Here is a 48,451-nt window from a genome sequence, read left to right on the forward strand (position 1 = left end):
GTTTTCAAAGAACTTGTCTGTCGCTCAGAAGCGACTTTATTAATATAACATTTCGTTATATTTTCGTCAACAACTTTTTTCAATAAGTTGTTTTTCGTTTGTTTTGCTTGTTACCTTTCGTGGCAACGAATATAAATATACCAGTTTGATTATTAAAATGCAATAGTTTTTCTAATAAAATTTTTAACTTAGTAAAAAAGTATAAAAACAGCACATTTCTTCTATATAAATATAATTTCTCGCACCATCATGAGCTACTATCCCCACGTAGCTCATACCCAAATAAAAAAAGCTTTGGAGAAATCTCCAAAGCTTAGTCTTGTTTATGACGCATAGCAGGGAATAATAATACATCACGAATAGATGGTGCATTCGTTAACAACATAACAAGACGATCAATACCAATTCCTAGTCCACCTGTAGGAGGCATACCGTACTCAAGAGCTTCAATATAATCATCATCCATCATATGAGCTTCATCATTACCTTGTTCGCGCTCTTTTAATTGCGCTTCAAAACGTTCTTTTTGATCAATCGGATCATTTAGCTCAGTGAATGCATTTGCATGTTCACGTGCAACGATAAATAATTCGAAACGATCAGTGAATCGTGGATCTTCGTCATTCTTTTTCGCAAGTGGCGAAATTTCTACCGGATGACCGTAAATAAATGTTGGTTGGATTAATTTATCTTCTACTTTTTGTTCGAAGAATTCGTTTATAATATGACCAACTTCCATCGTATCCTTAATACCTACATTATGTTCCTTCGCAAGTTCACGCGCTTCTTCTACACTCATCGGATTCCAGAAATCTGCTCCAGAATGTTCCTTGATTGCATCTACCATATGAAGACGTGTCCATTCTGGTTCTAAATTAATTTCATAATCACCATATTGGATTGTTGTTGTACCTAGTACTTGCTTCGCAATATGAGCAACCATATTTTCTGTTAGTTTCATAATATCTTTATAATCAGCATACGCTTCATATAATTCAATCATTGTAAACTCCGGATTATGACGAGTTGATACACCCTCATTACGGAATACACGACCGATTTCATAAACTTTTTCTAATCCACCCACAATAAGGCGTTTTAAATGAAGTTCAATTGCGATACGCATGTATAATTCCATATCTAACGCATTATGGTGCGTAATGAAAGGACGCGCAGAAGCTCCACCTGCAATTGCATGCATCATAGGCGTTTCCACTTCAAGGTAACCATTGTCATCTAAGTATCTTCTCATTTCACGAATGATCTTACTACGAGTAACGAATGTTTCACGGCTTTCCATACTTGTAATTAAATCTAAGTAACGTTGACGGTAGCGTTGTTCAACATCTTTTAACCCATGATATTTATCCGGTAATGGACGAAGAGATTTCGTTAATAGTGTAAAGCCCGTTGCTTTCACTGAAAGTTCTCCAACGTTTGTTTTGAATACTTTACCTTCAATACCTACTAAGTCACCTAAATCTGCTGTCTTAAATAATTCGTACTCTTCATCTCCAACAGCATCTTTACGAACATATATTTGAACTTGTCCATGTAAATCTTGAATATGTGCAAATCCAGCTTTTCCTTTACCGCGTTTTGTCATAATACGACCAGCGATAGAAACAGAGATTTCTTTCTCTTCTAATTCTTCTTTAGAGAACTCTCCATATAAGCTTAATAAGTCATTTGTTGCATTTGTACGTTCAAATCGTTTACCGAACGGATCGATTCCTTGCTCACGTAAGTTATGTAACTTTTCACGACGAACAAGCAATTGGTCGTTTAATTCTTCGTGGTTCATGTTATCCATGGTATTGATATCACTCCAGCTCTATTAATTTTTACAATATATACAGTATAGCATTTTCTACTCAACTAGAAAAACTGCCAGCAACTAGCTGGCAGTTCTTCTTTCTTTCACGTAATTATAGGAAGTGTATAGAAGAATGTCAATCTTCCCTATCTATTATTAACCAACGTGAATTGTTTGTTGTTTCGCTTCTACTTCTTCTACAAATGCACCTAATACATTCGCAAGATCTTCACGCGTATTACAAGCATTGATACCATTACGTACAGTTGCATTACCACGAACACCCTTTAAATACCAAGCTGCATGCTTTCTCATCTCTCTTACAGCGACATTTTCGTTCTTTAAATCGATAAGACGATCTAGATGCAACATACATACGTCAATTTTCTCACGCACTGTCGGTTCCGGCATTAATTCACCTGTTTCCAAATACTTTACCGTACGATAAATCATCCACGGATCCCCAAGGGCAGCGCGCCCGATCATAACACCATCTACACCAATTTCATCAAGCATTCGCTTTGCATCTTGTGGCGTTTCGACATCACCATTTCCGATAACCGGGATATTTACAGCTTGCTTTACTTGTTTAATAATATCCCAATCCGCTTTCCCTTCATACATCTGCACTCGTGTACGCCCATGAACTGCTACCGCTTGTCCGCCAGCACGTTCAACAGCTTTTGCATTCTCAATTGCGAAAATATGATCTGCATCCCAACCAATACGCATCTTAACTGTAACTGGCTTTTCAACAGCATCTACAACTGCCGCTACCATTTCATATATTTTATTTGGGTCTAAAAGCCACTTTGCTCCCGCATCACACTTAATGATTTTCGGTACTGGGCAACCCATATTAATATCAATAATGTCTGCTGTCGTATATTTATCTACGTATTTCGCAGCATCTACAAGAGTTTCTTTCTCTCCACCAAAAATTTGTAAACTTAATGGCTTTTCTCTTTCATCAATATATAACATATCTAATGTTCTTTTGTTATTAAGTAATATCGCTTTATCACTTACCATTTCAGCACAAACTAGGCCTGCACCAAATTCTTTTACTGTCAAACGGAATGCAGAATTACACACTCCCGCCATCGGTGCTAATACAACCGGGTTTTTCATCTCAATATTTGCGATCTTTAACACTCGACTTACTCCTTCCTTCATAGTCACTTTGGCATTAATTCCTCCACCGAAACCTTCAATGCCTTAGCAACTTCCACTACAAAATCTTGGGAAGGTGATCGATTCCCTCTCTCAACTTCACCTAAAACAGATACAGATACCCCTAACTCTTTAGCAAAACCTTCTTGTGTATAGCCTTTTAGCTTTCGAAAAGCACGAATGCGTCTTCCCCATTTTTCTGCTTCCATACCGTTACTCCCTCTCGCCTTTTCATTTCTTCTACTTGTGAACGTGAAATGTTTTGTTTAATATCTTGATTAATCTCTAACAACGGAACGATAACAAAAGCTCTTTCGAACATCCGCGGATGCGGAACAATAAGATTCTCTGCTTCAATATTTTCTTGATTATATAGCAAAATGTCAAGGTCGATGGTCCTCGGACCCCATCTGATTTCCCTTTTTCTTCCTAAATCATTCTCTACTCTTTGCGTAACTTTCAATAACTCTTGCGGTGATAAATTGGTAGAAATTTTTACAACTAAATTTAAAAAGCAACTTTGGTCAGTATAACCAACTGGTTCCGTTTCATATACAGACGAAACATCCTCAACTTGGATATAAGGATTTTTATTTAGAAACTGAATCGCTTCAGTTAAATACGTGTGACGTTCTCCGATATTTGAGCCTAATGCAATGTAAGCTATATTATTCATGGACGTTCTCTCGTAATTTCCACTGCTACAGCACGATAATGCCCAGGTATCGGCGGATCTGGTTTAATTACTTTAATTGTACAACGGAAAATACTCTCATATTGTTTCAATATATCTGCAGCAATATTTTCAGCGATACTCTCTACAAGCTTATACGTTCTATCTTCAACAACTTTTCTACATAATTCAAAAAGCTCTCCATAATTGACAGAATGCTCTAAGTCATCACTTTCTCCCGCCTGCTTCAAATCCAATTCCACCGTTAAGTCCACTTTAAATCTCTGACCCAATTTATTTTCCTCTGGGAATACACCATGATAACCATAAAACTCCATATCATGAACATAGATTTTATCCAATTACTTTACCCCCTTACCAATCATCGCATCCATCATCTTAGCCATACGTGACATTTCCCTCACATCATGAACACGAACAAACTCACAGCCCTTTTCAATACCGAGACAAACGGTAGCTCCCGTTCCCTCAAGACGTTCCTCTACCGGTAAATCTAGCACATGCCCAATAAAGGACTTTCTTGAAGTACCTAACAGCACTGGGTAACCTAGTACGTTTAACTGTTCTAAATTACGCATCGCCTCTAAATTTTGTTCAGGTGTTTTAGCAAAACCAATGCCTGGGTCTAAAATGATATTCTCATCTCGCACACCAGCATTTTTAGCAATTTTAATACTGTCATATAAATCAGCGACCATATCAGCCATTAAATTGCGGTAATTCATGTTATCGCGATTATGCATTAAAATAATAGGTACATCGTAATGAGCTGCAACTTCAGCGATTTTCGGTTCCGCCTTCGCTCCCCAAATATCATTAATAATATGAGCACCCGCCTCTATTGCTTGTTTTGCAACTTCAGCTTTATACGTGTCGATAGAAATAGGCAATTTTACTTCTTTTGAAACTGCCTGAATCATTGGAACAACTCGCTTGATTTCTTCTTCCACTGATACTTTAGCAAAACCCGGACGAGTGGATTCACCGCCGATATCAATAATATGAACACCTTCATCTCGCATTTCTTTCGCATGGCGCACTGCAGCCTCTACCTCGTTGTAACTCCCGCCATCAGAAAACGAATCTGGTGTTACATTTAAAATCCCCATAATTAAGGTTTTTTCATTTAAGTTCAATGTATATTCGCCGCAGCGCAAATCATAATCCCACTTCAAACTACACATCTCCTCTTCACAATTCATTTCTGCTCCACAATTTCTCTCTCTGCATTTCATAAAGACTCATAAACCTTTTTGTAACCATACCTACTTTACCCGGGAAATCTCGTCCCTCTATACGATAAAGCGGAACAATTTCTTGAATCGAATTTGTTACGAAGACTTCCTCAGCTGAAAGTAATTCATCTTTTGTAAAGAAACCTTCCTTTACTTCTATACCTAACTCTTCAGCAACCTTTATAATAAACGCACGAGTGATACCATTTAAAATCCCTGTTTTTAACGAAGGTGTATATAAAATATCACCTTTTACGAAAAAGAGATTCGAAACAATACCCTCTGCAACATAACCTGTTTCAGTAAGGAAAATACCTTCCTTATTCACAACATTTCCAATTTCACGTTTCCCTAAAATGTTATTTAAATAATGATGAGACTTCAAGCGGGACGCACCCTCTGGCGTATTTCGCACTTGCTTTAAAACAACCCCTTCTTTTTCCACTACATCTCCCGGGGCTGCTAAAGGTTTTATAAAAACAATAACAGACGGCTCTTCATACATTTCCGTTTGCAATCCAATTTCATCTATACCCGCCGATACATTAAAACGGACATACGCATGCTCTAATTCATTCTTAACGAGTAGGTTCTTCAGAATAAGCAATACTTCATCTTTCGTCATTGTCCATTTAATTTGCAATGTATTCAGCGCATCTATTAAACGATCATAATGATCATCTAATAAGAAAGGATGACCATTATAAATACGAAATGTCTCAAACACTCCAAGACCATATAAATAACCATGATCATAAGGAGAAATTCTCGCTTCATTCGCTTCTACGTACTCACCATTTACGTAAATTAACATGATGTCACACTTGGACTGTATTTACGAATGAAATTTTGCAACAACTCTTTCCCGTGGGAAGTCATAATCGATTCCGGGTGGAACTGTACACCTTCAATCGGTAACGTTGTATGACGGAGCGCCATAATTTCCCCTTCTTCCGTCCAAGATGTTACCTCTAAGCAATCAGGTAACGTCTCTTTCTTAACGATAAGGGAATGATAGCGCGTCGCAGTAAACGGATTAGGAATATCCGAAAAAATCGTCTTTCCGTCATGATGCATAAGCGACGTTTTCCCATGCATTAAGCGCTCCGCACGAACAACTTCTCCACCAAACACTTGTGCAATGGATTGGTGCCCAAGACAAACCCCAAAAATCGGAATCTTTCCAGCAAAGTATTGAATAACCTCCATACTAACACCGGCTTCATTCGGACTACACGGACCTGGTGAAATCATTAAAAAGTCTGGTTTCATATTCTCAATATCCGAAATAGTCACTTCATCGTTACGTTTAACAACAAGCTCTTGTCCAAGTTCCCCTAGAAACTGTACTAAATTAAATGTAAAAGAATCATAATTATCAATCATTAATATCATTTCTCTCACCTAACCGTTTCTTCACTACGTTCTTTTGCACGCCATAAAGCAATCGCCTTTTTTAACGACTCTTTATATTCATTTTCCGGATTTGAATCAATTACAATTCCCGCTCCTGCTTGTACATGAGCCTTTCCATCTTTAGCAAGAAGTGTTCTAATTACAATATTCAATTCTGTATCTCCAGAATAACCGATCCAACCGATTGAACCTGTATAAATCCCTCTGCGAACAGGTTCTAATTCTTCAATAATTTCCATCGTACGTATTTTCGGGGCACCAGTAATCGTTCCCCCAGGGAATACAGCCTTCACTAAATCAAAGGCATCTTTGTCTTCATCCACCTCACCACGCACATTAGAAACAATATGCATTACATGTGAGTATTTCTCGATTACCATAAACTCATCTACTTCTACAGTGCCATATTTACAAACACGCCCTAAATCATTTCGTTCTAAATCCACAAGCATGACGTGCTCTGCTCTTTCTTTTTCGTTCTCAATTAATTCTCTTGCTAATGCTTCATCCTCTTGCTCATTTGCACCCCTAGATCTCGTTCCAGCAATTGGTCTTGTACTTACTTCGGTCCCTTGTTTCTTAATTAACAACTCTGGCGACCCACTAACAATTTGAAAATCTCCAAGCTCCAAGTAACCCATATATGGAGATGGATTAATTTCACGAAGACTTGTATAAATTTCTAGCGGGTGGGTTTGTAACGTTCTTTCTTGTCTCGTCGACAAGTTTACTTGGAACACATCACCAGCACCAATATATTCTTGAATACATTCAACCGCCTTCATAAAGCTTTCTTCTGTAAAAGCAACTGCTTCACTTTTCTTTTCAGGGCATGCAAATGGTATAGTCACTTCCGGCGCTTCTGTCGCCCAAAGAACCTTCCACTCATTTAATCGCTCTTTTGCCTCTTCACGCTTATCTACATAATGTGTAATAATCCATAATACATTCTCTTCTTGATCATACACAAACACATCATCAAATAATAAAAAGAATATATCAGGTATATTAATGTCATCCTCCGCAAGAGAAGGCAGTTTTTCAATATAACGGATGCAATCATAACTAAAGTAACCAATCGCACCACCTTGAAATGGCGGGTATTCCGGATTATAGTCCGTTTCCCATCGCTCCATATATTCCTGCATTAAATCTAATGGGTTTCCTTGCTTTATTGTTTCCTTACCACTTTCGCTTATATGTAACGTTTCATCCTTCCCTCGGATTACCGCTACTGGGTTTAATCCCACAATGTTATAACGACCGCCACGTCCACTCTCTAACAAAATATGTTGCGGTTTATCCTTAGAAAGAAATTTATATTGCTTAAAGAAATCTAACTGATATGGAATAGAAAGCGCTAAAGATTTTCTTCGTTGCATATCAACACCCCGTCTTCTTTTATCCCACCCTCTTAGATTAACCACTTCAAACTACATTCGTTATGTATATAGAGTAGTTATACTAGAAGGCTAGTGAAAATAAATTAATTATACTACCTCTTATTTTACATGAAGTTTTCTAGTCATTCACTCTTTTCCTATTTCCAATCTAAAAAGAAAAAGCATCCTTTTTTCAAGGATGCTTTTTCAATCACATATAATTAAGACTCAAATTGATAAAGTGGTGTACTTAAATAACGTTCACCGTTACTTGGGATAATAACAAGTACCTTTTTCCCTTTACCTAGCTTTTTCGCAATTTCTGTTGCCGCATAAATAACCGCTCCAGAAGAGATACCGACTAAAATCCCTTCCTCTTTAGCCACTCTTCTTGCATATTCAAATGCTTGCTCTGTTTTTACTTGAACAATTTCATCATATACCTCTACATCCAATGTCTCTGGGATAAATCCTGCCCCAATTCCTTGGATTTTATGTGGACCCGGTTTCCCACCAGATAATACCGGTGAATCCGCAGGTTCTACTGCATAAATTTTAATATCTTTATACGCTTCTTTCAGTACTTCACCAGCACCAGTAATCGTTCCACCTGTACCAATACCCGCAATAAACGCATCTAATTGGTCGCCCATTTGTTCAACAATTTCTGGCCCTGTTGTTAAACGATGAATTTCTGGATTCGATTGGTTTTTGAACTGTTGTGGTATAAAGTAGCCATGCTCTTTTGCTAATTCTGTTGCTTGACGAATCGCTCCACCCATTCCTTCAGGCCCTGGAGTCAATACTAATTCTGCACCGTAAGCACGCAATAAATTACGACGCTCAATACTCATTGTTTCTGGCATTACTAAAATTGCCTTATATCCTTTAGCGGCCGCTACCATCGCTAAACCAATTCCTGTGTTACCACTTGTCGGCTCAATGATTGTATCGCCTTCTTTTAATAATCCTTTTTTTTCAGCATCTTCAATCATAGCTAATGCAATACGATCTTTAACGCTGCTCCCCGGATTCATAAACTCTAATTTTAAGTATATATCTGCGCTGTCTGATTCTACGATGCGGTTCAACTTAACGATCGGCGTTTTCCCGATTAATTCTGAAACTGATTGTGCCACTCGCATTCCTGTCACTCCTAACACCGAGTATTTTTATTGGTTTTGTCTATATTTAGATTTTGTCAGAAAATTCCCTGTTTGTCAATCTATTTAGAGGGCGAATCCCCTTAATTCCCTTATTACAAACTCTCAATTAAATGTGTAATATCTTCTTTAGAGAACTTGTATCGCTCATTACAGAAATGACAATGAACTTCTGTCTCTTCTTCTTCTGCACGAACTTGCTCTAACTCCGTTTTACCTAAACTAATTAACACACTCTCGATACGTTCGCGTGAGCATGTGCAATTAAATTGAACATCCATCGTTTCTAATACTTTTACTTTATCTTCTCCAAGAACTGCATACAGTAACTCTTCTGGAGAAAGCCCTTGTTCGATTAACGTTGATACAGGAGGAATGTTCTGCAAACGATCTTCAATGAATGAAATGGTTTCTTCCTGTGCACCTGGCATAATTTGAAGGATAAATCCACCTGCCGCTAATACGCTGTCATCTCCATTTACAAGAACGCCAACTCCTACAGAAGAAGGTGTTTGCTCAGAAACTGCAAAATAATACGTGAAGTCTTCCCCTAATTCTCCCGAAACAATTGGAGATTGACCAATAAACGGCTCACGCATACCAATATCTTTAATTACTGTTACAAACCCTTCAGTACCTACCGCTTGATATACGCGTAATTTCCCTTGTTCCGTTCCTTCAAAATCAACATGCGGATTCGTTACATAACCACGTACATCCCCATTTGCATGAGCATCTACTAAGATGGGACCAATCGGACCATTACCTTCTACCTTAATCGTTAACTTTTGGTCACCTTTTAACATTGCGCCCATCATTGTACCTGCAGTTAAAGAACGACCAAGTGCCGCTGAAGCTGTTCTCCATGTATCATGACGTCTTTGCGCCTCACTTACTGTGTTTGTAGTACGTACACTATATGCACGCACTTCTCCATCAAATGCTAACGCTTTTACTAAATAATCTTTCATACTCATTTATTCACCTTTCTCATGCTGTAAATTTGCATTACGCTCGTATAACATATACAAACCTTTTAATGTTAAAAATGGATCTACAACATCAATTACATTCGATTCTTCTGAAATTAATTTCGCTAATCCACCTGTTGCAATAACTTTCGGTTCTTGTTTAGCTTCCTCTTTCATACGCTTAACAATACCTTCCACTTGTCCAACATAACCATAAAGAATACCAGATTGCATCGCACTTACCGTATTCTTTCCAACAACACTGCTTGGTTTTGTAATTTCAATACGAGGAAGTTTTGCCGCTCTACTATATAAAGCCTCTGCTGAAATCATAATTCCCGGCGTAATAACTCCACCCATATAATGCTTTTCTTCGTTAATATAACAATATGTAGTAGCCGTACCGAAATCGACAATGATAAGCGGACTTCCATATAAGTGTATTCCTGCTACCGCATTTACAATTCGGTCCGCGCCTACTTCACGTGGGTTTTCATATTTAATATTTAGCCCCGTTTTTATTCCAGGACCTACTACAAGCGGTTTAATTTTAAAATATTTTTCACACATGCGCTCTAAAGCAAACATAATTGGTGGTACGACTGAAGACACGATAATACCTTTCACATCTTCAAACGAAAGACCTTCATGCTCAAGCAACTGCTTTACAAGCATTCCATATTCATCTTCTGTCTTATGACGATCTGTTTCCATGCGCCAATGTTGACGAAGTTCCCCCTCTTCAAACACGCCTAGCACAGCATTTGTGTTCCCTACATCCAATACAAAAATCATATTCTCACCACTTATCTTATTTAATCTATATTTGTTCAGTATGTATAAAACTTATAAAAACATCATATCACACATACTTATATAATCAGCTTTTCTATCCTCATCATTTTACAAAAAGATTACGCTCTATTTCAATTTTTAATACCAAATTTATTTAAATTCTTTTTCTACTTCATTTCGTTCCACAAATAAAAAAAGGAGTGACTATCGTCACTCCTTCATCTCTTACTTATCTTCTGATTCTTCATCGTCCTTCTTCATGTTGATGTTTACTTTCACATCAGCTGAAGACGTTGGACGTTCTGGCAATCTGCCGTAATCACATAAATGATTGATTTGCTCTGCATCTAACGTTTCTACTTCAAGTAGCGTTTTCGCAATAAGATCTAGTTTATCACGATTTTCAGTAAGAATTTCTTTTGCACGAGCATAACAGTCTTTCATAATTGTTTGCATTTCCACATCGATTTCATGTGCAATTGCATCACTGTAGTTTTGTTCTGAATGGAAGTCTCTTCCTAAGAACACTTGACCACCTTGTGAGCTACCAAATTGCATCGGTCCAAGCTTATCACTCATACCGAATTCCGTAACCATACGTCTTGCAATGCCAGTCGCACGTTGGAAGTCATTGTGAGCACCTGTACTCACTTCACCAAATACAATCTCCTCAGCTACTCGACCACCAAGTAAACCAGTGATTTTATCAAGTAACTCTGGCTTTGTCATGAAGTAACGATCTTCTTTCGGCAGCATTACTGCATATCCACCAGCTTGACCACGAGGGACAATTGTTACTTTATGAACGACATCTGCTTCATCAAGAACAACACCAATTACAGTGTGGCCTGCTTCATGGAAAGCAACGATATTGCGTTCTTTTTCAGAGATAACACGACTCTTCTTAGCTGGACCTGCAATAACGCGATCCGTCGCTTCATCAATGTCACTCATATCAATTTTCTTCTTATCTTGACGCGCAGCTACTAAAGCAGCTTCGTTTAATAAGTTTTCAAGATCAGCACCAGAGAATCCTGGTGTACGAGTTGCAATTGCTCTTAAGTTGATATTCTCATCAAGCGGTTTATTACGAGCATGTACTTTCAGTACAGCTTCACGGCCATTTACATCTGGACGATCTACTGTAATTTGACGGTCAAAACGACCTGGACGTAATAACGCTGGGTCAAGAATATCAGGACGGTTTGTCGCAGCGATGATAATAATACCTTCGTTTGCACCGAATCCATCCATTTCAACAAGTAATTGGTTCAACGTTTGCTCACGCTCATCATGGCCACCACCAAGACCTGCGCCACGTTGACGTCCTACCGCATCAATTTCATCAATGAAAATGATACAAGGAGCATTTTTCTTTGCGTTTTCAAATAAATCACGTACACGTGATGCACCGACACCGACGAACATCTCTACGAAATCAGAACCACTGATAGAGAAGAACGGAACGCCTGCCTCACCTGCAACGGCACGTGCTAGTAAAGTTTTACCTGTACCCGGAGGTCCTACTAATAGAACACCCTTCGGAATACGGGCACCAACTTCAGCGAACTTACGAGGGTCTTTCAAGAATTCAACTACCTCAACAAGCTCTTGTTTCTCTTCATCCGCTCCAGCAACATCTCTGAAACGAACTTTTTTCTTTTCGTCATTATATAACTTCGCCTTACTTTTCCCGAAGTTCATAACACGGCTACCGCCGCCCTGAGCTTGGTTTAATAAGAAGAAGAATAAAATGAAGATAATAACAAACGGAATGATAGAAGTAAAGAATGTTACCCAAGCACTTGTTTCTTCTGCTGGTTGATACTTAACTTCAGCACCTTGCGCTTTGTCATTAATTTTCTTTTGTAATTCCTCAGTATTTGGTGCATAAGTAACAAATTGTTCTCCTTGGCTAGAGTTGTTAAATTGTCCTTTTACCTCAAATACACCATTTTTCGGTTGAAGTTGCACATTACGCACTTCACCTTTTTCTAGTTTAGTAATGAATTTATCGTAGCTAACTGATGTCGTTTTTTGTGTCGAACCATTAAAATAGCTCACGATTCCAATTACTACTAGGAATATCAGTAAATAAAAGATGGTATTACGGAAGATACGATTCATTCCTAACCTCCTCTCACGGCATAAACACTATAGTAAATCGTAACATAGAAAAAATTTCCTATACAATTGTGACGCCTGTATTTAATTAATTTGAGTAAACGCTTGGTTTTAATACTCCTACATAAGGAAGATTACGGTACTGCTCTTTATAATCTAATCCATACCCTACAACAAATTCATGCGGTACAGTAAATCCAACATAATCCGCTTTCAAATCTACTTTGCGGCCTGTTGGCTTATCTAATAACGTAACAATTTTTACAGATTTCGCTTTACGATATTTAAATAGGTCTACTAAGTAGCTTAGCGTAAGACCGCTATCAATAATATCTTCAACGATTAAAATATCGCGACCTTCTACAGAAGTATCAAGGTCTTTTAAAATTTTCACTTCGCCTGTTGAAACAGTAGAGTGACCGTAACTAGATACAGCCATAAAGTCCATTTCAAGATATGTATCTGTTCTCTTTAATAAATCTGCCATGAATGGCATTGCACCCTTTAATACGCCGATTGCAAGAGGTACTGTGTTTTTATAATCCTCTGCAATAATTGCGCCTAATTCGAGCACCTTTTCTTGTATTTGTTCTTCAGAAATTAATACTTTTTCGATATCTTGATTCATCATTTCATTATCCTCCCGGAAGACTCCTTGCTTTTGTAGTGAATAATCATATATTTATCCTTCTTTGCCGTCTCTTTCGAGATAGCAAATGCAGATCGCTTCAACAAGGGTATCCAAATAATATTCCCACTTGCATCACAAACGACCGGCCATTCTTCTCTTTTTTCTCTTGGTACTTTTGCTTCGATAAAAATAGTTTTTATCTTTTTTGTGCCATTCATACCTTGTATTGACATACGATCTCCATTTTCTCTAGAACGAATACGAAGTGGATATGATATATCATTATACTTAGCAACAAATACTGTTTCATTCATGTTACTTGGTATATCTTCGCTCACCTCTGCTACAAGCTTATCCCCGTTCGATAGCGTAATTGTCCCGGGCACTGATAAATCTTGTAAAAAAGGAGAAACAATTTCTTGTTTAAATCCAAAGCTGCACTCCTCGTATGCGCGAACAATTTTTAAATCACCTGGGAAATCAAGTGAACCCGAAGGTTGTGTCCGCTTAAAAAACTCAATCACTTTGTCAATATGTATAGAGGAAAGAGAAGATGGAATCTTATATTCATAAAGATAGTTTAATATTAGTTGAATCCCTCTTCTTTGTAAAGGCATAGACATGGATTCAAAGGCAGGAATTGATAAGCTAATTTGTTTATCACTTTTTTTTGTAATTACTTTATTCATTTTCTCAAAAGCTAATTCCTGCAAATACGCCTCATCCTCTTGCATCTGCATGCTAAATTTTTGGAATTTCTCATGCACTTGTGAATTTTCTTCTTTCAAATGCGGAAGGACATATTTACGTAATCGATTCCTTGTATATACTTCCTTTTTATTACTTGGATCTATACGAGGAATTATTTTTAGCTTATTACAGTAATCAACAATTTCTTCCTTCGTTACTCCAAGTAACGGCCTAATTAAATATCCATTATGAAAAGGACGCTTCACTGCAATGCCTGCATATCCTTTCGGAGTACTCCCTCGCACAAGGCGCATTAAGATCGTCTCTACTTGGTCATCACCATGATGTCCAAGAGCTACATATCTCGCATCATATTTCTTCATTATTCTTTCCAAAAATGCATATCTGCATTCTCTAGCAGCAACTTGTGCATTCATCCCGTATTGCTGTTGATATTGCGACACATTAATCCTTATCGTTTCGCAAATAACTCCCAGTCCCTTACAAAGGTCCTGCACAAACTGTAGGTCCTCATGAGATTCATCACCTCTAAACATATGATCCACATGCGCCACTACAATTTCAAACTGTTTTGCTGCTCTTTTTTCTAACAAATAATATAGAAGAGCCAAAGAGTCAGGACCACCAGAAACCCCTACAACAATTGTTGAATGTTCCTTTAATACATCATGCTGCTTTACAAAGTCATCTACCTTTTCAACAAATGTATCTTTCAACTTCGTAATCACCTTTCATTAAACAAGAACAGCAACGTTAGTTACCTTGTTTATAATGGTACAACTTTTACAAACATTGTGCAAAAAAAAGATATACAAAAATTACATTTTTATCTTACATCATCCGTACATATTCACAAAAATAATACCATTATCTTTTAAAGCAAAAAAACCTAGGCATCCACCTAGGTTTTTAGAAAGAAACATCACACTTAAAGTTTATTGTGCCTGCATTCCTACAATTGGAATCGTAGCCCACTTCGGCATATTTTTCTTCACTTTCGCCACAACAATAGTCATATCGTCATTTATATAACCATCACCAGAGCGAATCACCTCTTCCATAATGATATCAGCAATTTCTTGCGGATCTTCGGTTTGTAATTCTTTAATTTTTCGTTTCATCCATAGTTCATGATTCTCCACATGTTGCGCTCCCTCAAAAATCCCATCGCTCATCATAATAAGAATATCACCCGTTTTTAATTGTTCACCTACTACATCAACTTCAACATCTTCAATAATCCCCATCGGTAAATTACTTGCCTCAATTTTCAAAATATTATTTGCGCGCTTAACAAAACTCGGTGTCGATCCAATCTTTAAAAACTTCGCACTCGCATCCCGCAAATCTACCATAGCTAAATCTAACGTCGTAAACATCTCTTCTGTTGTTCTTAAAGAAAGAATAGAATTGATAGACTTAATCGCTATTTCCTCATCAATGCCTGATTGAAGTATCTTTTGTAATAATTTCACCGTTTCTTTACTCTCCATATGAGCTCTTTGCCCATTTCCCATACCATCACTAATCGCAAGCGCATATTTACCGACGCTTAGATCCATCATCGCATAAGAATCACCCGAAACAAACCCACCACCTTTGGCAGCTGTAGCCAATCCCGTATCAAGAGAATACGTCTTTGCTGAACCAAATGATATTAAGCTGTGACCGTTCGGATAAGAAGACTTTTCTTCATGTTTAACAACTATATTTTCCTTTAGAATATCAGAAAGCATCGGCGCAACTAATTTTTCACACTCTCCATGTTCATTAGATGCAACCGGAATCAGCATCTCAATATCAATACTTCCTCTATCTAAACAATAAATATCAACGTGCTCTATTTCTACGCCAAAATCACGAAACGCTTGCAAAATCTGTTCTTCTTGTACTTGATGATTTTCTCGTTCTCTTTGTATCTCCTTAGCAAAATCCTCCATAACCTTTGATACACCTAATAGTTGCTCCGCTACTATCCTACGATTTTCTTTCATTTGTTTTCGTAATTTCTGCCCCTCATAGAAATGATCTAATTCACCAGCTACTAAATCCGTCACTTTCTTCCCTCTCACACAATGCTTGTCCCATTCACGAACTAACTTCCGATTATGCTGCAACGTCCCCTCTTCCGTTTCACTCATTATTTGTTTCATATAATCGTACGTTTTATCGAAATTAACTACCCAGCATTGGTCCTTTTTAAAGCATGTTTGACATGTTTTTGCAGTAATTGTACTTAAGAACAAATCTGCCTCTGTCTCTTTATCTTCCTCCTCCACATATCCATATACAGAAAAGCTATTAGATAAAGCAGCAAATACATTGGCAAATTGATTAATTTTATTCGCTGTAACATCACGCATCCTTCTTAAATACTGTTGTTGATCTTGCGAATGTTCCTGTGTGCCTGGCATGAATTTAGCAATACGATCCATAACAAGTTTCGGTGTTAATAAGAAGAACGCAATCGCCACACCGGATTCAACTAAAGTTGTCACTATGTTTGTTTGCTTGTCTACATATAGCGTAATCAAGCTCGTCCCGATTAATAAACCTAAACTAACACCTAAACGCTTCCCTTCTTTTAACAAACCACCAAGCAATCCAGAAAAAGCAAGCAGACTAAGCTGAGACAAACTGGAGACATTCGCTAAACTTAATATTAATCCAGTGACGACCCCCACTGTAGATCCCGTAGCAGCCCCCGCGATAAATGCAAACACGAGCACTAAATACCTAGTAAAAATATGTTGAATAGAAGCGTCATATACAAACCAATCTGTTGTACCTGTTAAAACAGATGCTAGTAATATAATTAAACAAACAATTTCTTCTGTCTCTAGCGCTTGTTGTTTACCTTTTCGTTCGACTAAAAGCGGAACACTTTGTAAAAATATCATAGTTAATACGAAGCTAAGCCCTGCCTCAATCGTACTAACAAGTAAATCGTACATGGTAACAGTTTGTTGCGCAAAATATACGACAACTAAATGTGCGGTTAATGCGGAGATAAATACTTGGAATGGAACAAGTCCAACAGTTTTACGTGTAAACCGACTAAAGAAGATATTATAAATGAAGAAAGTAAAAATAGATGCAAAGGTAAAGAATAAATTATCTATCGAAACTGAAAGTGCGCCCCCCATTAGAGCCAAGAACGCGAGCGGCATTTTATCCCGCTTCATAACATAAACAGCAGCAAAAAATGGCAGTGCAAACGGTAAAATGTTTGTTAATATATATGCTCGTCCCAAAAGAAAACCAATAACAACAATAATGAATCCCCATCTAAAGAAAACTTGTTCAAACTTCATTCGCAACTTACTTGTCCACTTTACTGCTCCAAGCTGACTCTCATTCATTGCCAATGCACTTGTATTCATAGTATTCCTTCCTGCTTTAGGCATATTTTTAACACCACCTGCATAGTTTAATTACTGTCATTATAAAAGATTATTATTGGGATTTTTGTCAAAACAACAGTTTTCACTTTTATAATCGTTCGACTTTTTATTCGAAATAACTCTACATATATACAAGGTATGTAATGTATCTTTAATATTTTAATTGAACATTCAGAAAATATAGGGTAATTTTGTAGAAGTGTTGTATGTCTTAATTTATTTAACAAAAAAAAGATCATGCAAATTTGCATGATCTTTTTAGGATGACCCGTACGGGATTCGAACCCGTGTTACCGCCGTGAAAGGGCGGTGTCTTAACCACTTGACCAACGGGCCGTTAAATTAAATATAGCGGCGGAGGGGATCGAACCCCCGACCTCACGGGTATGAACCGTACGCTCTAGCCAGCTGAGCTACACCGCCATGTCGTCTTATTTAACGGACAATTAGTATCTTACCTCAGATACATTTTAAAGTCAACACATCTTGAAAACTTTTTTAAAAATATATTTTCACATATAAAAAAGCACCCCGAGCAATCGCCCTGGGTACCTCTCTATATGCTAAGAATTAAACGTTCTTATTATCCGCGACGTGCGCCACGGCCACCACGTTTAGATTCTGTGTTACGCTTTAAAGAAGTTAAACGATCTTCACTATCCTTTAAGAAACGTGCCATCTTTTGCTCGAATGTTTCTTTTGGAGCTCGTTCGTTACCGCCGCCACGATTATCTCTGTTGAAAGAACGATTACGTTGTGGACGTCCAGAACGTTGTTGATCGCCGCCACCGCGTTGGTATTCACCACGTGGACGATCTCCTTCTGTTTTTTCACGCTCTTTCGCTTTCTTAATAGATAGACCGATCTTGCCATCTTTTTCAACGTTAATAACTTTTACTTCTACTTGGTCGCCCACTTTTAAGTGATCGTTAATATCTTTCACATAATTATCAGCAACTTCACTAATATGAACAAGACCCGTTAAGCCTTCTGGCAGCTCCACAAAAGCCCCAAAATTTGTAATACCTGTTACTTTACCCTGTAACTTGCTGCCTACCTCGATTGACATAAAAAAAATGCTCCTCCTTAGTGGTTAAAAAGTCAAATTTTACTTTATTATATATAATCCTAAAATATAGTGTCAATAAGACATACTCTACTTAGAAACAGGAAAAATTATCTCCCCTTTTCCAGAGAAGAAATAATCCCTTCTAGCAATCTTTAATACGTACTCTTCATCATTTAACTTTTGAACTTCGTCTTTTAGACTCTTTTCTTTATTCGTTAATGAATCCAGTTCTTTTTTCATGTCCTTAACTTTTGCTTCTTTTGCTCTAATGGAACTGTTTTGTTGATAAAACGTTACACTAATACTCGCAATAATTGTAAAAGCAAAGACAAGAAAAACCGCTAAACGGCGATAAAGTCGCTTCCTGTTCTCATCCGTTTGTATTATATGCTCTTTAACAGGATTTGGACTCTGTTTTTCGATTGTTCTTTGTCTCAGTTCCCTCATTTCCGAGGTCCCCCTAACTTCTTTTTTATACGCTCCCATAATTGGAAGATATGTCCCTTTAATTTTGCTATATATTGCAGGAACCCTACATGTTTCATTATAAAAAGTTTAACACGATTAGGGAGAAGTTTCCATATGAGCGAAGCAATAAATCGAACAGGCCAGAAAAAAACTTTCCATATGAAAAGTAATATCCAAATCACCATTTTCCATAACACATGTCCAATTGAAAGCAGTATACGAAATAAGAATAATATAAATGCAATAAATAGCTGCGCTATAATAATAACAGGTTTTATCATGAGTAGCTTTATAATTTGAACAAAAAAGTTTGTTGTTTGCATAAAAATATAGATGAGAAAATTTAACAATCTCATGTATAGTGCTTTCAATAAGCTTTGATACGCCGCAAAACCACATAATAATGCCAAAAATACATATATACGTAGTTCAGCTTCATTTACAAGAAGCAATACGTAAAAGACGAATAACGCTTGGACAATCCAAAATAGTATATCATGTATAAACACAAGCCAACGTTTACGTTCTTGCCGCTTTAAAAATCGTTGGTATGTATCTAAAGACGCTCCAATCCAAGCACCCATTCCGATCATTGAGAGCATCGTATACAACTGAATTGTTAGGCTCATTTAAACAACTTACTAAAGAATCCTTTAGTTTTCTCCCCTTGATTCTCATCAATATACAGCATCTCATGAACTTTCCCTTTAATCGATACAACACCTTTTTCCACATCTAAATTTTTCATTTGCAAATTTTGACCACGAATTGTTAAAAAGCCCATTACAGTCTCAAGCAAAAACTCTTCGCTATCAAAACTCTCTACCTGCTTTACACCGGTAATATCAATTACACGCCTGCCACGCATAATAATATCATGCTCTACAGAAACATTTTGTTGATTAGAAGACATAGGTGAGTAACCATTATTCACGTAAATCCCCCCTACATTTATACTAGCTAATAGTAATGTATGAAGGGATAATTGATTTTAGAACAAGCCTTCTTCAGCCTTTACCTTTTCTTCGCGAACTAAACTATACATATTTGCTGCATCTTCTTTTTTGGTCGTTTCTTTCAATTCGTTTATTTTTACAGTTACTATTTTTTGACCAAAACGAATTGTTAATTCATCAGCTACTTTCACATCTGAACTCGCTTTTGCCACTTGACCATTAATTGATATTCTTCCTTGATCAGCTACTTCTTTCGCTAATGTTCTTCTTTTAATTAAACGTGATACTTTTAAAAACTTATCTAAACGCATATCAAATCCCCCTATTAACGCTCTGTTTGTTTTGCCTCTTCCCATAAAACATCCAACTGCTCTAATGATAAATCTTGCATCTCTTTATTCATTTCAGCTACCTTTGCTTCCATGTATAAGAAACGACCGACGAATTTCTCATTCGTTGCATGTAACGCCTCTTCGGGATCTATTTTATAATGACGAGCTATATTAACAAACGCAAATAGTAAATCGCCAAATTCACCTAACATCTTCGCCTCATCCATATTTGTAACTTCTTGTTGGAACTCTTGCCATTCTTCTAAAGCTTTCTCTATCATCGGTTGTACATCAACCCAATCAAAACCAACCTTGCCAGCTTTTTTCTGGATTTCATAAGCGCGTAGTAACTGTGGCAAACTTTTTGGAACTCCATTTAAAACAGATTCTTTCACGAATCCTTTTTCTTGTTTTTTAATTTCTTCCCAATTAGCAAGTACTTCATCAGCACTATTTACATCTGTATTCCCAAATACATGCGGATGGCGACGAACCATTTTCTCAGATAAAGTCCGAATAATATCATCTATAGAGAACCAACCTTCGTCCTCTCCGATTTGAGCGTGCAGCATAACTTGTAATAATACATCACCCAGTTCCTCTACTAAGTGGTCGTCGTCCTCTTCATCAATTGCTTCCAACACTTCATAAGCTTCCTCAATTAAATACTTCTTTAAAGATTGATGTGTTTGCTTTTTATCCCACGGACAACCATTTGGTCCACGAAGGTCTGCAATAATTTCTCTAAGCACATCAAACTGTTGATACAAGGACGCACGTTCCTGAACGGGTGGTACATATACACTCGTTAAATTATTTAATTCCGTTTCATGATCTAACATGTACAACGGCACCTTTTTAACCTGTTCAAATGAAGTCCCTGCAGCTGTTACGATATATACTTCATAATCATCTGGCAGCATCTCCATTAATGTTAATTTCACATCAGATGCAACGAATGCGTCATATACTTGGCAAAAGATTAAATGTTGACGTAATTCTAATTGTCCTCTTTCAAATGATGTGGCATCAATTAATTGGAATCCTTCAATCGGATCAATCTTTAGACTTGCAAACATTGGATCAAGGAAACTTTGTCCACCTTCAATGCGCACTTCAACATTCGCTACTTCGCCTTTTTCTAATAGTAGCTGAACCGTTCTTTCCGCTACAAGCGGATGCCCTGGCACGGCATAGATGATTTCTGCGCCTTCAGCTTGTTCTAACAATGTATTCGCAATTGTTTCATATACAATTTCAAATGTATCATGTGCTTCATATACACTGTCAAAGGCTGTATATTGTATACCTTCTTTCTCCAACTCTTCTATAACGGGGTGTTCCTTCGTTCGAACAAACATGTGATCTGCTTCTTTTATTTTTCGATATACACCCATCGTTAACTGATCTAGCTCACCAGCACCTAACCCTAAAATAGTAATGATTCCACTCACAATCTGCCACCTCTATCCACTCTTCTTCAATGAACCTTCTTTTTTCTCTTTTTTCATCACGGTTCCTATTTCCGCTTTTGTAAATACACGTAATTTTAAAATCAAAAACATATATGCCAATCCGCCGATAGCTACACCTAACAATGCCTCAATTGTCGCGATTCCTCTATGTTCCGTATCAATTACTAATCCAGACATTTGCATTACACGCATAAACATTATTAATACAAATCCCATACCGATACCACTAATAACTACACCTAACATATTACGTTTATCGATGAGCGATTCCGATACGGCTTGCATAAGTAATGCACTATTTAACACAGAAATTACAATTAACGCAACTAGTGTTGCAATTGCAGCTCCCTTCACACCAAAATACGGCATTAATATATAATTTAAAGCTAACTTTAAACAACTCCCAAATATAACGAATATTGCTGGTTTTAATGTTTGTCCTAGCCCTTGCAAAATAGAAGCAGTTGTAATTGACAATGAACTAAATAAAATAGATAAAGATAAAATGGATAAAACATCTGACCCATCACTATTTTCAAACAGCATAATATTCGTAGGCTGAATAATACAAGTTAATCCAATGGCCGCTGCAAATCCAATAACAAATGTTATTTTCATTGCTAACTTTACCTTTTCTCGAATAAAGGAAAGATCTCCTCTTTCCTTCGCCGCTGTAATGATTGGAATAAGCGACAACGAGAAAGAAGTTGTCACGACAGTCCCTAATTGCATAAGCGGGATACTTCTGTCATACACACCTTTTAATACCTTTGCACTTTCAGCTGGCTCTCCTGCCCCAATAAGTAAAGAATAGAAGGAAACAGAATCAGCCATTTGTATAAAAATAAGCACTAAATTACTAACACAAATCGCCAAACCCTGCCAAAACAGAATTTTAATAATCCTCTTTTTCCCCTTAATTCTCTTTACACTTTTGAAGAATATAGAACGAAAGTCATGACGCATATAAAGTACAAGTACGATAATCCCAATCAGTCCGCCTGCGATTGAACCTAACATAGCACCTGCACCGACCGTATATAAATCAAATCCGTGAGCAATTAGGAATAGAGATAAAAATACAATAATAGAAACACGAATCGTTTGTTCTATCACTTGCGAAACAGCTGTTGGCATCATATTATTGAACCCCTGAAAATATCCTCTTGCTACAGATAGAAACGGCATCAATATGAATGAAAATGAAATAACACGTAATAACTTATCTAAGTGTATATCGCCCATAGCTGTTGCAATTGCTTCGGCACCAAAAAACAATGTAAAAAAGCCTATGAAACCAATTCCTAATAAAAACCAAAAAGATACACAAATAATTTCTTCTGCTTCTTTTTGTTTCCCTCGCTCTAATCGTTCCGCAACCATTTTTGAAATTATAATGGGGAATCCATAAGTAGCTAAAATTAAACAAAATCCATAAAACGGATAAATTTGTTGGTAAATATAAAAACCAATATCACCCGCTATATTTTGATATGGAATACGGTAAAAAGCGCTTAATACCTTTGTAACAAAACTTGCGATTGTTAATATAATAGCCCCACGCCAAAAGGCTTGATACTTCTTCGATTCCATACAAGAAAACTCCTTTTTCTATTCTCACCCCTCGTATTATATCATAAAGAAAAGGACAAGCTTCCTTACCTACACGAGCAATAATACGTTCGTGCAACGCTAGAAATGTTCAACGAAAAAAGGTAGCAAAGCGCTACCTTTTTTCAATATACATATATCTCCAAATAATTGATTTCTCAAGAAGAAATATCATAATTAGGAAAGATTGCTACTTCTAAAATTCGATATGACCTTACTGCTCCATTTGTTTCGCTAAAAAGCTCGCAGCTGTATTTACTGACTTATGCTCTACCTCACTTATAATAGCCTCTTTAGAGAAGATAATAACAGCTCCAATTGGATCCCCATTCGCAACAATCGGTCCAATTGTATAGGAACTAACTTTTTCTGTCACCCCATCAATAATTGAAATTTCGCTTTCATCCGTCATAATTACAGACTTACGATCTTCCATTGTCTTCTCAATTAAATCGCCAACGCTTTTATTTAAGTATTCTTTTTTAGATATGCCTGCTACCGCGATAATAGAATCACGATCGCATACAAGCACATTATGTCCTAAGCTATCGTATAAAGCTTCCGTATATTCTTTTGCAAAATCGCCTAGTTCACTAATCGGAGAATATTTCTTCAAAATTACTTCTCCATCGCGATCAACAAATATTTCTAGTGGGTCCCCTTCTCGAATACGTAAAGTTCTACGAATTTCCTTCGGGATTACTACCCTACCTAAATCATCAATTCGACGTACGATTCCAGTTGCTTTCATTCTAATGCTGCCTCACTTTCTACTGATGATGAAAGTGGTGAATTTACCTGTTCATGTAAAAATCACCAACTGTTAGACATAGTATTTTACACATTAGTTCTTCTATGCACGCCGAATTGTATTTTTTTATCTTATATTAGGCATTTATGACTTCTTTTTTTACATCTGGTAGGCCTTTTAATAAATTTTCAGCAATTGTTAACCACTTCGATGTCTCTAAGCCATTTGTTTTCATAACGATTTTCAATTGTGATCCTTCCATCCCTAGACCGATCATACGTCCAAAACTATTTCCAAGCATGAATAATTTTCCACCATCAATATTTTGACTTGCTTGTTCTGAGAACAGAATTGTTACTTCAAATTTATTTTGCTTAATTAACTCAATTTGTTCTTTCATTGCCAATACTTTAATATTTGCAATTTGTAATAAATAACCAACCTCTTGCGGGTAATCACCAAATCTATCTATCATCTCTTCCTGCAACTCTTCAATATCCTCCATTGCAGAAACACCTCTAAACTGTTTATACATCATAATTTTTTGTTTACTATCTGAAATATAAGCATCTGGTAAATATGCATCTACTTCTAAATCAATTTCAACATTAACTGTATTTTCAGCCCCATCTGTTCCTCTACGCTGTTCAATTGCATCTTTCAACATTTGAGAATATAGATCAAATCCGACAGAATCAATAAATCCATGCTGTTCGGCACCTAACAAGTTACCTGCACCACGAATAGATAAGTCTCTCATCGCAATTTTGAAACCTGATCCAAGCTCTGTGAACTCTTTAATGGCTTGTAGACGCCTCTCTGCAACTTCTGATAACACTTTATCTCGTTTGTATGCAAAGTATGCATATGCAACACGATTAGAACGTCCAACACGCCCACGAAGCTGATACAACTGCGATAATCCCATACGATCTGCATCAAATACAATTAACGTATTTACATTCGGAATATCTACACCCGTCTCAATAATTGTTGTACTTACAAGAACATCATGCTGTCCCTCTAAAAACGATAGCATAACAGACTCTAATTCACTTTCGTTCATTTTCCCATGTGCATAAGTTACACGCGCGTCTGGAACTAACATCGAAATTTCATCCGCTTTTCTTTCGATATCCTCCACACGATTATATAGGAAGTAAATTTGTCCACCCCTTGCAAGCTCTCGTTCTATCGCTTCTCGCATTAACGCTGGATTATACTCTACTACATACGTTTGGACTGGGAAACGATTTTCTGGTGGTGTCTCAATAACAGATAAGTCACGCACACCAAGCATAGACATATGAAGTGTACGCGGGATCGGAGTTGCCGTTAATGTTAATACGTCAACATTTGCTTTTAATTGTTTAATTTTTTCTTTATGCGTTACACCAAATCTTTGTTCTTCATCAATAATAAGAAGACCTAAATCTTTATAAGTAACATCTTTAGATAAAATACGATGCGTTCCGATTACAATGTCTACCGTGCCATCTTTTAAGCCTTTAATTGTTTCATTTTGCTGTTTTCTCGTACGGAATCTACTTAATAATCCTATATTGATTGGATAATCTTGAAAACGCTCTCGAATTGTTTCATAGTGTTGTTGTGCAAGGATCGTTGTCGGCACTAAAATTGCAACTTGTTTTTCATCCATAATTGCCTTAAATGCCGCACGGATAGCTACTTCCGTCTTTCCATATCCTACGTCACCACAAAGAAGCCTATCCATCGGACGTCCACGTTCCATATCTTTCTTAATCTCTTCAATAGAACGTAATTGATCCTCTGTCTCTTGATATGGGAAAGAAGATTCAAACTCTTGTTGTTCTGCCGTATCTGGTGTATATGCATAACCCTTTGAAGCTTCGCGTTCAGCATATAATTTAATTAGGTCATCCGCAATGTCTTGTACAGATTTTTCAACTTTCGTTTTGACCTTTTTCCAGTCATTTCCGCCTAATTTATAAACTTTAGGATCCTTACCTTCAGATCCTACATATTTCTGCACTTGGTCAATTTGTTCAATTGGAACGTATAACTTATCATTACCTTGATATTTAATATTCAAGTAATCTTTATGAACGCCATTAATCTCTAACGTCTCGATACCTAAAAATTTACCTATACCATGATTTACATGAACTACATAATCCCCAACTTTTAATTCCGAATAACTTTTAATACGTTCGGCATTAGATAATTTTTGCTTACGTTGTGATTTTTTAACTTTCTTATGAAAAAGCTCTTTTTCAGTAATAACAACAAGCTTTTGCATCGGCATTTCAAATCCTGCATGTAAATCACCTACAGCAATTTGTAACCTTCCAGGCAATAATATATCTGTGCCCTCTACGATATCTGCCTCAATATCATAATCACTTAAAATATGTTGTAGTTTTTTTACACGTTCATCATCAGTTCCGAGCACAACAGTCGTAAAATGCCCTTCGTTCCATCTATCGATTTCAGTTTTCAACAACTGCATCTGCCCATGGAAATCTTGCATTGTTTTACATGTCACATTCACAATGTTTTGCGGATGTGTATGTGCTATATGACGTAGGAATAACGTTAAATATACAAAACTTCTTTTTTTATGATGAAGAAATTCCTCAAACGAGTGTGAGAAAGATAAATCTTGAATAATTGTTCCCTCACCAAGAAGTGAGATATACCATTCCGCCTCTTCCGTTTCAAGATGTGATGCTGTTTCTTGAATACGGGAGATCTCATCTAAAACCACAATACCATCTTCTGGTAAATAATCTATCAGACTAGCAGGTTCGTTATAGAAAATAGATAAATATTTAAACATCTGTTCTATACTTTGCCCGTTTTTTAGCATCTCAATTTCATGACTTACCGTCTCAAGCACTGTAGTCTTCAATTTATCATCGGAAAGTTTTTGCATCGTCTTAGTCAAACCTTCCTCAAGACGCTTAATTCCCGACTTCAATTCTTCCTGTGAAAATAAAAACTCTGTTGCTGGACCAAATCTAACACTTTCTTTTTTATCTTGAGAGCGCTGTTCATCCACATCAAATAATCGAATAGAATCAACTTCTGTGTCGAAAAATTCAATACGAAATGGTAACTCTTCAGTTAATGGATAAATATCTAATATTCCCCCGCGCAAACTGAATTCCCCAGGAGCCTCTACCATCGACTTACGCTCATAACCAATATGATGTAAAGTATGCAAGAATGTATCTAAATCAATCTCTTGCCCTAGATTAATTTCGATTTGCCTTTGCTTCCACAATTCTTTCATTGGTAAAAATCTGCGTAGTCCCGCAACCGGCGCTACAATAATCCCATTCTCTCCTGCAGCTAAACGATTCAATACTTCAATACGTTGCGCCTTCAATTCTGGGCTTGCAACACCAATTTCTGATGCTATCAATTCATTTACTGGGTATAGCCACACATCTTTTTCACCAAGTAACGCCACTAAATCTTCATGTACTTTTTGCGCTTGATATAAATTATGCGTCACAATAAGTTGTGATTTTTTTGTTTTTTTATATAAGGCCGCCATTAATAACGAACGAGAAGAGGTTGCCATACCTGATACAAGCTGTTCTTTTAAACCATCTTCTAATCCATTAATAACCGATTGGATCTCTTCATTTTTATAAAATTGCTCTAATAAACCTATCATTTTCAAAACCCCTCTCAACATAAAGAGCAAGCCACTATATTTTATGCAAATATTTCGGAAAAAGAAAACAGAAAAATGCTTTGGACATGCCAAAGCGACAACATTTTATTGCAGAAATTTTTCATATTCATAATACTCAGGATAAGATGCGAGCGTTTCTTGACACGATTCACAAATCGTTTGTATATATATATTTCCATTCTCATGAAAATGAATCATCTCTACTACTTCTTGCTCTGTTAGTTGAAATAAAACGTCGCTATATACTTTTTCTGCAGTAACGGAGCCTACATTACTCCCGCAATGTCTGCAATAATAATAACCTTCCATACTAGCCTCCTAAAAATCCAATTACTACTAGTATGGGTAAAAATAAAACAAATTATTCCCAATCATACCCTTAACTATTGAAGGTATTCATGATTTGAAGAAAAGGTTTATTTAACCATTCTTCACATGCATCCGCTGCTTTTTCAATAGAATGACCCACATCAGGAATTTCTTCTGATGTAAAACGTCCTAATACGTAATCTACTACCTTCATGCCATTTTTCGGACGATCAATTCCCATGCGGATGCGTTGAAACTCTTGTGTTCCTAAATGTGAAATTGTTGATTTCACACCATTATGTCCACCAGCACTACCTTTCATACGAAGGCGTAATTTACCTACAGGGATGTCTAAATCATCGTACAGAACAACGAAATCCTCAACATCAATTTTATAGTAATCCATGAGTGGACGAATACTTTCCCCAGATAAATTCATATATGTAAGTGGCTTTAATAAGATTACTTTTTCTCCATTAACAAATCCTGCACCAAATACTCCTTTAAATTTTTGTTCATTCAAAGAAATATTCCAACGCTTTGCAAGTTCATCAATTGCCATAAATCCAATATTATGCCTTGTTAATTCATATTCTCTACCCGGGTTCCCAAGTCCTACTATCAATTTCATTCTTGTACCACTACTTTCTTTTTTCGATACGAAAAGACGTAACCAATCTTGGTTACGTCTCATTCTATCCAATTAATTGAATAATACACTTACAGATTCTTCTTCGTATACACGAATGATTGCTTCTCCGATTAATGGAGCAACTGAAAGTTCATGTACTTTGTCGATTTTCTTCTCTTCCGGTAATACGATAGAGTTCGTTACAACTAACTCTTTAATATTTGAGTTTTGGATACGCTCAATTGCTGGACCAGATAATACTGGGTGTGTACAGCAAGCATATACTTCAGAAGCACCGTTCTCAACAAGAGCGTTTGCTGCTAATGTAATTGTACCAGCTGTATCAATGATGTCATCAATTAAAATTGCTGTTTTACCTTCAATATTACCGATAATGTTCATTACCTCTGATACGTTCGGACGAGGACGACGCTTATCAATAATAGCGATTGGTGCTTTTAGGCGATCCGCCATTTTTCTAGCACGAGTTACCCCACCGTGGTCAGGTGATACGATTACGATATCTTTAAGACCTTTTGTTTCAAAGTAATCTGAAAGAATCGGTACACCCATTAGGTGGTCGATTGGGATATCAAAGAACCCTTGAATTTGTGGAGCATGTAAATCTAGAGTGATTACACGAGTTGCACCTGCTGTTTCAAGCAAGTTTGCTACAAGTTTCGATGTAATTGGTTCACGAGAACGCGCTTTACGGTCTTGACGCGCATAACCATAGTAAGGAATAACAATATTAATTGTTTTTGCAGATGCACGCTTTAATGCATCGATCATAATAAGTAATTCCATGATATGTTCGTTTACTGGGAAGCTTGTAGATTGAATAATGAATACATCGCAACCACGGATACTTTCTTCAATGTTAATTTGAACTTCTCCATCACTAAAACGATCAACAGAACATTTTCCTAGTCCTACTCCAATGTGCTTTGCAATTTGCTCAGCAAGTTCCTTATTAGAGTTTAAAGAGAATACTTTCAAATTAGAATTTAGATATTGAGTCGACATCTAGATTAACCCTCCACATTATGATTTTTTCTTATTCAGCAATTGATCAACATAGTCTTCTTTGTTAACTTGACGTGCACGTGCTACCGATAATGCTTTTGATGGAACATTCTCTGTAATTGTAGAGCCTGCTGCCACATAAGCACCATCTTCAACTGTTACAGGAGCAACAAGGTTTGAATTACATCCAATAAATACCCCATTACCAATCACAGTTTTGAATTTATTCTTACCGTCATAGTTCACCGTAATTGAACCACAACCAAGATTCACGTCTTCTCCAACTTGTGCATCCCCGATATAACTTAAGTGTGAAGCTTTACTTCTATTACCAAAAACAGTTTTTTTGATTTCCACGAAGTTTCCAACGCGTACTTCATCTCCAATAACTGAATCTGGGCGAATATGTGCAAATGGACCAACCGATACTTCTGTACCAAGTTTACTATCATGTACAGTAGATTGACGAATTGTCGTACGATCTCCAATTTCACTATTGCGAATTACTGTATGCGGTCCAATTTCACAATCAGAACCGATTACAGTGTTTCCCTCAATAATTGTTCCTGGATGAAGAACTGTATCACTACCGATAATTGCATCAGCAGAAATATACGTGTTACTTGGATCAATAATCGTAACACCATCTACCATGTTCTTTCGGTTGATACGGTTTTTCATAATAATTTCCGCTTGCGATAGAGCGACTCTGTCGTTAACACCTAACGTTTCATCGAAGTGCTCTGTTTGATAAGCCGATACAATGTGACCTTCATTTTTTAAAATCTCAATAACATCTGGCAGGTAATATTCACCTTGTACGTTATCATTTGAAACTTTAGAAAGCGAAGCGAATAAAGCTTTGTTATCAAAACAATACGTACCTGTATTGATTTCTTTAATAGCTAATTCTTTCTCATTTGCATCCTTATGCTCAACAATCTTTTCAACATGACCATTCTCGTTACGAACGATACGACCATATCCAGCAGGCTCTTCTATGTAAGCTGTTAGCACCGTTGCCATTGCCCCTGCTTCTTTATGTTGCTGAAGCAATGATTCCATCGTTTCAGCAGTTATTAGCGGCGTATCACCACAAATAACTAAAGTTGTTCCTTCTTCATTTGCAAGTACACTTGCAGCTTGATCTACAGCATGCGCTGTACCAAGTTGTTCTGCTTGTAATGCAAACTCACTTACGTTTCCTAGCTGTTCTTGTACCATTTCAGCACCATGTCCTACGACTGTTACAAGTTTCTGCAATCCTAATTGAGATACTTGATCGACAACATGTTGTACCATAGGTTTTCCACATACAGGATGAAGCACTTTGTATAGCTTAGACTTCATACGTGTGCCTTTACCTGCAGCTAGAATCACTGCAAATCTGTTTGACATATAGACCCTCCATCGCAACCTATTTATCCATTAACGATATTATCCTAAATCATCATATATTTCAAGAAACACATTTTAACTATTAAATTTTACCATAATTCTCATACGATGTTTTACTCTTTAGTATCTTTTTTAAGAAATAAGCTATACTATTTAAATTGATTTTGAAAAAATTAGAAGTTTTACTCCTCATTTTAATAAATTCTGAATTTTCCGCACGCAAAATGTATAAAACTACAAAAAAAAACAAACTCCTGTAAATGCTTACAGGAGTTTGTTGCAAAATTATAGGGCTTTCTTTAAAAAGACCTCTTCATTCGAATTTTACGAAGCACCCGCTTCTTCAAACTCAACCTCTTCTAACTCGCCTAAACGATGATACTCTGTTAAAACCGCATCTTGAATTTTAGAGCGTGTATTAGAATTAATTGGATGTGCAATGTCACGGAATTCTCCATCTGGAGTACGTTTACTTGGCATTGCTACAAATAATCCATTATTACCATCAATTACACGAATATCATGAACAACAAATTCATGGTCTAGAGTAATAGAGGCAATTGCTCTCATGCGGCCCTCTGTGTTTACGCGGCGTAATCTTACGTCAGTCACTTCCATCTTGTGTTCACCACCCTTTTCTAAATAAGCGATATATTTGTATAAATTCCACAAAATTTCTATTTTCCCTTTAATTTTTTAAAAATTTTTAAGATAAAAATTTTTAATGTAATTGAATATAGAGATTAGTAGAGGTTATCGCTTACAAAGAACTACTTAACTAGGGCAATTACTTCGATTTCAACTGAAACATCTTTCGGTAATTTTGCTACTTGTACACAAGAACGAGCTGGCTTATGAGTAGAGAAATAAGAGCCGTATACTTCATTAACAGCATTAAAATCATCCATATCTTTTAAGAATACTGTTGTTTTTACTACTGAATCAAATGAAGCACCTGCTTCTTCTAATACTGCTTGTAAATTTTGAAATACTTGCTCTGTTTGTACTGTCACGTCTCCTGCTACAAGCTCTCCACTTGCAGTTAACGGAATTTGTCCTGAACTGTAAAACATATTATTTACAATAATCCCTTGTGAATATGGTCCAATTGCTTGTGGTGCATTGCTTGTTTGAACAACTTTCATATTTTTCCACCCTTTTATTATTTATTTTTACTCTTTAAAAATAGTGCACGAAAAGCAGTTTGTCCATCTATTTTATAATTTATAAATAGAATAAAAAAAAGATAAAGCGATCTGCTTTACCTTTTTACTCAGCCTCTACAAGCCCTTCATCAAATGGTGCCAGTGAATAATTTCCCTTTTGCACTTGAATCGCTTTTTCTTTCACATCAACTTCTGATAGACGAATTAATGATACAAAATTATTAATTAGTCTTTCCTCAATATCCGTGGATTCTACTAATACACCAATACCAACAACATTAGCCTTAAACTCTTCTAACATACTCATCATACCTTGAATTGTCCCGCCAGCTTTCATGAAGTCATCAATAATTAAAACATTTGATCCTTCTGGAAGGCTACGCTTTGCTAACGTCATTGTTTGAATTCGCTTAGAAGAACCTGATACATAATTAATACTAACTGTTGGGCCTTCTGTTACCTTATTATCTTTTCTTGCAATTACTACCGGTACATCTAAGTAATTTGCCACCGCATAAGCAAGTGGAATCCCCTTCGTTGCCACCGTCATAACCGCATCAATTGGTTGCCTAGCAAAAACAGAAGCAAACAAACGACCTGCGCCATTAATATGACGAGGATTACTTAAAAGATCTGTCATATATAAGTAACCACCGGGTAAAATACGACCTGGATTTTCAAATAGGCTACAAAGCTCTCCAATAATGAGATCTGCCTCTTCCGCACTTATATATGGTATATATTTCACTCCTCCTGCTGCTCCTGGTATCGTTTGCAATGTGCCGACCCCTTGTTGTTCAAACGTTTGCTTAATAATAACTAAATCTTCACTAATGGAAGACTTAGCTGATTGATACCTTTCAGCAAAAAAAGTGAGAGAAACTAGCTGACGAGGATTTTGTAACAAGTAATACGTCATATCGACTAATCTTGTACTTCGTCTAATTTTCATACTCTCACCTCAAATCACGAATATTCTAAACAAATCATACCGTATTATACGTCTTTATTCAAGCGTTTCTCGCTCTCCCAATAAACGTACTGCATATACTTGTTCACAAAATCCTTTTAATCCATTATATATACGATGCATTCGCGAATCATGGTGCACAAGACCAAATACGGTTGGGCCACTTCCACTCATTAATACGGCATCCGCCCCAAATCGCTTCATCTGTGCCTTAATACGTGCAACTTCAGGGTGCATCGCAAACGTTACATCTTCTAAAACGTTACCAACAGTATCACAAATCCCTTTGTAATCCCCAGCATTTATGACATCAACCATTTTATCTACATTTGGATGTGTAACTCGATTTAACTTTAAATTTCCATACACATCAGCAGTAGATACACCAATATGGGGTTTTGCTAAAATAACCCAACAAGAAGGCGGAGTTTTTATGTGCTCAATTTGCTCTCCTCTTCCAGTGGCAATTGCTGTCCCACCATATACACAAAACGATACATCTGATCCAATTTCTGCGCCTAGCTCTGCTAACTGGTCAATTGTAAGCCCTAAATTCCATAATTTATTAAGGCCACGTAATGTCGCTGCTGCATCACTACTTCCACCTGCTAATCCAGCTGCTACTGGAATCGTTTTTTCAATAGTAATAGATACGCCTTTTTTTACATTAAACTTCTCTTTTAATAATCTCGCTGCTTGATAAGCTAAATTTCTTTGGTCGTCTGGGACATACCGATTATGGGATAAAATTTCAATACGGTCTTCTGCTAATTCCATTAGTTCTAAACGATCCGCTAAATCAATTGTTGTCATAATCATTTTCACTTCATGATATCCGTCTTGTCTTTTTCCCAGTACATCTAACGACAGATTAATCTTTGCTGGTGCTTTCACTAGTAGCTTCAATCTATTCACCCACTCTATGTACTCAATCTTTTATCGTTTATTTTACCATAAATTTATAGTAAGACGATGACACTTCCCTAATTATAACGAAAAGCATTCAGAATGAAACTACTTATGTAAAATGATGGCACCTTTTAGAGTACAAAAAGCCGAGGAATCACTCCTCGGCTACCGTAGCATAGAAAGTATCTTACAACTACTGGTTTTGTTTCATTAATTGCTGTTCTGCAATTTCTATAGCACGTTTCACCATGTTACCAGCATCTTTCGCACGAATTCCGCCCCAGCCTTCTTTCTGAACAACATCATAAAAGCCTAGCTCTTTTGCAAGCTCTTCTTTAAATTGATTTGACATGACACCTCTTCGTCTACTCAATGCAGAGTCCCTCCTTATTTTGCTACGGTATAATTAGTATGCAAAATAATATAGCTTTTCATTTGTGGGAATATATGTAACAATACATGAATTATAAAATCACTTCATTATGAGGTTCACCATAAAATGTTAACTCTACTGTCTCCGTTAAAACATCCGCATAGCTATACGATACACGTTGCAACGCATCTTCTTGCTGATCCAATTGTACAACAAAAACAGAACGGTACGTTTCTGCAAGTACACCTGATTGTTCTACTGTTTTTCTTCTCCCACTATTTGCCTTTAACATCAGTCTCTGTCCAAGATGGTGATCTAATTCGCTTTTAATTTCATCTAAACGTTTTGACATATACTTCGTTACACCTCGCTGTAATTTAGATTGAACACTTAAAACACGATATATCTATCCCAATTATTAACCGCAACTCACAGACAATATCATTATAAAAGCATTATGCGTTCGAATAGATAGAAGAAATACTATATTGTAAAAGTATCATTATGTAGTCTGTGCGTTCTTATCTCTTTTTATCCAAGCTGATTTAAATCCTTTCCATACAAAGAAGCAAGATACATATGTACCTTGCTTATTCTTCATAATGTTGAAAGGGTAATCCTGTTCGTAAAATCCCCCTCGTCTCAATCCCACCAAGTCCCTTTTCACCGGTAATTGTATTACGTACAACATCCCATACATTGACTCTCTCCATAAATGACGTAAAACTAATTTTACCCACCACATATACAGGATCTAGTGCGTGAATATTAATTCTAGATGGTGAACTAGCAAAATTAGCGCCTGCTCGAATTAATGCTTCAAAGTGTGATTGGCATGCCCCAGCAAAAATAACGAGTTGATCCAATGATGGATATTTTTTTCTCACTTCTCGAACAGCCTGTACAAAATGCCTTGAATGTCTATATGCTGCTAAATCTCCCTTTACCCCTTTTGACTTTGTATATGCATCGTGCCCCGTAATAACTAAAATATCCGGACGAAAATGATCTATTAAATCTACTACCTTTTCATGCATTTCTGTTTCTTTACAATGAATACCTTGTACAGGAACACCAATTTTATTATATAAGTCTAAGCACTTGCGCAAATATAACGGGTCTCCATCTATATGCAATACACGTCCCGGCATTTGAAAATAATTCACCTCACTTGTATATCCACCCGTTGAAGTGTGTTCATGCCTTTGTTTCATTAATACATAATCTTGTTGAAACAATCGATACGTACGCTCCATCGTTTCTTTCTCAAGCTTCGCTCTTTTTTTATGTTCTCGTTGATCTATACTAATTAAATCTTCAAGCGGGGCATCCGCCACCAGTCTAATTTCCTCTCCAAATAATATAGCTATCTCGCCTTTTATTTCTATAATACGAAAAAGGATATCCCTATTATGAGAATATCGTTCCACTAATTCTCCAACATGTAAAGCCATTCTCCTACCTCCAAACTCGTTAGGCCATCTTACCTGTTTTTAAAGTATGAATGTAGGAGAGGAAAGGTGACAAAAGGGACAGTTCAAGTTGAACTGTCCCTTTTGTATTCTTATGACAATTTATGAAGAACTAATGCATTACTTAATGTTGCAAACTCCTCGATAGATAGCGTTTCGCCTCTTCGTTTTGGATCAATTCCTACTTCTGTTAAAATTCGATCCAACAGCTCTTTATCTTTCGGGAAACCATTTAAATTATTTGATAAATTATTCATTAAAGTTTTACGACGCTGTGCAAAACTTGCTCGTACTACTTCAAAGAAGAATGTCTCATCTGTTACTTCTACAACTGGTTTCGGGCGCTTTAGGAGACGGATAATCGCAGAATCAACATTTGGTTGTGGTACAAACACTGTACGTGGTACAGTCATAACTGTTTCTACCTCTGTATAATACTGAATAGCAATGGATAAAGAACCATATTCTTTCGTTCCAGGCTTAGCAGCTAAACGATCTCCCACTTCTTTTTGCATCATAACAACAAATCCACGAACCGGTAATTTCTCTTCCAGCAATTTAAATAAAATTGGCGTTGTAATATAGTATGGTAAGTTAGCTACTACCATTACATCTTGCCCTTCCTCAAATTGCTCACTAAACACCTCATGTACATCTGCCTTTAGTACATCTTTATTGATAACTGTAACGTTGCTATATGGAGCTAACGTCTCATCTAAAATTGGTAATAATCTTTGATCAATTTCAAAAGCCACTACTTTTTTAGCCCGCTTCGCTAATTGTTCTGTTAACGCACCGATACCTGGTCCAATTTCAATTGCACCACTTTCCGAACCAATTTCAGCGTGATCAACGATACGATTTAATACATTCGTATCAATTAAAAAATTTTGTCCTAAACTTTTTTTGAATGAAAATCCGTACTTTTCAACAATGTCTTTCGTACGATTTGGCGTTGCGATATCCTTCATTTTTTTTCCTCCTGTATGACTTGCTTATAAGCTTCTGCAAATGCTTCTTTTGAAACTTGAAACATTTGTAAACGTTTATGTAACTGTTTTGCATTTGTATAACCAATCTTTAATAGCTTACCCATTCTTTCTCTGCGACTCTTTGCCATTTCCCCGCCCACTAAGCCTGCATCGACTAGATCGCTCCAACTAATTTCACTTGTGTAAGCTTCCATTTCTTCATGTATATTCTCTAAAGCACGGCGAATTGATTCATTAGAAGCATGCTCAATTCCGACACCTTTTTTCCTTTTAGCAAGTGCTTCTTCCTTCGGTAAAAAGGCATGTTTACATCCAGGAACCTTATCAGAAATAATTTTCCGAATACGCTCTCCAGGATAATCCGGATCTGTAAAAATAATAACGCCTCGTTTTTGTAGCGCTAATTTAACTTGCTCAATAACATGATCACCGATTGCTGAACCGTTCGTTTCAATTGTATCTGCATCAACAGCACGCTTAATCGCAACTGTATCATCTTTACCTTCTACAACGATAATCTCTTTAATTTTCATGCTTGCCTCCACACTCGTTTCGTCTCTACTTAGTAAAACAAAAAAATGACGACTTTTCCATTATTATTTTCCCCATTCTTACATTTTAAAAAATAGAATGTCCAAAACTTTGTTCTCTCTCCTTATTGTAACACTTCCTCATTCGCCATTCTTTTTTCACAAAAATAAAAAAGAATGGGTTCTCCCACTCCTTTTTATTCAACACCAAACAAAGCTTTTGCATTTTTTGTTGTTACTTCTGCTACTTCCTCATAAGAAATTCCTTTTAAGTTCGCAATTTCTTCTGCTACGAGTTTTACATAACTCGGTTCATTTCGTTTTCCTCTAAATGGATGTGGTGTTAAATATGGACAGTCCGTCTCTATTAACAATTTCTCTAACGGAATCTCCGCAGCAACCTCTTTCGGTTTCTTAGCATTTTTAAATGTAACTGGTCCGCCTAACGAAATTAAAAAGTTCATATCGACACATCGCTCTGCTACTTCTACGCTGCCACTAAAGCAATGCATAATACCTCCCACTTCAGCCGCATTCTCTTCTTCTAGAATATCAACAATATCTTGAGTTGCATCGCGGTTATGTATAATAATCGGCAATTTCACCTTTTTGGCTAATGCAATTTGTTTGCGGAATACTTCCTTCTGTATTTCTTTTGGAGACTTATCCCAGTGATAATCTAAGCCCATTTCTCCAAGTGCAACAACTTTAGGATGGGAAGCAAGTTCTTCTAACCAAGCTAAATGTTCTTCCGTCATATCAATGGCATCAACCGGATGCCATCCAACTGCAGCGTAAATAAAATCATAGGCTTCAGCTAATTCAAGCGCTTTTTTTATCGTTACTTCATCAAAACCAACCACAACTGTATAAGTAACTCCCGCTTCTTTCATTCGTGCAATAACTTCTTGCAAATCTTCTTCAAATTGCTCTGCATTCAAATGTGAATGTGTATCAAACAACATCATACATAACTCCTTTTATATTGAAATCAAGTTTATTCTACACAAATAAGCTCTTTACTAACTTAACGATAACAATACTACAATCTTAATGCAAAAATTGAGAGTGTAAAAAGAAAAAAGACGCTTCACACATGTTACACGTGAAACATCTCTTTTCTTGTCTTAATTACTTGATTTTTGTACCATTTGGTAGATTTTGGTCGATCGTTGCTAATGACAATACGCCATTCTCTTCACCTGCTAAAATCATACCTTGGGATAATTCACCGCGTAGTTTTACAGGTTTTAAGTTTGTTACACAAATAACCTTTTTACCTTTTAGGTCTTCTGGCGAATAGAATTTTGCAATTCCAGAAACAACTTGACGCTTTTCTGTACCTAAATCTAGCTGGATTTTTAACAACTTATCTGCTTTTTTCACAGGCTCAGCAGATAATACTTCAGCTACGCGTAATTCTACTTTAAAGAAATCATCAATTGTAATTTCTTCTGCCTTCGGTTCTTCTTCTTTTTTCTCTTCTACTTTAGGAGCAGAGGCTTTCATTTGTTCTTTAATGTATTCTACCTCTACTTCCATTTCTAAACGTGGGAAAATTGGTTGTCCCTTTTCTACTTTTGTTCCAGCTGGAATACAGCCAACTGTAGATAGACTTTCCCAAGACTTATGTGCTTCATCAGTAAGGCCAAGCTGAGCAAACATTTTGCTTGGTGCTACTGTTAAGAATGGCATAAGCATAATACCTGTTTGACGAAGTACTTCTGCTAAATGGGCCATTACAGAAGCTAACTTTTCACAATCATTCTCATCTTTTGCTAATACCCAAGGTTGTGTTTCATCAATATATTTATTCGTGCGGCTAACCAATTGCCAAATTGAGCTTAACGCTACAGAGAATTCCATATTCTCCATTGCTTCTTCTACTTTTTTCAATGTATCCTGTGCAAACGTTACTAACGTTTCATCAAATTCCGTTACATTTGCTTTAAATGCAGGGATTTCACCGTTAAAGTACTTATCAATCATAGCTACTGTACGATTTAATAAGTTACCTAAGTCATTTGCTAAATCGAAATTAATACGCTCCACAAATCCTTCTGGTGTGAATACGCCATCAGATCCGAATGGAACTTCACGAAGTAAGTAATAACGTAATGCATCTAATCCGTAACGATCGATTAATGTGACTGGATCTACTACGTTTCCTTTTGACTTACTCATCTTTCCATCCTTCATTAAAATCCAACCATGAGCAAAGACTTTTTTCGGAAGAGGTAAGTCTAATGCCATTAAAATGATTGGCCAATAAATTGTATGGAAACGAACGATTTCTTTTCCAACTAAATGCACATCAGCCGGCCAGAACTTCTTATACATCTCTTCATTTTCTGTTCCATAACCTAATGCTGTAATGTAGTTAGATAATGCGTCAACCCATACGTAAATAACGTGTTTTGGGTTACCTGGAACACGAACACCCCAGTCAAATGAAGTACGAGAAACCGCTAAATCTTCTAAGCCTGGTTTAATGAAGTTATTAATCATTTCATTCTTGCGAGACTCTGGCTGAATGAAATGTGGATTATCTTCATAGAATTTTAATAGTCTGTCGACATATTTACCCATTCTAAAGAAATACGATTCTTCACGAACAAGTTCTACATCATGACCACTATCTGGGCTTTTTCCTCCAACTACTTTGTCACCTTCCATAATTGGATCTACTAATTGATGCGCTGTGTAGAATGTCTCATCTTGTACAGAATACCAACCTTCATATTCATCAAGATAAATATCACCTTGATCTACTAGTTGCTTGAAGATTTTTTCAACAACATCTTTATGACGATCTTCAGTTGTACGAATAAAATCATCATAAGAGATATCCATCTTCTCCCAAAGTTCTTTAATTCCTGCAACGATGTTATCCACATATGCTTGTGGTGTAACGTTTAATTCTTCTGCTTTCTTTTGGATCTTCTGTCCATGCTCATCAGTTCCTGTTAAATAATGAACATTATATCCTTGCATACGCTTATATCGTGCCATCGCATCTCCTGCTACTGTTGTATAAGCATGTCCAATGTGTAATTTTCCACTTGGATAATAAATTGGGGTAGTAATATAAAAGGATTTGTTTTCCTCTGTCATTGTTTTGGACCTCCCGGATAACCTCATATGTATTTATAAATAGTATATCAAAAACTTATATATAAAGTGAAACTTTAATCTGTCGGGGTTTTGTTCCCTCCCGCGGATTATTAGCCCACACCAATTGGGCTTTACGAGCAGCCCGACTCCCACTTAACTTCTTTGCGCCGGCCAAACTTTAAATTTAGAATCTTATTGCTTGTTAATGCGTGATAAAAACGAGTTAATGATTAGTATATTTATCATCTATTACTCATATTTCAAGAAAATATACAATCTCTACTTACAATTTAAACATTTTTCTGAAAATAAAGTGAAATAATAGTAGAAATTACTCACATTCTATTATATATAAGAAGTAAGAAATCTATAAATCTTTTTAAAAAATATAGAATTAAAGAATTGACGGAAATGTAAATGATTGGTATCATATGTCCATAGGGTATTTTGTCGAAAAATGACGAATCTAGAAAATAGACTCGAAACTTATAAACTATTTCTTTAGGAGGAAAAGAATTATGAAATCTACTGGTATCGTTCGTAAAGTTGATGAATTAGGTCGTGTAGTAATTCCAATCGAATTACGCCGTACTTTAGGTATTGCAGAAAAGGATGCTCTTGAAATCTACGTTGATGACGAGAAAATCATCTTAAAAAAATATAAGCCAAACATGACTTGCCAAGTAACTGGTGAAGTATCTGATGGTAACCTATCTTTAGCTGAAGGTAAAATTATCTTAAGCAAAGAAGGCGCTGAGCAAATCTTAAACGAACTTCAAGATTATATCGAAACAGCAAAATAAGCTTCTCAATTATGAGAAGCTTATTTTTTATCGACATGATAGATTTGATATACGTCGCGTTTCGACAAATCTCGATCTTTAGCGACTGTTTTTATCGCCTCTTTTGAATTCATACCTTTTTCGTTTATATAATGTTCAATATGATCATATACCGAAATAGATTCCCACCATTGTTCTTCTGGGGCAGGTTCTTCTGTTGAACCAGCTACTAAAATACAAAACTCGCCACGAACTTCATTTTTTTTCGTCCACTCAATTGCTTCCTCGACTGTTCCACGAATAAATTCCTCAAATTTTTTCGTTAACTCTCGACATAATACGATTTCTCTATTTCCAAACACTTCTTGCATCGAGATTAAAGTATCATCTAAACGATGAGGCGCTTCATAAAACATCATTGTAGTTTGTACATAACGAAGCTTCTCTAACTCCACTTTTCTTTCTTTTTTATTTCTTTTTAAAAATCCATAGAAATAAAATTGTTTTGTTTCAAGACCTGACGCAATTAACGCTGTAAGGGCTGCATTTGCTCCAGGAAGCGGGATAACATGATACTGTTCCGCTACAGCCTCTACAACAATATCGTAACCTGGATCGGAAATACAAGGCATACCAGCATCACTAACAAGTGCTACTGTCTTTCCTTCGTCTAACTTATCTAATATTTTCTTCCCACTTACTTCCTTATTATGCTCATGGTAACTCATAACAGGTGTTTCAATTTCGAAGTAATTACAAAGTTTTTTCGTTTGTCTCGTATCTTCAGCAGCAATTAAATCAGCTTCTTTTAAAATTCGGATTGCACGAAATGTCATATCTTCTAAATTTCCAATAGGAGTTGGTACTAAATATAAAACTCCCTTTTCATTTTGTTGAAAGCTTTTTTGTTGCCACATAGCGTTCTCCTTTTTGCATATATTCTTCTTTTTGTTTTCTATTTAATTGCTTAAAATAGTACTCTGCTTGCATCGCTGTACGCTTATCTTCATGAGATTCTACATATTTTAAAACAACAGGAAGTCTAGCACGCGTATACCTAGCTCCCTTTCCGCTATTATGCGTCTGAATCCGCTTCTCTATATGATTTGTATATCCAGCATAATAACTTCCGTCAGAGCACTCTACTACATAAAAACAATGCTTATTCTTCTCCATATAAAATTGAACGAATCTCCTTTGTATATTCATTATTTTCTTCATATACAAAAAGAGGTGGCAATATTTTCAAATCTGCGTTTCCGTCCTTAATTCCTTCAATTAACAACGTATTCGCTTCTTTCCCTGCCTTTGGATAAACAAATCGTACACGTTTTGGTTCAATTTTGTATTTACGCATTAATGTAACAATATCTAGTAAACGGCCTGGTCGATGTACAAATGCTACTTTCCCACCTTGCTTTACTAGCTGACTACTTGCAGATACAACATCCTCTAATGTACACATAATTTCATGACGAGCTATTGCTAAATGTTCATTCATATTTTTCTCAGACGTTGCAGGTGTTTGAAAATAAGGCGGATTACATGTGACAACATCATATTGATGACGTCCAAGTCTCTCCGGCATATCTTTCAAATCCCCATGTATTAAGTGAACTCTTTCTTCTAACTTATTGTATTGAACGCTTCTGATTCCCATATCATATAAACGTTCTTGAATTTCCACACCTGTAATATTCCCTTTCGTCCTTGTACTTAATAGAAGGGGTACAACTGCATTACCTGTACACAAATCAAGTAAATTACCTTTTTGAATTGGTACCCAAGCAAAGTCTGCAAGTAAAACAGCATCTAACGAGAAATTGAATACTGATGGACTTTGTACAATCTTCATATCTTGCGCTAATAAGTAATCTAAACGTTCATCTTCATATAAATTCATATGTTACTCCTTTTCTTACACTTAACCTACCCTATTTCATCTTTTACTAATAAAAACATATTTCATTCTACTCTCATGTATAAAAAATTACCTTTCCAATTATCATTGGAAAGGTAATTTCACTTTTTATTTAAAAATGACAGGCAGAATAAACAATCTCCCTCTTTACGTACACTTCCATAATGCAGATTACAAATATGAAAACCTTCTTGATATAGTCTTGCTAAATTATCGTAGCCTTCACCAATATCAGCTGTCTTTGGCTTCACTTCTTTACGTTTTTGAGTTTTTTGTTTTTCTTTAATCTGCACTTTTTCAAAACGGTGTCGCAAATTTTCATTTTCCATTTTTATATGTTGGTTTTCTTCCAACAACTCTGCAAGATGTTGTTTTAATTCTCCCAACTGTTTGTATAAATGTCCAATTTGCTCTTCCATACTAGAAACCGATGCAAAAATATCTTTTTTCTCCACAAGCACCCACCTCATTAATCTGTGGTTTGACTCGAAACGACCCCTTTATTCACTAACTCATCTAACGTATATTCTACTATCCGTTCCTTGTCTACTAGTTCCACTTGAATTAATCTTTCTAAAATATTTAATCCGATAACACGGCCAGTACCATGCGGGGTTTGTATACGTTGATCTAAATCAGGAAGTTGTTCCTTTGCTGCCTCATATTCATCATTCTCATACTTTAAGCAACACATTAAACGACCACATAAACCAGAGATTTTTGCAGGATTTAATGATAAATTTTGATCCTTTGCCATCTTAATAGATACAGGTTCAAAATCACCTAAAAAAGTAGAACAACAAAGCATACGACCACATGGACCAATACCACCAAGCATCTTCGCTTCATCACGAACACCAATTTGTCTTAGTTCAATTCTTGTCCTAAAAATTGCTGCTAAGTCCTTCACCAGTTCGCGGAAATCAATCCGACCATCCGCAGTAAAGTAGAAAATAATCTTATTGCGATCGAATGTATACTCTACATCTACAAGTTTCATATCAAGATTATGCTCTACTACCTTTTGCTGACAAACTTGATATGCTTCTTTCGCAGCATGTTTGTTCTCTTCAACAATGGTACGATCATTTTCATTTGCAATACGAATAACCTTTTTTAGCGGTAATACAACGTCGTTTTCATCAACTTGCTTTTTGGTAATAACTACTTTCCCGTACTCAATACCCCTTACTGTTTCTACAATTACAAACTCATTTTCAGAGATATCGAACTGATTCGGATCAAAGTAATACACCTTTCCGGCCTTCTTAAAGCGAACACCTACTACATCATACAAAACGGTCATCCCTCCTGCAACCGCAACACTAACTGTTCGAACACAAGCTGCGCATTTACATTAGCGTTGATTCTATTTTTTGCCTCTAATATATTAAAGAGAGCTGATACAATGCGCTTCTGAGCATAGGAGAAAGATTCAAACATCTCTTTCTGCTCATGAAAAACAAGACGATCTTCTTCTCCAAGTTGAACATATAATAAATCCTTATAAATAAGGAGTAACATATCTAAACCTTGCTGTAATTGTTCTTTCTCTCCAAAGTGTTTTCCCCATTTTTCTTGTACAAAAAAAATAGAGGCTTTATCCTTTTCGAGCGCTTCACATAATTTTATCACTAAAGCTCGTGCTTGTGCAAACCATTCATCACTACATAAAGCTAAAGCTTCATCAAAACTATTCGTGAGTTGTGCAGCAAGTGTTGATAAAGATGCCGTAATACCTTCATCCTGTAATCTCCTAATTAAAGATTCCGTAGGTAATGCTCTAAATGTAACAACTTGACAGCGAGATAAAATCGTATTTAAAATTTGATGACTTTGTTCAGTAAGTAAAATAGCTGTTGTATCACTACTCGGTTCTTCTAAAAATTTCAAGAGTGTATTCGCTGCATTTGCTGTCATACGGTCTGCGTGCTCAATAATATATACTTTTTTATTTGCCTCTAATCCTGTTTTTGAAAACTCTTCTTGTAAATCATGAATTTGTTGCTTCTTAATAGATAATCCGTCTGGTTTTACAATATGTAAGTTCGGGTGGTTACCTGAATCAATTCGCTTACAATTTGTACATACATGACAAGGCTCTACCCCATTCCGCTGAGAACAAAGGAAACTCTTTGCCATTTGAATTGCCGTCGCAAACTTTCCTGTCCCTTTCCCTCCCTCTAACAAGTAAGCGTGGGATATACGCTCTTTTGCAATGCTATTCATCAACATTTTTACACCGATGGGTTGTATAGCAGAAAGCTGCTCCCACGTCTTCGTCATAATGCATACCTCACTTATTTCATTCTTTCCTTCTATTATAACAATTTATCTTCTATAATCTGAACAACTTCTTCTATAAGTTTCTCCATTGGTTGATCAGCATCTACTAATACAATTCGATCAGAGAAACGTTCTACAACTTGTAAATATCCTTCACGCACACGTTTATGAAAAGAGATATCTTCCATATCTAATCGATTCACTTCACGTCCTGCATCTTTTTCAATTCGGGCTAAACCAATCTCTGGTTCAATGTCCAAGTAAATCGTTAAACTAGGCATACAGTCCTCTGTTGCGAAACGATTGATTTCAAATACTTTATCCATACCTAATCCTCTTGCATATCCTTGATACGCTAAAGAGCTATCTATAAAACGATCACATAATACAAGGTAGTCCTCGTTAAGTGCTGGCATAACTTTTTCCACCAAATGTTGTCTACGTGCAGCAGCATACAGAAGCGCCTCTGTACGTGCTTCCATCATCGTATATTCTTGTTTATGTAAAATCGTTCTAATATCCTCAGAAATTGCAATACCACCTGGTTCTCTCGTCGCCATTACCTTCTGTTCTTTTTGTTCAAAGTATGGCAATAAACTTTGAATTAACGTTGTCTTACCAGAACCTTCTGGACCTTCAATTGTTACAAATAATCCCTTCATCCTAAAACCCACTTTCTATATCATACACTTTCATATATTTCGTACTGCCTTGAAAACGAGCGCCTGCTTTCTCTAAATACATAATTTGCTCTTTATGTTCTGAAGTAATTCTTTCCCCATACATAATCAATGGAATTCCTGGTGGATACGGAATCACCATTTCTGCCGCTATCATCCCAACTGATTCTTCTACAGATACTTCTTTTGTTTCATATCCTTCCAGTTGTTTATATGTATACGGTAAAGGAGAAATTTCCCCTTTATAAGTATAACGAATAGATTCCTTCTTGTCTTTTGCCTCATAATATTGCAATGCCACTCGGATCATCTCTATAGCCTCCATATACTCCTTATTTACTTGCAAAGGCAAAATAAATAAGACATTATATGGATCCGCCATTTCTGTATATATACCGACCTTTTCAAATACAGACTGTAATTCGTATCCTGATAACTGACAACGTGTCTGTACGGTAACCTTTAACTCGTCTTGTAATGGATATTGTAAAATAGCTATTTGTGGAATAGAACACAATCCTTCTTTAAATTCCCGTAAAAACTCGACAATTTCATCCTGTCCCTTTTCTTTTATACGCGCTATTGTAAAGCGGGCAATATCAAGAGAAGTCATAATTGGATACGATGGACTACTCGATTGTAGCATATTTAAATAGGTAGAAACTTTTTCTTCTTTTACTAGGCGACTATTTATATGTAAATAGGATCCCATCGTCATCGCGGGTAATGTTTTATGTGCAGAATGAACTACAATATCTGCACCATATGCTAATGCTGACTTTGGAAATGCCCCCCCTAAACAAAAATGAGCACCATGTGCCTCATCTACTAAAACGGGGATTTTATGTGCATGTGCATAAGCGATGCTTGCCTCTAGATTCATCCCCATACCATAATAATTAGGGTGCGTTAAAATGAGTGCTTTCGCATTCGGATATTTTTCAATTGCTTCCCTAATAATTTCATCATGAATTCCCACTGGTACATTATAAGCTTCATCAATCCATGGATCTAAAAAAATTGGATTTGCTCCCGCTAATTTTAAACCATTAATAATTGATTTATGACAATTTCTTTGTACAAGAACAATTTCATGTTCCCGGCAACAAGACAAAATCATCGCTAAGTTCCCTACTGTTGAACCATTAATTAAAAAATAACTTTTTTCTACTTCATATACATCAGCTAATAATTGTTGTGCCTCATCTATACATTCAAACGGACTATGTAAATCATCTAACCCTGACAACTCAGTTACATCGATAGATAGTATATCTTTAAACTCCTCTACTGCCTCCTGAGGGAAGCTTAAACCATTTTTATGACCTGGAACATGAAAGGACAACGGCCCTCTTTCTTTAAACTCTATTAATGCCTCATATAAAGGTATGCGATTTTGATTCATCTATATCTCTTCCTTATTATTTCATTCTTTCTCTATTATACAGAACAAAAAAAATAATAGGCATATGCCTATTTAAAAATATGATACTTCTAATTTCCGAAGCTGTTTTAAATAATATATATACTTCGGATCATCTGTCTCCGTATTCACCATATCTTTTTCACATTCATAACATATTAAATTATTATAAACATATATCCCTTCTTTTCTTTCTGTCTCACAAACAATACAAACTTCATTTTTTGATTTCATATCCTTTCCTCCCTATTTAAAATGGACATATTTTATACTCCTATTCCTTAACAATTTACAGAAAAATATACATCAATCTCTTATATAATATGATTAATCCTTGGGCAACGTGTTTGTATTATCATTACTTCTTTTTACGTACTGTTTGAAAACACAAAAAACACAAGTCAAAAGACTTGTGTTTTTAATTGCTTGGCGACGTCCTACTCTCACAGGGACAAGGTCCCAACTACCATCGGCGCTAGAGAGCTTAACTTCCGTGTTCGGTATGGGAACGGGTGTGACCTCTCTGCCATCATCACCAAACTATGAAGGCATATTCCTTCAAAACTAGATAACATTTGCTACATATTATATGGTTAAGTCCTCG

Annotated in this window: 50 protein-coding genes, 2 tRNA genes and 1 rRNA gene; 1 reads left to right on the plus strand and 52 read right to left on the minus strand. The window is 36.4% G+C overall.

What is annotated here, in order from left to right:
* Positions 1-313 precede the first annotated feature (313 nt).
* From lysS to metG, 42 genes are all read right to left on the minus strand, one after another.
* The gene (lysS, locus tag K5S59_RS02280) at positions 314-1,813 is read right to left on the minus strand and encodes a lysine--tRNA ligase (RefSeq protein WP_000369672.1); all 1,500 of its coding nucleotides are present in this window, start codon (positions 1,811-1,813) and stop codon (positions 314-316) included.
* A 159-nt stretch (positions 1,814-1,972) separates the two neighbouring features.
* Positions 1,973-2,971 (minus strand): tRNA dihydrouridine synthase DusB, encoded by a 999-nt coding sequence (gene dusB, locus K5S59_RS02285; RefSeq protein ID WP_000912237.1) that lies wholly within the window; start codon positions 2,969-2,971, stop codon positions 1,973-1,975.
* A 23-nt stretch (positions 2,972-2,994) separates the two neighbouring features.
* Positions 2,995-3,198 carry a helix-turn-helix domain-containing protein gene (locus K5S59_RS02290; protein WP_000387029.1) on the minus strand — a complete coding sequence of 68 codons (204 nt, stop codon included), beginning with the start codon at positions 3,196-3,198 and terminating at the stop codon, positions 2,995-2,997.
* On the minus strand, positions 3,150-3,665 hold the full coding sequence (gene folK, locus K5S59_RS02295; protein ID WP_001059441.1) for a 2-amino-4-hydroxy-6-hydroxymethyldihydropteridine diphosphokinase: 516 nt from the start codon (positions 3,663-3,665) through the stop codon (positions 3,150-3,152). The genes K5S59_RS02290 and folK overlap by 49 nt, the downstream gene beginning before the upstream one ends.
* Complete coding sequence (folB, locus tag K5S59_RS02300; RefSeq protein WP_000358076.1) at positions 3,662-4,024, minus strand: dihydroneopterin aldolase; 363 nt, start codon at positions 4,022-4,024, stop codon at positions 3,662-3,664. Before folB ends, folK begins: the two co-directional genes overlap by 4 nt.
* Complete coding sequence (gene folP, locus K5S59_RS02305) at positions 4,025-4,885, minus strand: dihydropteroate synthase (RefSeq protein ID WP_033655950.1); 861 nt, start codon at positions 4,883-4,885, stop codon at positions 4,025-4,027.
* Entirely contained in the window at positions 4,875-5,732 is an 858-nt protein-coding gene (gene pabC / locus K5S59_RS02310; RefSeq protein ID WP_000909861.1) for an aminodeoxychorismate lyase, read from the minus strand. The genes folP and pabC overlap by 11 nt, the downstream gene beginning before the upstream one ends.
* On the minus strand, positions 5,726-6,313 hold the full coding sequence (gene pabA, locus K5S59_RS02315) for an aminodeoxychorismate/anthranilate synthase component II (protein WP_000602304.1): 588 nt from the start codon (positions 6,311-6,313) through the stop codon (positions 5,726-5,728). The genes pabC and pabA overlap by 7 nt, the downstream gene beginning before the upstream one ends.
* 5 nt (positions 6,314-6,318) lie before the next feature.
* Positions 6,319-7,716 (minus strand): aminodeoxychorismate synthase component I, encoded by a 1,398-nt coding sequence (gene pabB / locus K5S59_RS02320; protein WP_001189677.1) that lies wholly within the window; start codon positions 7,714-7,716, stop codon positions 6,319-6,321.
* A 221-nt stretch (positions 7,717-7,937) separates the two neighbouring features.
* The gene (gene cysK, locus K5S59_RS02325; protein WP_001261702.1) at positions 7,938-8,861 is read right to left on the minus strand and encodes a cysteine synthase A; all 924 of its coding nucleotides are present in this window, start codon (positions 8,859-8,861) and stop codon (positions 7,938-7,940) included.
* 113 nt (positions 8,862-8,974) lie between these two features.
* A complete protein-coding gene (gene hslO, locus K5S59_RS02330) occupies positions 8,975-9,850 on the minus strand; it encodes a redox-regulated molecular chaperone HslO (RefSeq protein ID WP_033656274.1) in 876 nt (291 codons plus the stop codon).
* A gap of 6 nt (positions 9,851-9,856) precedes the next feature.
* A complete protein-coding gene (locus K5S59_RS02335) occupies positions 9,857-10,645 on the minus strand; it encodes a type III pantothenate kinase (protein WP_000578367.1) in 789 nt (262 codons plus the stop codon).
* A gap of 225 nt (positions 10,646-10,870) precedes the next feature.
* Entirely contained in the window at positions 10,871-12,772 is a 1,902-nt protein-coding gene (gene ftsH, locus K5S59_RS02340; protein ID WP_001079662.1) for an ATP-dependent zinc metalloprotease FtsH, read from the minus strand.
* An 85-nt stretch (positions 12,773-12,857) separates the two neighbouring features.
* A complete protein-coding gene (hpt, locus tag K5S59_RS02345; RefSeq protein ID WP_000981838.1) occupies positions 12,858-13,400 on the minus strand; it encodes a hypoxanthine phosphoribosyltransferase in 543 nt (180 codons plus the stop codon).
* The gene (gene tilS / locus K5S59_RS02350; RefSeq protein WP_000655439.1) at positions 13,397-14,827 is read right to left on the minus strand and encodes a tRNA lysidine(34) synthetase TilS; all 1,431 of its coding nucleotides are present in this window, start codon (positions 14,825-14,827) and stop codon (positions 13,397-13,399) included. Before tilS ends, hpt begins: the two co-directional genes overlap by 4 nt.
* 219 nt (positions 14,828-15,046) lie before the next feature.
* Positions 15,047-17,518 (minus strand): stage II sporulation protein E, encoded by a 2,472-nt coding sequence (gene spoIIE, locus K5S59_RS02355; RefSeq protein ID WP_001123545.1) that lies wholly within the window; start codon positions 17,516-17,518, stop codon positions 15,047-15,049.
* A 261-nt stretch (positions 17,519-17,779) separates the two neighbouring features.
* Positions 17,780-17,851: transfer RNA gene (locus K5S59_RS02360), tRNA-Glu, on the minus strand.
* 13 nt (positions 17,852-17,864) lie between these two features.
* Positions 17,865-17,938 (minus strand) — tRNA-Met (locus K5S59_RS02365).
* 160 nt (positions 17,939-18,098) lie between these two features.
* Complete coding sequence (locus K5S59_RS02370) at positions 18,099-18,584, minus strand: S1 domain-containing RNA-binding protein (RefSeq protein WP_000021453.1); 486 nt, start codon at positions 18,582-18,584, stop codon at positions 18,099-18,101.
* Between the two features lie 87 nt (positions 18,585-18,671).
* Positions 18,672-19,031, minus strand: a complete 360-nt coding sequence (gene divIC, locus K5S59_RS02375) for a cell division protein DivIC (RefSeq protein WP_001208737.1) — start codon at positions 19,029-19,031, stop codon at positions 18,672-18,674.
* Positions 19,028-19,681: a spore cortex biosynthesis protein YabQ gene (gene yabQ, locus K5S59_RS02380; protein ID WP_097844306.1), complete on the minus strand. Its 654-nt coding sequence runs from the start codon at positions 19,679-19,681 to the stop codon at positions 19,028-19,030. Before yabQ ends, divIC begins: the two co-directional genes overlap by 4 nt.
* Positions 19,678-19,986 (minus strand): sporulation protein YabP, encoded by a 309-nt coding sequence (gene yabP, locus K5S59_RS02385; protein WP_001059101.1) that lies wholly within the window; start codon positions 19,984-19,986, stop codon positions 19,678-19,680. Before yabP ends, yabQ begins: the two co-directional genes overlap by 4 nt.
* 57 nt (positions 19,987-20,043) lie before the next feature.
* Positions 20,044-20,319 carry an RNA-binding S4 domain-containing protein gene (locus K5S59_RS02390; RefSeq protein ID WP_001234876.1) on the minus strand — a complete coding sequence of 92 codons (276 nt, stop codon included), beginning with the start codon at positions 20,317-20,319 and terminating at the stop codon, positions 20,044-20,046.
* A 14-nt stretch (positions 20,320-20,333) separates the two neighbouring features.
* On the minus strand, positions 20,334-21,794 hold the full coding sequence (gene yabN, locus K5S59_RS02395; protein ID WP_000014263.1) for a bifunctional methyltransferase/pyrophosphohydrolase YabN: 1,461 nt from the start codon (positions 21,792-21,794) through the stop codon (positions 20,334-20,336).
* A gap of 12 nt (positions 21,795-21,806) precedes the next feature.
* The gene (locus tag K5S59_RS02400; protein WP_000444147.1) at positions 21,807-23,408 is read right to left on the minus strand and encodes a putative polysaccharide biosynthesis protein; all 1,602 of its coding nucleotides are present in this window, start codon (positions 23,406-23,408) and stop codon (positions 21,807-21,809) included.
* Between the two features lie 232 nt (positions 23,409-23,640).
* Positions 23,641-24,177: a stage V sporulation protein T gene (gene spoVT, locus K5S59_RS02405; protein ID WP_000648309.1), complete on the minus strand. Its 537-nt coding sequence runs from the start codon at positions 24,175-24,177 to the stop codon at positions 23,641-23,643.
* A gap of 136 nt (positions 24,178-24,313) precedes the next feature.
* Positions 24,314-27,844: a transcription-repair coupling factor gene (gene mfd, locus K5S59_RS02410; protein ID WP_000579707.1), complete on the minus strand. Its 3,531-nt coding sequence runs from the start codon at positions 27,842-27,844 to the stop codon at positions 24,314-24,316.
* 105 nt (positions 27,845-27,949) lie between these two features.
* Positions 27,950-28,174, minus strand: a complete 225-nt coding sequence (locus K5S59_RS02415; RefSeq protein ID WP_000399442.1) for an anti-sigma-F factor Fin — start codon at positions 28,172-28,174, stop codon at positions 27,950-27,952.
* 70 nt (positions 28,175-28,244) lie between these two features.
* Positions 28,245-28,805 carry an aminoacyl-tRNA hydrolase gene (gene pth, locus K5S59_RS02420; RefSeq protein WP_080000234.1) on the minus strand — a complete coding sequence of 187 codons (561 nt, stop codon included), beginning with the start codon at positions 28,803-28,805 and terminating at the stop codon, positions 28,245-28,247.
* Positions 28,806-28,877: 72 nt separating this feature from the next.
* Positions 28,878-29,831, minus strand: a complete 954-nt coding sequence (locus K5S59_RS02425) for a ribose-phosphate diphosphokinase (RefSeq protein ID WP_000107420.1) — start codon at positions 29,829-29,831, stop codon at positions 28,878-28,880.
* Positions 29,832-29,849: 18 nt separating this feature from the next.
* Positions 29,850-31,229 (minus strand): bifunctional UDP-N-acetylglucosamine diphosphorylase/glucosamine-1-phosphate N-acetyltransferase GlmU, encoded by a 1,380-nt coding sequence (glmU, locus tag K5S59_RS02430; protein ID WP_000071043.1) that lies wholly within the window; start codon positions 31,227-31,229, stop codon positions 29,850-29,852.
* 324 nt (positions 31,230-31,553) lie between these two features.
* Complete coding sequence (gene spoVG / locus K5S59_RS02435; RefSeq protein WP_000454042.1) at positions 31,554-31,847, minus strand: septation regulator SpoVG; 294 nt, start codon at positions 31,845-31,847, stop codon at positions 31,554-31,556.
* A 152-nt stretch (positions 31,848-31,999) separates the two neighbouring features.
* Positions 32,000-32,374, minus strand: a complete 375-nt coding sequence (locus tag K5S59_RS02440; RefSeq protein ID WP_000869825.1) for a RidA family protein — start codon at positions 32,372-32,374, stop codon at positions 32,000-32,002.
* A 124-nt stretch (positions 32,375-32,498) separates the two neighbouring features.
* Entirely contained in the window at positions 32,499-33,347 is an 849-nt protein-coding gene (gene purR / locus K5S59_RS02445; protein WP_000702463.1) for a pur operon repressor, read from the minus strand.
* Between the two features lie 54 nt (positions 33,348-33,401).
* The gene (gene ispE / locus K5S59_RS02450) at positions 33,402-34,271 is read right to left on the minus strand and encodes a 4-(cytidine 5'-diphospho)-2-C-methyl-D-erythritol kinase (RefSeq protein ID WP_000772099.1); all 870 of its coding nucleotides are present in this window, start codon (positions 34,269-34,271) and stop codon (positions 33,402-33,404) included.
* Between the two features lie 196 nt (positions 34,272-34,467).
* Entirely contained in the window at positions 34,468-34,647 is a 180-nt protein-coding gene (gene sspF, locus K5S59_RS02455) for an acid-soluble spore protein SspF (RefSeq protein ID WP_001985066.1), read from the minus strand.
* A gap of 91 nt (positions 34,648-34,738) precedes the next feature.
* On the minus strand, positions 34,739-34,999 hold the full coding sequence (veg, locus tag K5S59_RS02460; RefSeq protein ID WP_000044349.1) for a biofilm formation stimulator Veg: 261 nt from the start codon (positions 34,997-34,999) through the stop codon (positions 34,739-34,741).
* 238 nt (positions 35,000-35,237) lie between these two features.
* Positions 35,238-36,101 (minus strand): sporulation peptidase YabG, encoded by an 864-nt coding sequence (gene yabG / locus K5S59_RS02465; protein ID WP_001173736.1) that lies wholly within the window; start codon positions 36,099-36,101, stop codon positions 35,238-35,240.
* Between the two features lie 110 nt (positions 36,102-36,211).
* The gene (gene rsmA / locus K5S59_RS02470; RefSeq protein WP_000651555.1) at positions 36,212-37,090 is read right to left on the minus strand and encodes a 16S rRNA (adenine(1518)-N(6)/adenine(1519)-N(6))-dimethyltransferase RsmA; all 879 of its coding nucleotides are present in this window, start codon (positions 37,088-37,090) and stop codon (positions 36,212-36,214) included.
* On the minus strand, positions 37,087-37,644 hold the full coding sequence (rnmV, locus tag K5S59_RS02475; protein WP_000692828.1) for a ribonuclease M5: 558 nt from the start codon (positions 37,642-37,644) through the stop codon (positions 37,087-37,089). The genes rsmA and rnmV overlap by 4 nt, the downstream gene beginning before the upstream one ends.
* A gap of 194 nt (positions 37,645-37,838) precedes the next feature.
* Positions 37,839-38,606, minus strand: a complete 768-nt coding sequence (locus tag K5S59_RS02480) for a TatD family hydrolase (protein ID WP_000895839.1) — start codon at positions 38,604-38,606, stop codon at positions 37,839-37,841.
* A 166-nt stretch (positions 38,607-38,772) separates the two neighbouring features.
* Entirely contained in the window at positions 38,773-40,755 is a 1,983-nt protein-coding gene (gene metG, locus K5S59_RS02485; RefSeq protein WP_120449331.1) for a methionine--tRNA ligase, read from the minus strand.
* Positions 40,756-41,273: 518 nt separating this feature from the next.
* Between metG and K5S59_RS02490 the strand changes: the two genes are divergently transcribed.
* Positions 41,274-41,558, plus strand: a complete 285-nt coding sequence (locus K5S59_RS02490) for a transition state genes transcriptional regulator AbrB (RefSeq protein WP_000843036.1) — start codon at positions 41,274-41,276, stop codon at positions 41,556-41,558.
* Positions 41,559-41,578: 20 nt separating this feature from the next.
* On the opposite strand, the gene rsmI is transcribed toward K5S59_RS02490, so the two are convergent.
* The 10 genes from rsmI to rrf all read right to left on the minus strand — a co-directional run bounded on the left by rsmI (position 41,579) and on the right by rrf (position 48,387).
* Positions 41,579-42,454 (minus strand): 16S rRNA (cytidine(1402)-2'-O)-methyltransferase, encoded by an 876-nt coding sequence (rsmI, locus tag K5S59_RS02495; protein ID WP_000267805.1) that lies wholly within the window; start codon positions 42,452-42,454, stop codon positions 41,579-41,581.
* On the minus strand, positions 42,423-42,713 hold the full coding sequence (locus K5S59_RS02500; protein ID WP_000414345.1) for a GIY-YIG nuclease family protein: 291 nt from the start codon (positions 42,711-42,713) through the stop codon (positions 42,423-42,425). The genes rsmI and K5S59_RS02500 overlap by 32 nt, the downstream gene beginning before the upstream one ends.
* On the minus strand, positions 42,700-43,440 hold the full coding sequence (locus K5S59_RS02505) for a tRNA1(Val) (adenine(37)-N6)-methyltransferase (RefSeq protein WP_001055372.1): 741 nt from the start codon (positions 43,438-43,440) through the stop codon (positions 42,700-42,702). The genes K5S59_RS02500 and K5S59_RS02505 overlap by 14 nt, the downstream gene beginning before the upstream one ends.
* Before the next feature lie 119 nt (positions 43,441-43,559).
* Positions 43,560-43,913 carry a DNA replication initiation control protein YabA gene (gene yabA, locus K5S59_RS02510; protein ID WP_000412061.1) on the minus strand — a complete coding sequence of 118 codons (354 nt, stop codon included), beginning with the start codon at positions 43,911-43,913 and terminating at the stop codon, positions 43,560-43,562.
* A 14-nt stretch (positions 43,914-43,927) separates the two neighbouring features.
* Positions 43,928-44,755, minus strand: coding sequence for a PSP1 domain-containing protein (locus K5S59_RS02515; protein WP_000272429.1), 828 nt, complete (start codon positions 44,753-44,755; stop codon positions 43,928-43,930).
* Positions 44,756-44,760: 5 nt separating this feature from the next.
* Complete coding sequence (gene holB, locus K5S59_RS02520; protein WP_000169569.1) at positions 44,761-45,744, minus strand: DNA polymerase III subunit delta'; 984 nt, start codon at positions 45,742-45,744, stop codon at positions 44,761-44,763.
* A gap of 35 nt (positions 45,745-45,779) precedes the next feature.
* Positions 45,780-46,406 carry a dTMP kinase gene (gene tmk, locus K5S59_RS02525; protein ID WP_000677235.1) on the minus strand — a complete coding sequence of 209 codons (627 nt, stop codon included), beginning with the start codon at positions 46,404-46,406 and terminating at the stop codon, positions 45,780-45,782.
* Between the two features lies 1 nt (position 46,407).
* The gene (locus K5S59_RS02530) at positions 46,408-47,829 is read right to left on the minus strand and encodes an aminotransferase class I/II-fold pyridoxal phosphate-dependent enzyme (protein WP_120449329.1); all 1,422 of its coding nucleotides are present in this window, start codon (positions 47,827-47,829) and stop codon (positions 46,408-46,410) included.
* A gap of 72 nt (positions 47,830-47,901) precedes the next feature.
* A complete protein-coding gene (locus K5S59_RS02535; protein ID WP_000837606.1) occupies positions 47,902-48,081 on the minus strand; it encodes a sigma factor G inhibitor Gin in 180 nt (59 codons plus the stop codon).
* Between the two features lie 190 nt (positions 48,082-48,271).
* A 5S ribosomal RNA gene (gene rrf / locus K5S59_RS02540) occupies positions 48,272-48,387 on the minus strand.
* Positions 48,388-48,451 lie beyond the last annotated feature (64 nt).

Origin of the sequence: Bacillus sp. BML-BC051 (genome assembly GCF_019656175.1) — a bacterium.
Taxonomy (GTDB): domain Bacteria; phylum Bacillota; class Bacilli; order Bacillales; family Bacillaceae_G; genus Bacillus_A; species Bacillus_A mobilis.

Bases quoted from the DNA above. Each gene is read 5' to 3' on its own strand.
- lysS (WP_000369672.1), bottom strand. From the start codon at position 1,813: ATGGATAACATGAACCACGAAGAATTAAACGACCAATTGCTTGTTCGT.
- K5S59_RS02290 (WP_000387029.1), bottom strand. From the start codon at position 3,198: ATGGAAGCAGAAAAATGGGGAAGACGCATTCGTGCTTTTCGAAAGCTA.
- folK (WP_001059441.1), bottom strand. From the start codon at position 3,665: ATGAATAATATAGCTTACATTGCATTAGGCTCAAATATCGGAGAACGT.
- folP (WP_033655950.1), bottom strand. From the start codon at position 4,885: ATGAATTGTGAAGAGGAGATGTGTAGTTTGAAGTGGGATTATGATTTG.
- pabC (WP_000909861.1), bottom strand. From the start codon at position 5,732: ATGTTAATTTACGTAAATGGTGAGTACGTAGAAGCGAATGAAGCGAGA.
- pabA (WP_000602304.1), bottom strand. From the start codon at position 6,313: ATGATATTAATGATTGATAATTATGATTCTTTTACATTTAATTTAGTA.
- pabB (WP_001189677.1), bottom strand. From the start codon at position 7,716: ATGCAACGAAGAAAATCTTTAGCGCTTTCTATTCCATATCAGTTAGAT.
- cysK (WP_001261702.1), bottom strand. From the start codon at position 8,861: ATGCGAGTGGCACAATCAGTTTCAGAATTAATCGGGAAAACGCCGATC.
- hslO (WP_033656274.1), bottom strand. From the start codon at position 9,850: ATGAAAGATTATTTAGTAAAAGCGTTAGCATTTGATGGAGAAGTGCGT.
- K5S59_RS02335 (WP_000578367.1), bottom strand. From the start codon at position 10,645: ATGATTTTTGTATTGGATGTAGGGAACACAAATGCTGTGCTAGGCGTG.
- ftsH (WP_001079662.1), bottom strand. From the start codon at position 12,772: ATGAATCGTATCTTCCGTAATACCATCTTTTATTTACTGATATTCCTA.
- hpt (WP_000981838.1), bottom strand. From the start codon at position 13,400: ATGATGAATCAAGATATCGAAAAAGTATTAATTTCTGAAGAACAAATA.
- spoIIE (WP_001123545.1), bottom strand. From the start codon at position 17,518: ATGCCTAAAGCAGGAAGGAATACTATGAATACAAGTGCATTGGCAATG.
- K5S59_RS02370 (WP_000021453.1), bottom strand. From the start codon at position 18,584: ATGTCAATCGAGGTAGGCAGCAAGTTACAGGGTAAAGTAACAGGTATT.
- divIC (WP_001208737.1), bottom strand. From the start codon at position 19,031: ATGAGGGAACTGAGACAAAGAACAATCGAAAAACAGAGTCCAAATCCT.
- yabQ (WP_097844306.1), bottom strand. From the start codon at position 19,681: ATGAGCCTAACAATTCAGTTGTATACGATGCTCTCAATGATCGGAATG.
- K5S59_RS02390 (WP_001234876.1), bottom strand. From the start codon at position 20,319: ATGCGTTTAGATAAGTTTTTAAAAGTATCACGTTTAATTAAAAGAAGA.
- K5S59_RS02400 (WP_000444147.1), bottom strand. From the start codon at position 23,408: ATGGAATCGAAGAAGTATCAAGCCTTTTGGCGTGGGGCTATTATATTA.
- spoVT (WP_000648309.1), bottom strand. From the start codon at position 24,177: ATGAAAGCAACTGGAATCGTACGTCGAATTGATGATTTAGGTAGGGTA.
- mfd (WP_000579707.1), bottom strand. From the start codon at position 27,844: ATGATAGGTTTATTAGAGCAATTTTATAAAAATGAAGAGATCCAATCG.
- K5S59_RS02415 (WP_000399442.1), bottom strand. From the start codon at position 28,174: ATGGAAGGTTATTATTATTGCAGACATTGCGGGAGTAATGTAGGCTCC.
- pth (WP_080000234.1), bottom strand. From the start codon at position 28,805: ATGAAATTGATAGTAGGACTTGGGAACCCGGGTAGAGAATATGAATTA.
- K5S59_RS02425 (WP_000107420.1), bottom strand. From the start codon at position 29,831: ATGTCGACTCAATATCTAAATTCTAATTTGAAAGTATTCTCTTTAAAC.
- glmU (WP_000071043.1), bottom strand. From the start codon at position 31,229: ATGTCAAACAGATTTGCAGTGATTCTAGCTGCAGGTAAAGGCACACGT.
- spoVG (WP_000454042.1), bottom strand. From the start codon at position 31,847: ATGGAAGTGACTGACGTAAGATTACGCCGCGTAAACACAGAGGGCCGC.
- K5S59_RS02440 (WP_000869825.1), bottom strand. From the start codon at position 32,374: ATGAAAGTTGTTCAAACAAGCAATGCACCACAAGCAATTGGACCATAT.
- purR (WP_000702463.1), bottom strand. From the start codon at position 33,347: ATGAAAATTAGACGAAGTACAAGATTAGTCGATATGACGTATTACTTG.
- veg (WP_000044349.1), bottom strand. From the start codon at position 34,999: ATGTCAAAACGTTTAGATGAAATTAAAAGCGAATTAGATCACCATCTT.
- yabG (WP_001173736.1), bottom strand. From the start codon at position 36,101: ATGGCTTTACATGTTGGAGAATTAGTGGAACGATATTCTCATAATAGG.
- rsmA (WP_000651555.1), bottom strand. From the start codon at position 37,090: ATGAAGGATATCGCAACGCCAAATCGTACGAAAGACATTGTTGAAAAG.
- rnmV (WP_000692828.1), bottom strand. From the start codon at position 37,644: ATGAAAATTAAAGAGATTATCGTTGTAGAAGGTAAAGATGATACAGTT.
- K5S59_RS02480 (WP_000895839.1), bottom strand. From the start codon at position 38,606: ATGTTGTTTGATACACATTCACATTTGAATGCAGAGCAATTTGAAGAA.
- metG (WP_120449331.1), bottom strand. From the start codon at position 40,755: ATGACAGAGGAAAACAAATCCTTTTATATTACTACCCCAATTTATTAT.
- K5S59_RS02490 (WP_000843036.1), top strand. From the start codon at position 41,274: ATGAAATCTACTGGTATCGTTCGTAAAGTTGATGAATTAGGTCGTGTA.
- rsmI (WP_000267805.1), bottom strand. From the start codon at position 42,454: ATGTGGCAACAAAAAAGCTTTCAACAAAATGAAAAGGGAGTTTTATAT.
- K5S59_RS02500 (WP_000414345.1), bottom strand. From the start codon at position 42,713: ATGGAGAAGAATAAGCATTGTTTTTATGTAGTAGAGTGCTCTGACGGA.
- K5S59_RS02505 (WP_001055372.1), bottom strand. From the start codon at position 43,440: ATGAATTTATATGAAGATGAACGTTTAGATTACTTATTAGCGCAAGAT.
- holB (WP_000169569.1), bottom strand. From the start codon at position 45,744: ATGACGAAGACGTGGGAGCAGCTTTCTGCTATACAACCCATCGGTGTA.
- tmk (WP_000677235.1), bottom strand. From the start codon at position 46,406: ATGAAGGGATTATTTGTAACAATTGAAGGTCCAGAAGGTTCTGGTAAG.
- K5S59_RS02530 (WP_120449329.1), bottom strand. From the start codon at position 47,829: ATGAATCAAAATCGCATACCTTTATATGAGGCATTAATAGAGTTTAAA.
- K5S59_RS02535 (WP_000837606.1), bottom strand. From the start codon at position 48,081: ATGAAATCAAAAAATGAAGTTTGTATTGTTTGTGAGACAGAAAGAAAA.